50 protein-coding genes and 1 pseudogene (2 of these 51 cut by a window edge) are annotated in these 57671 nt (G+C 72.3%); 29 read left to right on the plus strand and 22 right to left on the minus strand.

The window, feature by feature from the left end; all coding sequences use genetic code 11:
• Positions 1-839, plus strand: the 3' portion of a protein-coding gene (locus RM844_RS16645) for an SPFH domain-containing protein (RefSeq protein ID WP_311667992.1). 1240 nt of this gene lie to the left of the window's left edge; the window shows 839 of its 2079 coding nt (coding positions 1241-2079); the start codon falls outside the window, past its left edge; it ends in the stop codon at positions 837-839.
• Positions 840-900: 61 nt separating this feature from the next.
• A complete protein-coding gene (locus tag RM844_RS16650) occupies positions 901-5712 on the plus strand; it encodes a DNA repair ATPase (protein WP_311667993.1) in 4812 nt (1603 codons plus the stop codon).
• Positions 5713-5889: 177 nt separating this feature from the next.
• On the opposite strand, the gene RM844_RS16655 is transcribed toward RM844_RS16650, so the two are convergent.
• The 5 genes from RM844_RS16655 to RM844_RS16675 all read right to left on the minus strand — a co-directional run bounded on the left by RM844_RS16655 (position 5890) and on the right by RM844_RS16675 (position 9793).
• Positions 5890-6870, minus strand: a complete 981-nt coding sequence (locus RM844_RS16655; RefSeq protein WP_311667994.1) for a hypothetical protein — start codon at positions 6868-6870, stop codon at positions 5890-5892.
• 34 nt (positions 6871-6904) lie between these two features.
• Positions 6905-7657, minus strand: a complete 753-nt coding sequence (locus RM844_RS16660; RefSeq protein ID WP_311667995.1) for a hypothetical protein — start codon at positions 7655-7657, stop codon at positions 6905-6907.
• Positions 7654-9009, minus strand: a complete 1356-nt coding sequence (locus tag RM844_RS16665) for a putative T7SS-secreted protein (RefSeq protein WP_311667996.1) — start codon at positions 9007-9009, stop codon at positions 7654-7656. The genes RM844_RS16660 and RM844_RS16665 overlap by 4 nt, the downstream gene beginning before the upstream one ends.
• Before the next feature lie 7 nt (positions 9010-9016).
• Positions 9017-9319, minus strand: coding sequence for a hypothetical protein (locus tag RM844_RS16670; RefSeq protein WP_311667997.1), 303 nt, complete (start codon positions 9317-9319; stop codon positions 9017-9019).
• Between the two features lie 183 nt (positions 9320-9502).
• The gene (locus RM844_RS16675) at positions 9503-9793 is read right to left on the minus strand and encodes a WXG100 family type VII secretion target (RefSeq protein ID WP_311667998.1); all 291 of its coding nucleotides are present in this window, start codon (positions 9791-9793) and stop codon (positions 9503-9505) included.
• A 623-nt stretch (positions 9794-10416) separates the two neighbouring features.
• On the opposite strand from RM844_RS16675, the gene RM844_RS16680 reads away from it, so the two are divergent.
• Positions 10417-14982 (plus strand): FtsK/SpoIIIE domain-containing protein, encoded by a 4566-nt coding sequence (locus RM844_RS16680; RefSeq protein ID WP_311668158.1) that lies wholly within the window; start codon positions 10417-10419, stop codon positions 14980-14982.
• Between the two features lie 146 nt (positions 14983-15128).
• Here the strand turns inward: RM844_RS16680 and RM844_RS16685 are convergent, their stop codons facing one another.
• Complete coding sequence (locus tag RM844_RS16685; protein WP_311667999.1) at positions 15129-15842, minus strand: LbetaH domain-containing protein; 714 nt, start codon at positions 15840-15842, stop codon at positions 15129-15131.
• Between the two features lie 86 nt (positions 15843-15928).
• Between RM844_RS16685 and RM844_RS16690 the strand changes: the two genes are divergently transcribed.
• Positions 15929-16804, plus strand: a complete 876-nt coding sequence (locus tag RM844_RS16690) for a glycosyltransferase family 2 protein (protein WP_311668000.1) — start codon at positions 15929-15931, stop codon at positions 16802-16804.
• Here RM844_RS16690 and RM844_RS16695 read toward each other — a convergent pair.
• The 5 genes from RM844_RS16695 to RM844_RS16715 form a co-directional block, all read right to left on the minus strand.
• Entirely contained in the window at positions 16797-17042 is a 246-nt protein-coding gene (locus RM844_RS16695; RefSeq protein ID WP_311668001.1) for a hypothetical protein, read from the minus strand. The two genes, RM844_RS16690 and RM844_RS16695, sit on opposite strands and share 8 nt — an antisense overlap.
• A 262-nt stretch (positions 17043-17304) precedes the next feature.
• A complete protein-coding gene (locus RM844_RS16700; RefSeq protein ID WP_311668002.1) occupies positions 17305-18108 on the minus strand; it encodes a MerR family transcriptional regulator in 804 nt (267 codons plus the stop codon).
• Between the two features lie 48 nt (positions 18109-18156).
• Positions 18157-18732, minus strand: a complete 576-nt coding sequence (locus tag RM844_RS16705) for a VOC family protein (protein ID WP_311668003.1) — start codon at positions 18730-18732, stop codon at positions 18157-18159.
• 214 nt (positions 18733-18946) lie between these two features.
• The gene (locus tag RM844_RS16710) at positions 18947-19582 is read right to left on the minus strand and encodes a DUF3592 domain-containing protein (RefSeq protein ID WP_311668004.1); all 636 of its coding nucleotides are present in this window, start codon (positions 19580-19582) and stop codon (positions 18947-18949) included.
• Between the two features lie 126 nt (positions 19583-19708).
• Entirely contained in the window at positions 19709-20347 is a 639-nt protein-coding gene (locus RM844_RS16715) for a GNAT family N-acetyltransferase (RefSeq protein ID WP_311668005.1), read from the minus strand.
• A gap of 72 nt (positions 20348-20419) precedes the next feature.
• Between RM844_RS16715 and RM844_RS16720 the strand changes: the two genes are divergently transcribed.
• Positions 20420-21004 (plus strand): TetR/AcrR family transcriptional regulator, encoded by a 585-nt coding sequence (locus RM844_RS16720; RefSeq protein ID WP_311668006.1) that lies wholly within the window; start codon positions 20420-20422, stop codon positions 21002-21004.
• Positions 21005-21072: 68 nt separating this feature from the next.
• Here RM844_RS16720 and RM844_RS16725 read toward each other — a convergent pair whose 3' ends face one another.
• Positions 21073-21591 (minus strand): GNAT family N-acetyltransferase, encoded by a 519-nt coding sequence (locus tag RM844_RS16725; RefSeq protein ID WP_311668159.1) that lies wholly within the window; start codon positions 21589-21591, stop codon positions 21073-21075.
• Between the two features lie 371 nt (positions 21592-21962).
• On the opposite strand from RM844_RS16725, the gene RM844_RS16730 reads away from it, so the two are divergent.
• From RM844_RS16730 to RM844_RS16805, 16 genes are all read left to right on the plus strand, one after another.
• A complete protein-coding gene (locus RM844_RS16730; protein WP_311668007.1) occupies positions 21963-26621 on the plus strand; it encodes a DUF6531 domain-containing protein in 4659 nt (1552 codons plus the stop codon).
• Complete coding sequence (locus RM844_RS16735) at positions 26618-27064, plus strand: hypothetical protein (protein ID WP_311668008.1); 447 nt, start codon at positions 26618-26620, stop codon at positions 27062-27064. The genes RM844_RS16730 and RM844_RS16735 overlap by 4 nt, the downstream gene beginning before the upstream one ends.
• A 158-nt stretch (positions 27065-27222) precedes the next feature.
• The gene (locus RM844_RS16740; RefSeq protein ID WP_311668009.1) at positions 27223-27891 is read left to right on the plus strand and encodes a hypothetical protein; all 669 of its coding nucleotides are present in this window, start codon (positions 27223-27225) and stop codon (positions 27889-27891) included.
• A 293-nt stretch (positions 27892-28184) separates the two neighbouring features.
• Positions 28185-28922 carry a hypothetical protein gene (locus RM844_RS16745; protein WP_311668010.1) on the plus strand — a complete coding sequence of 246 codons (738 nt, stop codon included), beginning with the start codon at positions 28185-28187 and terminating at the stop codon, positions 28920-28922.
• A gap of 240 nt (positions 28923-29162) precedes the next feature.
• On the plus strand, positions 29163-29888 hold the full coding sequence (locus RM844_RS16750; protein ID WP_311668011.1) for a hypothetical protein: 726 nt from the start codon (positions 29163-29165) through the stop codon (positions 29886-29888).
• 124 nt (positions 29889-30012) lie between these two features.
• A complete protein-coding gene (locus tag RM844_RS16755) occupies positions 30013-31308 on the plus strand; it encodes a hypothetical protein (protein WP_311668012.1) in 1296 nt (431 codons plus the stop codon).
• Positions 31309-31385: 77 nt separating this feature from the next.
• The gene (locus RM844_RS16760) at positions 31386-32723 is read left to right on the plus strand and encodes a CpaF family protein (RefSeq protein ID WP_311668160.1); all 1338 of its coding nucleotides are present in this window, start codon (positions 31386-31388) and stop codon (positions 32721-32723) included.
• Between the two features lie 4 nt (positions 32724-32727).
• The gene (locus tag RM844_RS16765) at positions 32728-33690 is read left to right on the plus strand and encodes a type II secretion system F family protein (protein WP_311668013.1); all 963 of its coding nucleotides are present in this window, start codon (positions 32728-32730) and stop codon (positions 33688-33690) included.
• Complete coding sequence (locus RM844_RS16770) at positions 33690-34646, plus strand: type II secretion system F family protein (protein ID WP_311668014.1); 957 nt, start codon at positions 33690-33692, stop codon at positions 34644-34646. Before RM844_RS16765 ends, RM844_RS16770 begins: the two co-directional genes overlap by 1 nt.
• Positions 34647-34680: 34 nt before the next feature.
• Positions 34681-34914 (plus strand): hypothetical protein, encoded by a 234-nt coding sequence (locus RM844_RS16775; protein ID WP_122399581.1) that lies wholly within the window; start codon positions 34681-34683, stop codon positions 34912-34914.
• Positions 34914-35384, plus strand: coding sequence for a TadE/TadG family type IV pilus assembly protein (locus tag RM844_RS16780; protein WP_311668017.1), 471 nt, complete (start codon positions 34914-34916; stop codon positions 35382-35384). The genes RM844_RS16775 and RM844_RS16780 overlap by 1 nt, the downstream gene beginning before the upstream one ends.
• An 8-nt stretch (positions 35385-35392) precedes the next feature.
• On the plus strand, positions 35393-35908 hold the full coding sequence (locus RM844_RS16785; protein ID WP_311668018.1) for a TadE/TadG family type IV pilus assembly protein: 516 nt from the start codon (positions 35393-35395) through the stop codon (positions 35906-35908).
• Positions 35905-36396 (plus strand): pilus assembly protein TadG-related protein, encoded by a 492-nt coding sequence (locus tag RM844_RS16790; RefSeq protein ID WP_311668019.1) that lies wholly within the window; start codon positions 35905-35907, stop codon positions 36394-36396. Before RM844_RS16785 ends, RM844_RS16790 begins: the two co-directional genes overlap by 4 nt.
• Positions 36397-36479: 83 nt before the next feature.
• Positions 36480-39500: a LysM domain-containing protein gene (locus RM844_RS16795; RefSeq protein ID WP_311668020.1), complete on the plus strand. Its 3021-nt coding sequence runs from the start codon at positions 36480-36482 to the stop codon at positions 39498-39500.
• A 110-nt stretch (positions 39501-39610) separates the two neighbouring features.
• Positions 39611-40840, plus strand: a complete 1230-nt coding sequence (locus tag RM844_RS16800) for a helix-turn-helix domain-containing protein (protein ID WP_311668021.1) — start codon at positions 39611-39613, stop codon at positions 40838-40840.
• A 156-nt stretch (positions 40841-40996) separates the two neighbouring features.
• Entirely contained in the window at positions 40997-41233 is a 237-nt protein-coding gene (locus RM844_RS16805) for a hypothetical protein (protein ID WP_311668022.1), read from the plus strand.
• Positions 41234-41261: 28 nt separating this feature from the next.
• On the opposite strand, the gene RM844_RS16810 is transcribed toward RM844_RS16805, so the two are convergent.
• Entirely contained in the window at positions 41262-41855 is a 594-nt protein-coding gene (locus tag RM844_RS16810) for a TetR/AcrR family transcriptional regulator (RefSeq protein ID WP_311668023.1), read from the minus strand.
• A 112-nt stretch (positions 41856-41967) separates the two neighbouring features.
• Here RM844_RS16810 and RM844_RS16815 point away from each other — a divergent pair, with 112 nt between their 5' ends.
• Positions 41968-42555, plus strand: coding sequence for a dihydrofolate reductase family protein (locus RM844_RS16815; protein WP_311668024.1), 588 nt, complete (start codon positions 41968-41970; stop codon positions 42553-42555).
• On the opposite strand, the gene RM844_RS16820 is transcribed toward RM844_RS16815, so the two are convergent.
• Both RM844_RS16820 and RM844_RS16825 read right to left on the minus strand, forming a co-directional pair.
• Positions 42533-44422 carry an ABC transporter ATP-binding protein gene (locus tag RM844_RS16820; protein WP_311668025.1) on the minus strand — a complete coding sequence of 630 codons (1890 nt, stop codon included), beginning with the start codon at positions 44420-44422 and terminating at the stop codon, positions 42533-42535. The two genes, RM844_RS16815 and RM844_RS16820, sit on opposite strands and share 23 nt — an antisense overlap.
• Positions 44423-44562: 140 nt before the next feature.
• On the minus strand, positions 44563-46797 hold the full coding sequence (locus RM844_RS16825; protein WP_311668026.1) for an MMPL family transporter: 2235 nt from the start codon (positions 46795-46797) through the stop codon (positions 44563-44565).
• Positions 46798-47114: 317 nt separating this feature from the next.
• Between RM844_RS16825 and RM844_RS16830 the strand changes: the two genes are divergently transcribed.
• From RM844_RS16830 to RM844_RS16845, 4 genes and pseudogenes are all read left to right on the plus strand, one after another.
• Positions 47115-47897, plus strand: a complete 783-nt coding sequence (locus RM844_RS16830) for an SGNH/GDSL hydrolase family protein (protein WP_311668027.1) — start codon at positions 47115-47117, stop codon at positions 47895-47897.
• A gap of 138 nt (positions 47898-48035) precedes the next feature.
• Complete coding sequence (locus RM844_RS16835; RefSeq protein WP_311668028.1) at positions 48036-48242, plus strand: DUF397 domain-containing protein; 207 nt, start codon at positions 48036-48038, stop codon at positions 48240-48242.
• 338 nt (positions 48243-48580) lie between these two features.
• Positions 48581-49840 (plus strand): hypothetical protein, encoded by a 1260-nt coding sequence (locus RM844_RS16840; protein ID WP_311668029.1) that lies wholly within the window; start codon positions 48581-48583, stop codon positions 49838-49840.
• Between the two features lie 36 nt (positions 49841-49876).
• Positions 49877-50047 (plus strand): annotated as a pseudogene (locus tag RM844_RS16845) (aldo/keto reductase); the annotation flags it as partial.
• Positions 50048-50429: 382 nt separating this feature from the next.
• On the opposite strand, the gene RM844_RS16850 reads toward RM844_RS16845, so the two are convergent.
• Positions 50430-50993, minus strand: a complete 564-nt coding sequence (locus RM844_RS16850) for a hypothetical protein (RefSeq protein ID WP_311668030.1) — start codon at positions 50991-50993, stop codon at positions 50430-50432.
• Positions 50994-51090: 97 nt separating this feature from the next.
• Between RM844_RS16850 and RM844_RS16855 the strand changes: the two genes are divergently transcribed.
• Positions 51091-51924 carry a hypothetical protein gene (locus RM844_RS16855; protein ID WP_394814527.1) on the plus strand — a complete coding sequence of 278 codons (834 nt, stop codon included), beginning with the start codon at positions 51091-51093 and terminating at the stop codon, positions 51922-51924.
• Here RM844_RS16855 and RM844_RS16860 read toward each other — a convergent pair.
• From RM844_RS16860 to RM844_RS16880, 5 genes are all read right to left on the minus strand, one after another.
• Positions 51852-52763, minus strand: coding sequence for an aldo/keto reductase (locus tag RM844_RS16860; RefSeq protein ID WP_311668032.1), 912 nt, complete (start codon positions 52761-52763; stop codon positions 51852-51854). The genes RM844_RS16855 and RM844_RS16860 overlap by 73 nt on opposite strands.
• The gene (locus tag RM844_RS16865; protein WP_311668033.1) at positions 52697-53908 is read right to left on the minus strand and encodes a JmjC domain-containing protein; all 1212 of its coding nucleotides are present in this window, start codon (positions 53906-53908) and stop codon (positions 52697-52699) included. Before RM844_RS16865 ends, RM844_RS16860 begins: the two co-directional genes overlap by 67 nt.
• A gap of 161 nt (positions 53909-54069) precedes the next feature.
• Positions 54070-54294 carry a hypothetical protein gene (locus tag RM844_RS16870; protein WP_311668034.1) on the minus strand — a complete coding sequence of 75 codons (225 nt, stop codon included), beginning with the start codon at positions 54292-54294 and terminating at the stop codon, positions 54070-54072.
• A 199-nt stretch (positions 54295-54493) separates the two neighbouring features.
• Positions 54494-55003 (minus strand): NUDIX domain-containing protein, encoded by a 510-nt coding sequence (locus RM844_RS16875; RefSeq protein ID WP_311668035.1) that lies wholly within the window; start codon positions 55001-55003, stop codon positions 54494-54496.
• A gap of 771 nt (positions 55004-55774) precedes the next feature.
• Entirely contained in the window at positions 55775-56212 is a 438-nt protein-coding gene (locus RM844_RS16880; RefSeq protein WP_311668037.1) for an ATP-binding protein, read from the minus strand.
• 212 nt (positions 56213-56424) lie between these two features.
• On the opposite strand from RM844_RS16880, the gene RM844_RS16885 reads away from it, so the two are divergent.
• Positions 56425-57288 carry a helix-turn-helix domain-containing protein gene (locus tag RM844_RS16885; protein ID WP_311668038.1) on the plus strand — a complete coding sequence of 288 codons (864 nt, stop codon included), beginning with the start codon at positions 56425-56427 and terminating at the stop codon, positions 57286-57288.
• Between the two features lie 2 nt (positions 57289-57290).
• Complete coding sequence (locus RM844_RS16890; protein WP_311668040.1) at positions 57291-57509, plus strand: DUF397 domain-containing protein; 219 nt, start codon at positions 57291-57293, stop codon at positions 57507-57509.
• Between the two features lie 127 nt (positions 57510-57636).
• On the opposite strand, the gene RM844_RS16895 is transcribed toward RM844_RS16890, so the two are convergent.
• Positions 57637-57671, minus strand: partial view of a hypothetical protein gene (locus RM844_RS16895; RefSeq protein WP_311668041.1) — the 3' portion only. 343 nt of this gene lie beyond the right edge of the window; the window shows 35 of its 378 coding nt (coding positions 344-378); the start codon falls outside the window, past its right edge; it ends in the stop codon at positions 57637-57639.

Here is a 57671-nt window from a genome sequence, read left to right on the forward strand (position 1 = left end):
CCCACCGGGCCGCGGAGAGCCTCACCCTGGCCGAGGCCAGGCGGAAGGCCGCCGAGATGGAGGCGCAGGCCGCCATCCGGCTGGCCGAGGGCAAGCAGGCCGACGCCGCCGCGCCCGGCATGGCCGAGGCCGAGGTGCAGGAGCGGATGGCGCAGGCCATCGCCGCGACCCGGCGCGCGGAGGCCGACGCCGCCCGCGAGATGGGGCTGGCCGAGGCCGAGGCGCTGCGCGAGAAGATGGGCGCCGAGGCGCAGGGCATCAAGGAGAAGGCCGAGTCGATGGCGGTGCTGGACGCCGCCAGCCGGGAGCACGAGGAGTACCGGCTGCGGCTGGAGGCCGACAAGGACGTCCGGCTGGCCAGCATCGACGTGCACCGGCAGATCGCCGAGGCGCAGGCCACCCTGGTCGGCGCCGGGCTGGAGAACGCCCGGATCGACATCGTCGGCGGCGACTCCGTCTTCTTCGACCGGCTGGTCGGCGCGATCTCCGCGGGCAAGAGCCTGGACGGCTTCCTGGACCGCTCCGAGCAGGCCCGCGCGCTGGCCGGCCCGTGGCTGGACAAGGAGGGTTCGACGTTCACCGAGGATCTGACCCGGATGGTCGGTGGCCTCGGCGCCGGCGGCCTGCGCGACCTGACGCTGGCCGGGCTGCTCAGCGGGCTGATCGCCCGGGGCGGCGACAACTCCTCCCAGCTCAGCGGCCTGTTGGAGACGGTGCGGGCGCAGGGCCTGGGGGACACCAGGCTCACCGAGCTGGCCGCGGCCGCCTCCGCCGGCCCCGCCGTCAACGGCGTGCCGGCCGGTGGCGACGGGCCCGCGCTGCTGGAGAAGAAGGCGTAGCGGACGCCGGGTCCCCTCGGCGCGGGGTCGGCACGGCGAACACGAAGTGGGGGTAGCGAGGGTGGAGACGCGTGCGCAGGACCGGGCCGAGGCCCCGGACCGCGGCAGCTACGAGGTGCTGCGGGACCGGCTGACGGCCGCCGCCGGCACCCTGGCCGAGCGGACACGACAGCTGAACGCCGACCGGGTGGCGACCTTCGGCGGCGGCGAACTCGAACTGGTCGCCACCGACCGGCTGCACACCGAACACGACAGCCTGCCCCGCGACCTGGTCCGGGTCGGCGGCGCCCTGCTCCTCGGCTACCAGGTGCCGCCCGCGCCCGGCCAGTCCACCGGCGTCGCCGAGGTGTTCCGGCTCTACCGGCCGGTCGGCGCCGCGTTCACCCCGGTCCCGCCGGACAACGTGCCCGGGCTGCTGGACGACCCCGCCTTCCAGCGGGACTTCGCCGAACTCTTCCGCTACTTCCAGCAGTCCAGGCTGCTGCGCCTGCGCACCGTCGGCAGCCTGCTGCTGGCCGTCTTCCGCACCGGCGAACGGGTCGACGACATCCGGGTGCTGCGCTGGCGCGTCCACCCCGACGGCCGCCCCGAGTACGTGGACGCCAAGGGCGAGCGGGACCACGTGGCGCCCCCGCCGCACGAGGTGACGTGGACGCCCACCACCCGCGAGGACCACGTGCCGGGCAAGCACCCGCACATCAACATCGCCGACACCGTCTACCTGGCCACCGCCGGCGGCACCCTCACCCTCAAGACCGAGAACGACACCACCACCCCCGGGGGCCGCTACACCGAGCCGCTCGCCGAGCCGCTCCAGTCGCTGGCCGACGCCCAGGTCGGCTACGCCCTGGTCGGCCCGCTGGTGCTGCTGCGGGTGCTGCCCTACAACGAGACCGAGACCCGGTACCTGGTCTACAACTCCCGCACCAGGGACGTCGTCCGGCTGGACGGGCTGGGCCAGGGCTGCCGGGTGCTGCCCGAGGACCAGGGCGTCCTCTTCCCCGGCGGCTACTACCTGTCGGCCGCGCCGGCCGGCTCCGCCGCCCGCACCTTCGACCTGGACACCGAGGGCCTCACCTTCGAGCAGCTGCTGCGCTCGCCCAACGGCGAGGACCTGCTCTACGTCTTCCGCGCCGAGGCCCGCGGCCGGGCTCTGCTGTTGCCCTACAACCTGATCGACAAGTCCGTCCGCGCGCCCATCAGTTGCCTGGGCTTCGCGCTCTTCGACGACGGCCGGCTGGTGGTCTGCCGGGCGGAGGCCGCCGAGGCGTCCCGGGTGCACCCGGTGCAGCTGTGGCGGACCCCGTTCGCCAGCCCCGAGCACGCCGCCGCCCAGCCGCCCGGCACCGGGCCGCTGGCCCGGATCGGCAACGCCGACCTGGTGCGCGGCATCTCCGACGCCTTCACCGTGGTCCGGATGGCCACCGAACTGGAGCCGGACACCGCCGTCTTCGAGGCGGTCATCGCCGCCTGCGACCGGCTCACCGACCAGTACCACTGGCTCGACCTGCCCGAGACGCACGGCCTGCACGAGCCGGTCGGCACCCTGCGCGCCACCGCCGAGCAGGTCATCGCCGAGTACGAACGGGTGCGGCAGCTGCGGCAGCAGGCCGCCGCCGCGCTCGCCGAGGCCGACACCGAGATCACCGGCCTGGTCCGCCGGGCCCGCGGCGAGGCGCCGCGCGGCGCCGCCGACTGGGTCACCCTGCTGACCCGGCTGCGCCGCGCCCAGGGCCGGGTCGCCGCGCTCCGCGACATCCGGCACATCGACACCGGGGCGCTGGACCGGCTCGACGGGCTGCTCACCGAGTCGCTGGCCGCCACCGGCCGCCGCGCCGTCGCCTTCCTCTCCCGGGACGACGCCTTCGACGAGACGCACGCCGCGATCGCCGCGCTCACCGAACGCGCCGCCGCCGTGGAGAGCGTCGCCGACGGCGAGCCGCTGGCCGCCGACGTCGCCGAGCACGCCGACGAACTCCGCACCGTCACCGAGGTGATCGGCACCCTGGAGATCGCCGACGCCACCGTCCGCACCGACCTGCTGACCCGGATCGGCGAGGTCACCGGCGCCGTCAACCGGGCCCGCGCGGTCCTCGACGGCCGCCGCCGGGAGCTACTGGAGACCGAGGGCCGCGCCGAGTTCGCCGCCGAGTACGCGCTGCTCGGCCAGGCCGTCACCGGCGCGCTGGCCGCCGCCACCACCCCCGAGGAGTGCGACGAGCACCTCGGCCGGCTGCTGCTCACGGTGGAGAACCTGGAGGCCAGGTTCGGCACCTTCGACGACTTCCTCACCCAACTCGCCGACCAGCGCGAGGAGATCTACGAGACCTTCGCCGCCCGCAAGCAGGCCCAGCTGGACGAGCGGGCCCGGCACGCGGAACGGCTGGCCGCCTCGGCCGAGCGGGTGCTGGACACCGTCGGCCGGCGCGCCGGCGCCCAGGGCAGCCAGGACGAGATCAACGCCTACTTCGCGGCCGACCCGCTGGTCGCCCGGGTCCGGGCCACCGCCGACGAACTCCGCGCGCTCGGCGAGGACGTGCGCGCCGACGAGATCGACGGCCGGCTCACCGCGCTCCGCCAGGAGGCCGGCCGCACCCTGCGGGACCGCGCCGAACTCTTCGGCGCCGACGGCACCATCCGGCTCGGCCGCCACTACTTCACCGCCAGCACCCAGCCGATCGACCTCACCCTGGTGCCGCACGACGGCGGCCTCGCGTTCGCCGTCACCGGCACCGACTACCGGGCCGCCGTCACCGACCAGGAACTGGCCGCCGCCCGGCACTTCTGGGACCAGCCACTGGCCTCCGAGTCGCCCGAGGTCTACCGCGCCGAACACCTGGCCGCCACCGTGCTGGCCACCGCCACCCCCGCCGAGCTGGCCGCCGCCGACAGCGACGAGCAACTCCTCGCCCTGGTCCGCCGGTTCGCCGAGGCCGCCTATGACGAGGGCTACGACCGCGGCGTGCACGACCACGACGCGGCCCGTGTCCTGGCCGCCGTGCTCCGGCTCAGGGAGGCCGCGGGACTGCTCCGCTTCCCGCCCGAACTCCGCGCCTGCGCCCAGCTGTTCTGGGCCCACAGCACCACCGAGCAGACCCGCGCCGCGCTCACCGTGCGGGCCCAGTCCCTGGCCCGGGCCCGGGCGACCTTCGGCGCCACCGCCGCCGTCGCCACCCTGGCCGGCGAACTCACCACCGCCGTCGGCGACTTCCTCGCCTCGCTGCCCGCCGAGGCCGGCCTGCCGGCTCGGCCCCCGGCCGAGGTCGGCGCCTACCTGCTGGAGGAACTGGCCGCCGGCGGACCCGCGTTCGTCACCAGCCAGGCCGCCGGCACGCTGCGCGGCGACTTCCACGCCGCGCTCGGCGAGGCCGGCGTCAAGGAACTCGCCCAGGACCTGGCCGCCGTCGGCACCGACCTGGCCGCCCGCCACCAGCTGGTCACCGCCTGGCTGGCCGCCTTCGCCGGCGCGCACGGCCTGGCCGACACGGACCTGCCGGAGGCCGCCGCCCTGGAACTCACCGCCGACACCCTGGAGCACCGGCCGGTGGACGCCCCGCTGACCGCTACCATCAGCGGCCTGCTGGGCAGCCACCCCCGCCTCACCAGGGGCGAACTCCCGCTGCGGCTGGACGAGTTCCTCGCCCGCACCGACACCTTCCGGACCGACCGGGTGCCCGCCCACCGCGCCTACGTGCGGCGCCGCAACGCGCTGCTCGACACCGAACGGCGGCGACTGCGGCTGGAGAGCTACCGCCCCCGGGTGATGCCCGCCTTCGTCCGCAACCGGCTGCTGGACGAGGTCTACCTGCCGCTGATCGGCGACAACCTCGCCAAGCAGCTGGGCACCGCCGGCGCCGACCGACGCACCGACAGCCAGGGCCTGTTGCTGCTGCTCTCCCCGCCCGGCTACGGCAAGACGACACTGATGGAGTACGTCGCGGCCCGGCTCGGCATGGTCTTCGTCAAGGTGGACGGCCCGGCGCTGGGCCACCACACCACCTCGCTCGACCCGGCCGCGGCCCCCGACGCCGCCGCCCGCCGCGAGGTGGAGAAGCTCAACTTCGCGCTGGAGATGGGCAACAACGTGCTGCTCCACCTCGACGACATCCAGCACACCTCGCCCGAGCTGCTCCAGCGGTTCATCCCGCTGTGCGACGCCCAGCGCCGGATCGACGGCGTCCGCACCGCCGACGGCGAGGCGGTCACCCACGACCTGCGGGGCAAGCGCTTCGCGGTGTGCATGGCCGGCAACCCGTTCACCGAGTCGGGCCACCGCTTCCGGGTGCCCGACATGCTCGCCAACCGCGCCGACGTGTGGAACCTGGGCGACGTGCTCAGCGGCCGCACCGAGCTGTTCGCGCTCAGCCACGTGGAGAACGCGCTCACCGCAAACCCGGTGCTGGCCCCGCTGGCCGCCCGCGACCGGGGCGACATCGAGCTGCTGGTCCGGCTGGCGCGCGGCGACGAGACCGCGTCGGCGGAGCGGCTGCGCCACCCCTACACCCCGGCCGACCTGGAGCAGATCCTCGCGGTGCTGCGCCGACTGCTGCGGGTGCGGGACGTGCTGCTCAAGGTCAACGCGGCCTACATCGCCTCCGCCACCCAGGAGGACGCCACCCGCACCGAGCCGCCGTTCCGGCTTCAGGGCTCCTACCGGAACACCAACCAGATCGCCGAGCGGATCGTCCCGGTGCTCAACGACGAGGAGCTGGAGGCCCTCATCGACGACCACTACCGGGGCGAGGCCCAGACCCTCACCACGGGCGCCGAGGCCAACCTGCTCAAACTCGCCGAACTGCGCGGCCGGTTGACCCCGGAGCAGGCGGCCCGCTGGGCCGACCTGAAGGCCGGCTACCCGGCGGCCAGCGCCTGACCGGCGGCCGCGCGCCGGCCGGCCCCGGTGGCCGGCTGACCGCTCGGCCGTCGGCCGCACCGGTGCCGGGACGCGGGCGGTTGACCGGCCCGGCGGGCCGGCAGGGGCGGCCGGAGCCGGGGGGCGGCGGAATCCGCGGTCCGGTCCGGCCGGTGGCCGGGCCCGGTGGCCAGCCGGTCAGCGGGCGAGGCTGATCGCGGTGGCGAGCAGGTAGCAGCCGACGAAGAAGCCCGTCAGCCGCAGCACCCCGGCGCCCACGTACCGCCAGTAGAGGCGGCGCGGCGGCGAGGCGTCCGCCGGCAGTGCGGCCAGCACCTCGGCGGGGGAGCGGCGGCCGCCGCCGGTCAGCCGCCACAGCCGTTCGGTGTGCAGCGCCGGCACCCGCCAGGCCGCCAGCACCCCGCTGCTCACCAACTGGTGCCGCAGGTAGGCCAACTCCAGGCGCCAGCCCGCTTTCTGGGTGTGCGGCACCCGGTCGTCCGGCTCCCGCCACTTGAGGAAGCAGTAGCGGAAGCACAGCGACCAGCCGACCGCCAGCGGCACCGTCATGCCCAGCAGCGGCCAGCGGTCCCCGGGGTCGGGGAAGATCGGCCCCAGGGTGCTCACCGTGCCCAGCACGGTGAGCAGCCCGACCGCCCAGCCGGCCAGCGTCCACCGGCCGCGGCGCAGCGGCGCCGTCCGCATGCCGTGCACCAACTCCCGCTGGCTGCGCGGCGCGAAGCCGGTCAGCCCGGTGGTCGAGCGCTCGTACAGCTCCTGGGTCCGCTGCCACAGGCGCGGGCCCGCCGCCGGGCCGAGCGGCGGGAGCGCGTACAACTCGCGGAGCACCGCGTCACGTTGCCGCTCGGTGGCGCGGAACTCGCCGCCCACCGGGCCGTACTTCGGGGTGAGCCGGCGCAGCGCCAGCCAGAGCAGCCAGCCGGCGCCCGCGCTGGCCGGCACGCCGAGCAGCAGCCAGCCGCCCCACGCGTCGAGCCGGCTCAGCGGCAGGGTGAGGCCGGCGAGCAGCACCAGGCAGACCGGCGGGACGACGGCCAGGGCCAGCAGCAGCGGGCCCGCCCCCGACCGGTCGTAGTGCTGTCGATCCAGCGCCACCAGGTGGTCGTTGAACTGCCGAAGCCGCGCCAGTCCCGGCCCGTCGCCCGTCGCATCCCACATGCGTTCCATCATGCCCCGCGGGGCATATCCGGACTCAGTCGGGCGGATTCACCGGGCGCCTGCCGACCACCGCGTCCGTGTCCCTGGACGCCTTGGCGACCTCGTCCGGGTCGAAGGTCACCGTACGGCCGATCGCCGCCAGATGACCGCTGAAGACCGAGGTGTGCTTCAGCGTCGGCGTCGCGATGGTGAAGTACAGCGTGTAGTCCCGGGGTGCGGGCACGGTCAGCTGGCAGAGCGCGATGCCCATCTTGACCGGCGGCCCGTCCTCGCCGAGGCCCGGCTTGCGCGGCATGGTCAGGGTGCGCAGCGAGATCGAGGTCACGGCTGGGCCGACCGGCAGCTTGGTGGCCAGCAGGGTGTCCTCAGGACCCCGCAGCCCCTTGGCCAACTTCTCGTCGATGTCCGTCAGTTGCTCGCTGGGCAGGTCGCCGAAGAACTTCTCCTTCTTCTTCCGGTAGATGGACTCGGCGGTCACCAGGGCGCTCTCGTGCCGGGTCGGCAGCAGGCCGACGACCAGCGCGCCGAAGGCCAGCTCGTCCGCCACCACGCTGATGTGCAGCGCGGTCTTGACGACCTCGTCGGCGCGCAGCAGCGGCAGCACCCGGGGGAAGTTCGCCAGCGCGAACTCCCGGCCCTCGGCCTGGGCCGCGGGCATCAGCCGGTCCAGCGTCTCCGACCACTCGGCCTGGTCCGGCCGCTCGGGCAGCGGGACGTAAGAGTCCGGCACGCGGGCGGTGAAGCAGACGGGTATGCCGCTCTGGGCGGTCTCCGCTGGCGCGCTCACGCCGCCACCCCCAGGCCGTCGATGAACGTCGAGTCGGCGCCGGCCAGGATGACCTCGGGCATCGGCACCGGGTTCGCCGGGTTCTCCGGGGTCGGCATGGGCACCGGGTTCCCCGGGTTGACCGGGGTGGGCATGGGCACCGGCTCGGTGGGCCCGATGTGCTCCGGCGCCGGGGTGATGGTGCCGGTCTCCGGCGCGAAGAACAGGTCCCGGATCGGGCCGAGGATCGGGGTGTCGCTGAAGGTGAGCCCGTCGTCGATCATCCGCTGGGTCTGGCTGATGCCGGAGGCGACGTTGCCGACGATGTCGCCACCCCAGGAGATGCCGCTGGCGAACAGCGACCAGCCGGCGCCGGCGCCCCGGAAGCCGCTGAACAGGCCAGAACCGAGCCCGGCCAGCCCGCCGGTGCCGCGGATCGCGTTGCCGATGCCGGTGCCGATCACCCCGAGCCCCGCGGTGCCCACCGTGATCAGGTCGAAGGCCAGCGTCTCCAGCGTGACGCCGTCCGCGCCGCCGGCGAGGGCCGCGCCGTGCATCACCAGCGCGCCGATGCCGGCGCCCAGGCCGATGTAGCCGCCGATGGTGCCGATCGCGCCGAGGATCAGCGCCGCCGTGCCGCCGCTCGCCACGAACAGGCCGATCACCGCGACCGCCAGGCAGATCACCCCGACCACCATGGCGATGTCGGCGAAGATGTCGCCGATCAGCTTCCAGGTGTTGGGGTCCATCATGAAGTTGACGACATCGGCCACCAGGTCGCCGATGCTCTCGAAGAGCCCTGGCTCCGGCGGCGCGTCGTCGGCGGCGTTGCCGAGCGCCCGCGCGGTGTCCCCGGCGGAGGCCAGGTACTCGTCGTGCAGCTGCTGGGCCTGCCGGATCACCTCGTTGAGCGCCGAGGTCGCCGAGTTGAGCGCGTTGTTCCTGGCCCGCTCGGTGTCCTCGTGCTCGGACAGCTCGTCGTCGTCCAGGTCCGAGGTGTCGGACGGCAGCGAGTCCACCGCCGACTGGGCGCTGTTGACCTGCGACTGGGCGCTGGCCGCCTCCTCCTCCAGGGCCCTGGCCCGGGACTTGAACCGTTCCAGGTCGTTGACCCACCACTCCAGGGCGCGGGCCGCCGCGTCCATCGCGTTCACCGCGCGCTGCAGGTAGGGCGGCACCTCGTCGAACGACTCGCTGAAGGCGTCGGCCGCGCGCCCCACCCAGATGCCGCTCGACGTGTTGATCGCGGTCAGCGCCGTGTGCGTGCCGTCGCTGAGCGAGGCCACGTTCCGCATCGTCTGGGCCACCGCCTCGGCGGCGGCCAGGTCCCCCGGGCAGGGGTCGAAGCCAAGGTTCGGATACGCGTCACTCATCGCGGACTCAGCCCCCGCCCTCTCCGCCCTCGGCCAGGGCGCGTTCCAGTTCCTCGTCCGTGTCGGTGTAGGTCTCCGCCGCGTTGATCGCGACGTCACCGATCCCCTTGGTCAGTTCCGACAGCTGGCCGAAGCCGTAGTCCCAGGAGTCGGCGAAGTCGTCGCACCGACTGCCGAGATCGGCCGGCCCGATCGTGGACCCGCTCGCGTTGGCCAGGCTGCGGGACGCCTCCCGCATGTCGTCCCCGCTGGACTCCAGCCGGCCCGCCAACTCCCGGACCTCGTCCTCGAAGAATCTCAAGAAGGACATTGCCTCATCTTCTTCCCCATACTCCCCCCGAGCCCCCCGTGGTCTCGCGGTGTCCCCGTGGTCCCCGTGGTCCCCGTGGTCCCCGTGGCCCTCGTGGTCCCCGGGAACCGTCCCGTCCCGGTACGCGAAAGGGCGGTGCCTGGATGCGCTCGGCATCCGAACACCGCCCTCCGGCAGGCGAGGTCAGCCGCCGCGGATCGCGCCCTCAAGACCCTCATCGGTCTGACGGTAGGTGTCCGCCGCGGTGTTGAGGTAGGTACCCATACCCTCAAGACCCTCGATGACCTTGCGGGCGCCCTGCGTGAACTCCCGGTAGGACTCGTCGAAGGCGCGCGAGGCGCGGCTCGTCACGAAGCCGGTCGCGACCAGGTTGTCGATGTAGCTCTGCAGCGTCGACAGCTTCTGGTCGATCTGCTCCCGCTCATCGATGAGTCGGGCCCCCGCCTCCTCCATATCGTCATAAGTCACATCCATATCGCTCATGGCGGTCCCCTCCTCTGGCCCTGGCGGGAGGCGGCTTCCCCCCGCACTTCATTGAGGTACTCCCGGCGGCGCCGGCCGCACGACCGTACCCGGTCATTCAGCCTACGTGCGCGGCACTTGGGACGAAAGCCCCGGTCTGGGGGTCTTCCGAGCGAGTCGTTCGCGCCCTCAACGCCACCAATGACGCCGACCATACCCGGCTGGTTGCAGTCGTTCGGCACGGACTTGTCACCAAGCCGTCACCACCCAGAACGGCGCCGCTCAGCGGCCTGCCCGCGCCGCCGACCGGCGAGCTGCGGCCGCGCCCCCACCACCCCCAGCCACCCCAAGCGCCGGCTCGCGCCACCCGGGGCGCGCGCCCCCGGAGGCCGTTTCCCGCCGAGGGCCCGTCCCGTGCCCATTTCGCTTCCGAAGCGGCCGAAACTGCGGCATCGTGGGGAGAGGCGGACAACCGCCGGGAACCGGGGGCGCGTTCCAGGTCATCTCCGACCGTGGCGGGGCCCGCTTCCGCACGGTTCCGCGGGCCGCTGACCACCGGTCGTCGAGCCGGTGCGAGATGCAATGATGAGCGGGTCCAGTCAACTGGAGATCGTGTCAGCAACGGGAGGATGAGTGTGCGCCTGACCCTGACAGTAGTAGACCCGGTCGGGGGGCTTCGGGCCGATACCGTGATCGACGCGGATCCCGAGACGCAGATCGCGGACCTGACACCCGAACTCACCCAGGCGGTGGGCGGCCGGTTCGCGCCGGCCCAGGCCGGAGCGCAGGGCTACGCCCAGGCCCCCGGCGGCGCCCACCTGTTCGTCAACGGTGAGTACGTCGATCCCGCGCTGACGCTGGCCCTGTCGCCGCTGCGCGAGGGCACCGTGGTCAGTCTCCACAACCCGAGCGGCTGCTGGCCGCCGGAGCCCAGCGGGCTGGTGGAGCTGCGGGTGGTGGGCGGCCCGGCCGCCGGCGCCGTCCACCGGATGGGCGTCGGCAAGGTGGAGATCGGCTGTGGCGAGCAGGTCCACATCCAGGTCCCCGACCCGACGCTGCCGGAGCGCGCGATGACCCTCCGGGTCGCCGCCGACGGCACCTGCCGGGTCACCGTCTACAGCGACGAGCAGCCGCTGATCGACGGCGAGCCGTTCCACCACGACGAGGGCGACCGCGCCGTCTGGAAGCTCGGCAAGCAACTCGCCGTCGGCGACTCCCTCTTCGAGCTGACGCCCTACTTCCCGCCGGACGCCGCGCTGAAGGTCTCCGAGGACGGCGCCGGGCTCGACTACAACCGGCCGCCCCGGCTGCTGCCGCCCGACCGGCAGACCCAGTTCCAGCTGCCCAAGCCGCCCGGCGAGCGGGAGCGGCGCCCGCTGCCCCTGCTGATGGCCATCCTCCCGGTGGTCGGCGCCGTCGCCATGGCGTCCATCACCGGCCGCTGGATCTTCCTCATGATGGCCTTCATGAGTCCCGTCATGCTGCTGTCCAACTACTTCATGGACAAGAAGCGCGGCCGGATATCACACGCCAAGAAGGTCGAGGAGTACAAGGAGCGCAAGGCCAGGATCGAGAAGGACGCCAGGGACGCGCTGATCGCCGAGCGGTTCGCCCGCCGGCACGCCGCGCCCGACCCGGCGACCGTCCTCACCCAGGCCACCGGCCCCCGCACCCGGCTCTTCGAGCGCCGCCGCACCGACGACGACCACCTGCTGCTGCGGGTCGGCACCGTCCAGCTCGACTCCGAGGTGGTCCTCACCGACCCCGAGCAGGACGAGCACAAGCGGCAGGTCGCCTGGAAGATCGCCGACGCCCCGGTCACCCTCCCGCTGCGCACCCTCGGCGTCATCGGCTACGCCGGCGCCGGCGACTCGGCCCGGGCGCTGGCCCGCTGGTCGGTCGGCCAGATCGCCGTCCTGCACAGCCCCATCGACGTCCAGTTCGTGCTGCTGACCGACGGCACCGGCCAGTACAGCTGGGAGTGGATGCGCTGGCTGCCGCACGCCAGGCCGGCCCCCGAGATGGACACCAACGTCCTGATCGGCAACGACGCCGAGACCATCGGCGCCCGCGTCGCCGAGCTGACCGGCGCGCTCGACGCCCGGCAGAAGGCCGCCAAGCAGGCCAGGAGCACCGGCGCGACCAGCTTCAAGGACCCGGACATCGTCGTCGTCTTCGACGGCTCCCGGAAGATGCGCTCGCTGCCCGGCGTGATCCGGCTGCTCCGCGAGGGCCCCGCCGTCTCCATCTTCGCGCTCTGCCTCGACGACGAGGAGCGCTTCCTGCCCGGCGAGTGCCAGGCCGTGGTCATCGCCGAGCCCAACCCGGACCGCGCCACCCGGGGTGGCGCCCGGCAGCCCGGCTTCGCCACCGGCTTCCACACCTTCCTCGCCGTCCCCGGCAGCGCCTTCCCCGGCCAGGGCGGCGCCGGCGCGGCCGCCCCGCCGATGACCGCCGACCGGCTCCGCGTCGAACAGACCGGCGCCTGGCGGCTGCGCGGCGTGCGGCCCGACTGGGTGCTCCCCGAGTGGTGCGAGCTGATGGCCCGCTCGCTCAGCCCGATCCGCGACATCAGCGGCGAGTCGGAGGACGCGGCACTGCCGTCCGCCTCCCGGCTGCTCGACGTCATCGAGATGGAGCCGCCGACCGCCGGCGCCATCGCGGCCCGCTGGCAGATGGGCGGCCAGTCGACGGAGGCGGCCATCGGCGAGTCCTACGACGGCGCGTTCTCCATCGACCTGCGCCGGGACGGCCCGCACGGCCTGATCGCCGGCACCACCGGCTCCGGCAAGTCGGAGCTGCTCCAGACGATCGTGGCGTCGCTGGCGGTGGCCAACACCCCGGAGAACATGACCTTCGTCCTGGTGGACTACAAGGGCGGCTCCGCGTTCAAGGACTGCGTGCAGCTCCCGCACACCGTCGGCATGGTCACCGACCTGGACAACTACCTGGTGGAGCGGGCGCTCACCTCGCTGGGCGCCGAGCTGACCCGCCGGGAGCACATGCTGGCCGAGGTCGGCGCCAAGGACATCGAGGACTACCAGGACCTGCTGCGCCGCAACCCCGGCCGGCTCCCCCCGCTGCCCCGACTGCTCATCGTCATCGACGAGTTCGCCTCGATGGCGCGCGAGCTGCCGGACTTCGTGAAGGGCCTGGTCAACATCGCCCAGCGGGGCCGTTCGCTCGGCATCCACCTGCTGCTGGCCACCCAGCGGCCCAGCGGCGTGGTCTCCCCGGAGATCCGCGCCAACACCAACCTTCGGATCGCGCTGCGGGTCACCGACGGCAGCGAGTCGTCCGACGTGATCGACGCGCCGGACGCCGGCTTCATCGCCAAGTCGACGCCGGGCCGGGCGTACGTCCGCCTGGGCCACGCCTCGCTGGTGCCGTTCCAGTCGGGCCGGGTCGGCGGTCGCCGCCCCGGTGCCGTCGATCCGGTGGTCTCCCGCCCCTGGTCCGGCCAGCTGGAGTGGAACGGCCTGGGCCGGTCCGCGCTGAAGAAGCCGCCGGGCGCCAAGTCCCAGGAAGAGGAGATCACCGACCTCAAGGTCCTGGTGGACGCGGTGATCGAGGCCGACCGGCAGCTCGGCTTCCCCAAGCAGCACAGCCCCTGGCTGCCCGCGCTGGCCGACACCGTGCTGCTGCGCGACCTCGAACACCCGGCGCCGCAGGGCGCGTTGCCCGCCGCCCCGTACGGCGTCGAGGACCTGCCGAACCAGCAGGCCAGGCGCTCGGTGGCGGTCGACTTCCGCTCCTTCGGCCACATGCTGGTCGGCGGCGCGCCCCGCAGCGGCCGCTCGCAGCTGCTGCGCACCATGGCCGGCTCGCTGGCCTGGGTGCACTCCACGGCCGACGTCCACATCTACGGCATCGACTGCGGCAACGGCGCGCTCAACGCCCTGACCAAGCTGCCCAACTGCGGCGCCGTCGTCTCCAGGAACCAGGTCGAGCGCGTCCGGCGGCTGATCCGCCGGCTGCGCCAGGAGATGGACCGCCGCCAGGACGTGCTGGCCGCCGACGCGCTCGCCGACATCAACGAGCAGCGCAACGCGGCCGAGCCGGACAAGCGGCTGCCGCACCTGGTGATCCTCGTGGACCGCTGGGAGGGCTGGGTCTCCACCCTCGGCGAGATCGACCACGGCGCGCTCACCGACGAGATGTTCGTGATGATGCGGGAGGGCGCCTCGGTCGGCATCCACATCGTCATCGCGGGCGACCGCAGCGTGCTCTCGGGGCGGATCTCCACCCTCACCGAGGAGCGGTACGCGATGCGGCTCTCGGACCGCTCGGACTACTCCAACATCGGCATGCCGGCCCGCAAGGTGCCGGAGGAGGTCGCCGACGGGCGGATGTTCCGCAACCAGGCGCTCACCCAGATCCAGGTGGCGGTCCTCGCCGAGGAGCAGTCCGGCCAGGCGCAGGCCGCCGCGCTGGGCGCCATCGGCGACTGGGCCACCCAGCGGGACGCGGCCGTGCCGCGCGCCCGCCGCCCGTTCCGGGTCGACGTGCTGCCCAGCCGGCTCACCTTCGCCGACGCCTGGGAGATGCGGGACCCGGACGCCTCCGCCTCGCGCCTGTGGGGCCTCATCGGCGTCGGCGGCGACGAGCTGATGGGCTACGGCCCGGACCTCGGCCAGGGCACCCCGGCGTTCATCATCGCCGGCCCGCCCAAGTCGGGCCGGTCCACCGTGCTCAGCATGCTCGCCCAGTCCTACCTGGCCCAGGGCGTACGCGTGGTGGTGGCCGCCCCGCGGCCCTCGCCGCTGCGCGACCTGGCCGGCCGGGAGGGCGTGGTGCAGGTCTTCACCGGGGACGACCTCGACGAGAAGGAGCTGCGCGAGGCGCTCTCCACCTCGTCCGTGGAGCACCCCATCGTCGTCCTGGTGGACGACGGCGAGGACCTGCGCCGCTGCGACGCGGCCGACGAGTTCAAGGCCGTGGTCACCCAGGGCTCCCAGCTCGGCCGGTACCTGGTGCTCGGCGGCGACGAGGGCGAGATCTGCGGTGGCTTCTCCGGCTGGCAGGTGGACGCGAAGAAGGCCCGCCGCGGCGTGCTGCTCTCCCCGACCACCCACCGCTCCGGCGACCTGATCGGCGCGAAGCTGCCCCGCAGCGCCGCCGCCGAGCAGCCCACGCCGGGCCGCGCCATCCTCCACCTCGGCGACGGGACGGCCTTCACGGTCACCACCCCCGCGCCCTGACCCACCGGCCACCCGGCCCGCGCCACCCCCGCGCCCGCCCCGTTCGCTCCCCGGCGAACGCGGCGGGCGCGGTCGTTGGGGGACGGGGCCGGCGGTCGCGGCGGCCTGGGGCCGATGCGCCAGCGATGGCGCGCCAGCGGCGGGTGTCATGCGCCCGAGCTGGGCATCCCCCGGGGGGCGGGTCGTTGACGGATGTGGACGTCAGAAGTGTGGGGGGCAGCAACGACGCTGTGGTCGGGGACGGTCCGTGCGGCGAGCGTGACGCCGCTGGTGATCCGGCAGTCGCGGCCGAGCGCCAGTCCGGGGCCGAGGCTGATGCTGTTGCCGGTCTGGACCCGGTCGCCGATCAGCGCGCCGAACCGCGGTGTGCCGCAACGGTAAAGACCGCCGGGGGTACGCAGGATGATCTCCCGTTCCAGACGGCTCATGTGCGGGCTCCACATGCTGATGGCCGCGACGGTCAGGTTGGCGGACAGGTGGGCATCGGCACCGACGAGGGTGCGGCTGATGCTGATGCGGTGGCCGAGGATGGAGCGTTCCCCGAGGAAGGAGCGGCTGACCTCGCAGTTGAAGCCGACTGAGACGTCCGCGCAGAGCACGGAGCCGGCGCGGACGGTGGAGAACTCCCACACGCGTACGCGAGGGCCGATGATCACGTCCTCACCGATGATCGCGGTCGGGTGGATCCGTGCGGTGGGGTGGATACGGCAGGACAGCTGGGCGAGCGCCTGGCGGTGCCAGTCCTCCCAGCACGCGAGGAAGTCAGCCAGCTCGGTACCCGCCAAGTACCGGTACGGGGTGCCGTCCAGTGCTCGGCTGATGGGGGCGGTGAGGTACTGGCCGAGACGGATCGTGGGCATCTGGGGCCTTTCGCCGATTGGTCGTGGCCTTTCCTCGGGGCCGCTAGCATGCAACGGCAACGGCCCGAGGAACGGAGAGTTCATTCGTGCGTCATCCGCGGGTAGGCGTCGCCATCCTGACCATGGGTACTCGGCCGGCCGAACTGAGCGCGCTTCTCGCATCGGTCGCGGCGCAGACGACGCCCGCGGCGCGGGTGGTGGTGGTCGGCAACGGCTCGCTGCTGCCGGCGTTGCCGGACGGGGTGACCGGTGTCGAGCTGCCCGAGAACCTCGGCGTCTCGGGCGGCCGGAACGCCGCCCTGGCCCGACTCCGGGAGTTCGGGGACGTCGACGTGGTGGTGGACCTGGACGACGACGGTCTGCTGATCAGCCCGGATGTCTTCACCCGGCTCTCGGAGCTGTACGCGTCCGACGAGCGGCTCGGCGTGGTCAGTTTCCGCATCGCCGACGAGCGGGGCCGCACCCAGCGTCGCCACGTTCCGCGCCTGCGTGCGACGGACCCGATGCGGGGCGGGTTGGTGACGACCTTCCTCGGCGGCGGGCACGGGCTGTCCCTGCGGATGCTGGACGAGATCGGTGGCTGGCCCGCACCCTTCTTCTACGCGCACGAGGAGACCGACCTGGCGTGGCGGGCGCTGGACGCCGGCTGGAAGGTGCGTTACGAGCCGGAGTTGGTGCTCCAGCATCCGTGGACGTCGCCGACCCGGCACGCCGTCTTCCACCGCATGGTCGCCCGCAACCGGGTCTGGCTCGCCAAACGGCACCTGCCGGCCCTCCTCGTTCCCGTCTACCTGGGCGTCTGGACCGCGGTGACCGTGGTACGCACCCGGTCCGCGGCGGGGCTCCGTGCCTGGGTCGGCGGCTTCGCCGAGGGCCTGCGCACCCCGTGCCCGCCCCGCCGGCCGATGCGGTGGTCCACGGTGTGGCGGATGACCCGCCTGGGCCGACCGCCGATCATCTGACCGGTCGGGTTGGCGTGGCCTCGGACTCGTCCCGCAGCCACGCGGGGATCGCCTCCGGGGTCCTGGCCAGCCAGTTCGCGTAGCGGGAGACTCCCTCCCCGATCGTGATCCGCGGTCGCCAGCCGAGCACCGCTGTCAAGCGGTGGGTAGACGCGTAGCCGCCGATGGGGTCCCCGGGCGGCATCGGCCTCTCCACGAACCGGGTCCCCGGGTACTGCTCGGCGACCAAATCGGCCACGGTTCGGATGGTGGTGGGAACACCGGTGCCGATGTTGATCGTCTCGTTGTGGGCTCGTCCTTGATGGCCTGTGGCTCCCTGTAGACGGAGAAGTAGCGCACGATCGTGTAGGAGGTGCCCACAGCACCCAACGTGAGAGCCGTCTGCGTCTCACCCCACGCCTTGGTGTTGGCGTAAGCGGACATGGGCCGCGGTTGCGAGCCCGGATCGGCGGATCGATTCCGCACAGGTCGACATGGGGGAGTTCGGGCGCCGGGGGCAGTCACTCCCAGGTCGCGGTGTCCGGGTCGATGCCGTGGGCGCGGGCGCTGGCGTCCACGATCTTCCGGAACCAGCCGGCGAGGCCGGGGCGGACGCCGTCGTAGTGGGCGGCGAAGCCGGGGTCGTTCTCGTACCCGCGGGCGAGACAGACCTGCATCCGTCGGGTGAGCGGGAAGTACGAGGCGAAGACCTCGCGGTGCCGCTCGACCAGTTGGTTCGCCGCCTGGCTGCCGGGGGCGACGCCGGCGTCCATCGCGTCGCCCAGGGCCCGGTCGAGGTCGGTGACCGCGTCAGCGACGGCCTGCCACTCCTGGGGGCCGCGCGAGGCCGCGCGTTCGGCGAACTGCCGCCACTGCGGGGTGTCCCCGTAGCGCGCCCGGGCCTGGGCGGGCCAGTCCGGGTTCCAGTCGGGGCCGAGGATCGCGGCCTGCTGCTCGGCGGTGAGCAGCAGGCCACGCTCGTGCGCGTCGATCATCCGGTCCAGCCCGTCGCCGAGCCGCCGCAGCCGGTCGATCCGTTCGGCGACCTGGGCGCGTTGGGCGCGCAACGCGCCGGGCACGTCCGTGGCCGAGTCGTCCAGGACGGCCCGGATGCGGTCCAGGCCGAGCCCGATCTCGCGGTAGACGATGACGCGGTGCAGGCGTGCCAGGTCGGCGGCGGTGTAGAGCCGGTACCCGGCGGCCGTGCGCAGCGACGGCTCCGCCAGGCCGATCTCGTCCCAGTGGTGCAGCGCGCGGACGGTGACGCCGAGCCGTGCGGAGACCTGGCCGACGGTCAGGCCGTCGGTTTCCATGGCTTCGGGCATGCCCCCCATTGTCGCCGCGCCCCTTGTCACGGCCGGCCGCCCCGCTCGTCAGCGCTGGCCGTCGCCGGGGGCGGCGCTCGGTGGGGTGATCCCGATGGCCGCGAGGTTCCGCGCCTCCTCGCTGGTCGGGTCGAAGGGCTTCGCCGCGGTGAGGACGATCCGCGCGTTCTCCGGAGTGGTCACGGACACGTCGCGGGTGTTCCACGGCGTGTCCCGGGGGCCTTCGACCGAGTCGGGGCGGATCGCGCGGCAGGCCTCGATCAGGGCGTCGACCTGGTTCAGCACACACGAGAAGCTGAGGCTGATGGCCGACGCCCGCGCCGGGACGTCGCTCGCCGGGACGTTGCTCGCCGGCATGTCGCTTGCCGGCACGTCCTCCGCCGCCACGAGGAGTACGTCCTGGAAGGCCCACCGGCGCAGGTGCACCAGCCGGCCGGGGATGGTGAACAGCTCGAAGAAGCCGAGCCCCCGGGTCCAGAAATCCACCGAGGCCGCCAGGTCGCCGGTGGGGATCGTCGCGAACGCGGGCATCCCGTAGATGCCGCGGAACAGTTCCGGCGCCACCGCCTCCGGGCCGGGAGCGGGGACGGGGCTCATCTCGAACGCGTTGTAGAAGTCGCTCATGGGCGCCAACCCTCCAGCCTCACGCTGCGTGAGGGTCAAGCCGGTTGGCTCCGCGACGCGGGCCGTGTGCCGTCCGGGCTCGCCGGATGCTCGGACGCCATACCGTCCTGGCGGGCGGGGTGTGTCTCCGCCCGGGGGTGGCGGCCGTTGCCGGGCTCCTCGCCCGAGGGTTGAGCCGTGCGGGCCGTTTCCGCGCCCGGCCCCGCCGGCCCGGTCAGTCGACGATGTCCCCGCTCGCCAGCTCGATGATGTGCTCGGTCGGCTCGTCCGGGTTGAAGTGGACGGTCAACTCGTCCCCGACCTGCGGGAGTTCGCTGGAACGGAAGTGTCCGACCCCCTTCACCAGCTGGCGCTGCCCCCGGAGGTCGGTGAACTCGACGGTGTACTCCTGCTTCTCGTAGTAGTTGTCGCCCTCGGGGTTGTCGTGGTCGCTGAAGTCCGTGATCAGGCCCGGGGCCTTGGCGCCGTGTTCCAGGAACGTCCGCCGCAGGCGCCGCGACCGCCACAGGGTGCGCGCGCAGAGCAGGCCCAGGACGGCCGGCACGAGCGCCAGCCAGCCGGGCACGTCGCTGTCCCGGACGGACATCACCGCGAGGCCGGCCGTGGCGCCGAGGAAGCCGAGGGAGTAGGCCGGCAGGAAGTCGGTGTGCCCGCGTGCTCCGCGCCCGGAGTTCATCTTCCGGTCGGCGAAGACGCAGACCATGGCGGCGATGACGACCGGGATGGCGTACGTGAACGAGGAGCCGCGCACGGACATGACGAGGAACACCGCCATGGCGGCGCCCCCGGCGACGATCACGCTCGCGAGGAGGAGCCGGGCCCGTGGGTCGAGTGGTGGGGGACGATTCATGCCCGCCAGCGTACGAGTGTTCGGGGGCGGCCGGTCGGCAGCACGCCGTCAACTGAGTCCCCAACGGGCTGCTTGGGTAGGGGAGTTGACCGCGCGGGGCGGGGGAGCCGGCTTCCGCTCGGGCCGCTACGTGGCGGGCGGGGGGACGGGGTCCTTGCTCCAACGCAGGTAGAGGCGCGCCTGGAACATCCGCCGCTCCCACACCTTCGCCGGCCTGCGCGCGTACTCGACGAAGCCGAGCCTGGCGTACAGGCGTCGGGCGGTGTGGTTGGAGTCCACCACCTCAAGGGTGAGGGTCCGGTGGTGGGTGTGCCGCATCACGTGCCGGAACAGGGCGGTGGAGACGCCCCGGCCACGGGCGTGCTCGCTGGTGGCGACCCACTCGATGTAGCCGGTGTGCGCGTCGCCGGCCTGCGGCGCGTTGAACTCCCTGGCCAGCAGCCGCGCGGCGACGGTCCCCCGCAGGTGGCCGAGGCCGCGCCGGAAGGAGGCCCGATTCGCCACCAGCGCCCGGCCGGTGTGGTCCGAGCAGGCCAGCACGCTGACGATCGCGCCGTCGACCTCGGCAACGTGGAACATGTCCGCGCGGAGGTCGTCGCGGAGGGCGGCGGCGAACCCGTGGCGGTCCCTGCTGAAGAAGGACAGCTCGGAGAAGTAGCCGTCGAGGATCACCCGGGTCACCTCGTCCCTGACGTCCCGGTCGTACTCGTCCATCCGCCGGACCGTGACCACGGGCCCGCTGTCGTCGTCTCGTCTGCTCGCCATGGCTGTGATTGTACGTACGTGCAAAACTTCTGTGCAAGACGGGCGTACAAAACGGGGCGTAGGATGGCGGGCATGAAGCAGCGCGACGCCCTGCTCGCAGGCGCGAAGAAGTGCCTGGTCGAGAAGGGGTACAGCCACACGACCGCCCGCGACATCGCCGCCGCCTCCGGCGCGCACCTGGGGTCGATCGGCTACCACTTCGGTTCCAAGGACCGGCTGATGCACCTCGCCGCAGTCGAGCTGAGCAGTGAGTGGGGGGACACCCTCCTGCGGGTGGCTCGGGCGGCGGGTGGGGACACCCCGGCGGAGCGCCTGCACGCCTTCCTCACCGGACTGCTCGCCTCGCTGCCGGCGTCCGGCGAGGTCCAGTCGGCCAGCGTGCAGGCGTTGGCCCAGGCGCGGTTCGACGACGAGCTGCGTCGGACGCTCGCCGAGGGCCTGGCGGCCGGGCGGGCCGAGCTGGCCGCGATCGTGCTCGGCCGGGCCCCCGCCGAGCCGGACGCGCCGGAGGTCCGCGCCCTCGGGACGCTGGTGCACGCGCTCACCATGGGCCTCGTCGCCCAGGCGCTCGTCGACCCGGCGGCGCTGCCCGACCCGGACACGCTCGCCGCGACGCTGCGGGTGCTGGGCCAGCCCACGCCAACGGCCGCGTCCTGACCCGCGCCGCGTGGTCCCGGTTCGACTCCGGGCGCGGGGCTGAGACGTTCGGGCCGGCGACCGGCGGCCTACCCCAACGGGCGGTCGTGCAGGACGCGTTGGAAGAGCACGTGGTCGCGCCAGGCGCCGTTGATGTGCAGGTAGCGGGGCGCGAGGCCGATCCGTTCGAAGCCCGCCTTGGCCAGCACCCGTTGCGAGCCGACGTTGTGCGGGAGCGTGCCGGCCTCCACGCGGTGCAGGCCGACCTCCTCGTCGGCGACCCGGCAGGCGTACCGGGCGGCCAGGGTCGCCAGGCCCCGGCCGGTGTGCCCGCCGTCGATCCAGTAGCCGAGGTGGGCGCTCCGGAAGGGGCCCAGCACGATGTTCGACAGGGTGGCCGTCCCGACGATCCGCTCGTCCGCGGTCAGCACCCAGGGGAGCGTCCGGCCGGCTTCCCGGAGCCGCACCTGCTCCTCGATCCGGACCCGTTGCCCCTCGGCGGTCAGCGACTCCGCGGGCCGGTCCGGCTCCCAGGGCGCGAGGTGCTCACGGTTGCGGAGGTAGGCCGCCGCGAGCGCCTCGGCGTCGGACACCACCAACGGGCGCATCCGCACCTCACCGGTCAGGACCACACCACTTCCACACACCCGGCGAGCATAGTCGGCCACCTTCCGACACAGCCGGCGTCGCGCCCGGCCGGTCCGGCTTTCGGCTGACCGGGCGACCACGGGCGACCTGCGCATCGAGGCCCGCCGCTGACCAGCAGGGGCCTCAAAGCGCCACCGTGGCCGCCGCGTTCGCGCGCGGGCGAACGAACCGGAGGATACGGCCGACGGTTTGCGGTCGGAAACCGGGGGCGGATCGGCGGCGGCGTGGCGGAACTGGACAATTGTCCTGACGCGTCTTCGGACATGAGGAAGAAGACGCACGATCACGCCCGACTCCGACCAAGCCGGGCCCAGGGCAAGGGGGTAGACCGATGGCGCGTCCCAGCGACTGGTCGCCGGTTGACATGGATCGCGACCCGACCCCGGGGGAGCCGGACGAGGTCCGTGAACTGGCGGACGACCTGCAGGATTTCGCCGACGATGTCGGTGAGGCGTTGGGGAAGATCCGGGGCATGGCGGGTGAGCGGGCCATGTTGGACTGGGCGGGGTTGTCGGCGGACGCGTTTCGTCGGGAGTTCGACGGGGTGCCGGGCAATCTGACCAAGTTGGAGGACTCGTACGCCCTGTGTGCTCAGGCGTTGCACACCTACTGGCCGAAGTTGCAGACGGCGCAGGGGATGGCGGATCGGGCGTTGGATCGTGCGGTGGCCGCGCAGGCCGATCTGGCGTCGGCGCAGTCGGCGTTGGGGGATGCGACGGACTGGTTGGGGCGGGCTGGTGACGAGGCGGAGCGGCTGCAACGGGAGGGTGAGCGGGCGGACGCGGAGCCGCCGGATGAGGCGGATGTGCGGGCCGCGACCCGCGATCATCAGGCGGCGGAGGCGGCGGCCGGCGCCGCCCAGGGGCGGGTGGACGATGCCGAGGAGCGCCTGGCCGCTGCCCGTCAACTCGCCCTCGACGCCCTGGAGATGCGGGAGGAGGCGGCCCGGGAGTGTGCCCGGGGTGTGGAGGAGGCGTCGGACGCCGGTATCCAGAACCGGAAGTGGTGGCAGGACGCCATCAAGTGGGTGACGGACAACTGGGACACGCTGGTTGAGATCTGCAAGGTGATTGTCGCGGTGCTCGGCGTCGTGGTGATGATCATCGGTGGTCCGCTGGCCTGGGTGGTGCTGGCCGCCGCGCTGGTCGTCCTCGCCGACACGTTGATCAAGTACGCGCGCGGTGAAGCGGGCCTCCTCGACGTCGCGTTCGCCGCCCTCGACTGCATCCCCGGGATGAAGGGCCTGACCACCCTCGGCGGCCTCGCCGCCGGCATCCGCGGCCTGGCCCGCGGCGGCCTGCGCGGCATCGCGGGCGGCGTCACCGGACTGGCCCGCAGCGCCCGCGGCGCCCTTGGCGACGCCGCCTCCGGCGCCATGGACCGGCTGCGCAGCGTGGTGCGCAGCGGTGGCACCGACCCGATCGACCTCGCCACCGGCGCGATGTTCCTGCCACAGACCGACCTCAGGCTCGGCGGCACCCTGCCGCTGGTGATCAGCCGCCGCGCCGCCTCCGACTACCGCACCGGCCGCTGGTTCGGGCCCGGTTGGGCCTCCACCTGCGACCAGCGGATCGAGGTCGACGACCAGGGCCTGGTCCTCGTCGACGAGGACGGGCTGCTGCTGGCCTACCCGCATCCCACCGAGCCCGGCGTCGAGGTCTGGCCGGCCCGCGGCCCCCGCTGGCCGCTCACCGTCGAAGCCGACGGCGGCTACACGGTGACGCACCCGGACACCGGCCACACCCGCCACTTCCGGGCCCCGGACGAGAGCCGACTCGCCCTCCTGGAGCGACTCGCGGACCGCAACGGGAACCACGTCACCTTCCACTACGACCCGACCGGCGCCCCCACCGAGATCCGGCACTCCGGCGGCTACCACCTCCGGCTCACCACCGACGAGGGCCGGATCACCCGGCTCAGCCTGGTGGACCCGACCGGCGCCACACCGGACACCACCGTCCGCGCCTACGGCTACACCCGCGGCAACCTCACCGAGGTGACCGGCGCACACGGCGGCCCGCTGCGCTTCACCTACGACGAGCGGCAGCGGATCACCTCCTGGACCGACAGCAACGCCCACCGCTACCACTACGTCTACGACGAACAGGACCGCTGCGTCGCCGAACACGGCGACGGCGGCGAACTCGCCCTCACCCTCAGCTACGACGGGACCCTGCCCGACTGGCCCGACGCGGCCCGCGTCACCACCCTCACCACCGCCGAGGGCGCGGTCAGCCACTACGTCGTCAACGACCTCTGCCAGGTCGTCGCCGAGATCGACCCGCTCGGCGGCGTCACCCGCCGCGACCACGACGACGACCACCAGGTGACCGCCCACACCGACCCGTTGGGCCACACCACCCGGATCAGCCACAACGCGGTCGGCCAGCCCGTCGAGGTCACCTACGCCGACGGCGCGGTCACCCGCTACACCTACGGCGAGCACCGCCGGCCCACCAGCATCACCCTGCACGACGGCACCACCTGGTCCTGGGAGTTCGACGACCGCGGCAACTGCGTCGCCGTCACCGACGGCGTCGGCGCCACCCGGCGCTACACCTACGACGAGCACGGCCGGCTGACCGCCCTCATCGACCCGCTCGGCGCCACCACCCGGGTGACCTGCGACGCCACCGGCCAACCCGTCGAGCTGACTGACCCGTTGGGGCACCGGGTCAGCAAGGAGCGGGACGCCTTCGGCCGCGTCGTCCGGATCACCGACCCGCTGGGCGCCGAAACCCACCTGACCTGGACCGTCGACGGGCTGATCAGCGCCGCCACCGGGCCCGACGGCCGCACCCGCCGCTGGGAGTACGACGGCGAGGGCAACTGCCTCGCCCACACCGACGGCGCCGGCGCCGTCACCCGCTACGAGTACGGCCCGTTCGACCGGCTCACCGCCCGCGTCGAACCGGACGGCACCCGCTACGAGTTCACCCACGATGCCGCGCTGCGCCTGGTCGCCGTCACCGACCCCAGGGGCCTGGCCTGGGAGTACACCTACGACCCGGCCGGGCGGCTGGTCGCCGAGCGGGACTTCGACGGGCGCCGCGTCGAGTACCGCAGGGACGCCGTCGGCCGGCTGGCCGGCCGGACCAACGCGGCCGGCCAGGCCGTCGCCTACACCTACGACGCGCGCGGCCAACTCGTCGGCAAGACCGTGGACCGGCCGACCGGCGACCCGGCGCGCTACGCGTTCAGCTACAGCGTCCTCGGCCTGATGGCCGACGCCACCGGGCCCGACGCGGCGATCACCTGGGAACGCGACGGCGCCGGGCAGCCGCTCAGCGAGACCGTCCACACCGGCGGCCTGGCCCGCCGCAGCACCTACCGCTACCGAGCCGACGGCCGACTCGCCCACCGCGAGACGCCCGGCGGCGCCGCCACCACCTACGGCTACGACGCGGCCGGCCGCCGGACCAGTTTCGAACTCGACGGCCACCGGGTGGCGTTCGAGCTCGACGCCGCCGGCCGCCAGACCCGGCGCACCGTCGACGACTTCCTCGGCCTCGGCCAGGAGTGGGACGCGGCCGGCCGGATCGTGGAACGCACCGTCACCACCCCGGGCGACCCGACGCGCCACCACGCCTACCACTACGGCGAGGACGGCAGGCTGCTCGGCGTGGACGACGCCGAACGGGGCCCGATCGCGTACCGGCGGGACGTCGCCGGCCGGATCCACGAGGTCACCGCCCGCGGCTGGAGCGAGCGGTACGCCTACGACGAGGCCGGCAACCAGACCCACGCCGAGTGGCCCGACCGGCACCCCGCCGGCGCCGCCCGCGGCCCCCGCGAGTACGCCGGCAACCAGCTGCTCCGGGCCGGCGCGGTCCGCTACACGTACGACCCGGCGGGTCGGGTGGTGACCCGGGTCCGCACCCGGCTCTCCCGCAAGCCCGACGTGTGGCGGTACGCCTGGGACGCCGAGGACCGGCTGACCGCCGTCACCACCCCCGACGGCACGCGCTGGCGCTACGGCTACGACCCGCTCGGCCGGCGCGCCTTCAAGGAACGGCTCGGCGACGACGGCGGCACCGCCGTGGAACGGGTGGACTTCACCTGGGACGGCAGCACCCTGGTGGAGCAGGTCTCGACCGCCGACCACCTGCCGCGCCCCGTCACCGTCAGCTGGCAGCACGACGGGCTGCACCCGGTCGCCCAGAGCGAGCGGCTCGGCCGCCCCGACGCCCCCCAGGAAGCCGTCGACCAGCGCTTCTTCGCCATCGTCACCGACCTGGTCGGGGCCCCGACACAACTCCTCGACGAGCACGGCACGGTGGCCTGGCGCGCCCGCAGCACCCTGTGGGGCGCCACCGCCTGGGCCAGCGGCAACACCGCCTACACCCCGATCCGCTTCCCGGGGCAGTACCACGACTCCGAGACCGGACTCCACTACAACCTCAACCGGCACTACGACCCGGAGACCGCCCGCTACACCAGCCCCGACCCGCTCGGCCTCGGCCCGGCCCCCAACCCGGCCGGCTACGTGCCCGACCCGACCGCGCAGAGCGACCCGCTCGGCCTCGCGCCCTGCGGCTCCGGCAACGCGATCGACTTCATGAACGGCGCCGACAACGCCATCCCCGCCGGCAACCCGGTGACCCACGGCAGCAACGGCACCCTCATCGGCAACGACCCGGCCAGCGTCCGGAACTTCCAGAACGTGCTCAACGAGGGGCGCCACGACGTGGTGGCACACGGCTCCAGGGACGGCTTCCTCGCCATGCCCGAAGGCCACGTCAACGGCGGGCAGATCACCGACGCCATCCGCAACAACCCCAACTACGACGGCGGCGACCTCCGCCTCATGGTCTGCCACTCCGGCGCCGACTCCTCCGGCATCGCCCAGGACCTGGCCAACGAGCTGGGCGTTACAGTGAAGGCGCCCACCGACATGGTCGGCACCCAGCCCGCGCTGGGCCCCGGCCAGACGCCGGTCATCGCCAACAACGGCTCGTGGCGGATCTTCCTGCCCATCGTGGCCGGTTGACCTCGAACCATCCCGAAGGACAGCGCGACATGATCTACCTCGGCTTCTACCGCGAGCTGAACCCCGGCGGAGCGCCCGACCCCAACCCCGCCGCGGTCTACCGGGAGTCGATCCAGGACGCGCTGACCCCGCCCGGCGACTACCCGACCGACACCGTGGCCGGCTACCTCGACGCCGGCCACCCGATGCTCGACATCATGGAACTGACCACGGACGTCGTCGACCGCGCCTTCCAGGTGCCCGGCGGGTCCTCCGTGCTGACCGACGGCACGTACGCCTGGCGACTCGACCTCGCCCAGTACGTCCGGCACTACACGCCCGCGCTCCCCCCGGCGTTCCTCACCCGCGCACTGGCCCCGGCCGGCGTCCCGCCCCTCACCCAGGACCAACTGATCGCCCTCTCCGGCCGCATCACCGCCGACCTGGGCTTCCGCAGCAGCTGACACGGGGCGCCGCCGGCGGCCGGCCGGAAGTGGGATGAGACCGGCGGCGCCGTCAAGTAGCGTGCTGCGGGGGCCGCGTGGCCGCTCATGCGCGCGGGGTGACTATGGTGGGGTTCGGTCAGGTGTGTGAGTCGTCTTCGATGTGATGCGGAGTTGCTGTGGCTCGTCGGAACAGGATCGTGTACGGGGCCGCGGTGTTGGCCAGCGCTCTGGTGCTGACCGCCTGCGGCGGGGACGGGGACTCGGGGGAGGACGACGAGATCGCGGGCGTGCAGACCCCGACCGAGGAAGCCCCGGAGCCGGAGCCGAGCGAGGACCCGGAAGAGACCGAGGAAGAACCGGCCGACGGCCGCCCGGAGATCGACCTGGGCCCGGACTTCGAGAACGTCTACGAGGGCGAGCCGACGGGAGATCCGGTAGTCGATGCGGCCCTTCGGGATCTCCAGGGTTTTGAGGACGCTTATGCTGAGGCCATCGTCCACCACGAGAGCGACCGACCTGCCGTGCGCTACTACGCTACGGGGGACGCGTTGAACCAGGTGATTCAGGTTCTGGATGGCATCTTCGCTGAGGGAATCTCCAACACGGGAACCGCACGGTACTTCAACATGGCGGTGACACCGATCGATGATGTTTCTGCGACCTTCAGTTACTGCCGTGACTTCGGTCAGGTTAATACGACCGACTTCGAGACGGGTGAGGTGCTTGAAGAGGGTGACCCGACGGCGCCAGCTTCCCAATACAGTGGCCGGTTGGAGTTGAACGACGAAGGGGTTTGGCAGACAGTCGGGTATGACCGGGTTGCTGATTCCTCGGAGTGCCAGTGACGCCGCGACGTCATGGGATTATTGGAATCACGGTACCTCTGTTCCTCATCCTTTCATCCGCGACCGCCTGGGCATTCACGGATCCACGGGAGCGGTTGGAGGAGGAGACACGCGGAGGGGCTTCCGACAATACTCTGGAAGCCAGCGCTGGCGTCGCCCGTATCTCCTACACCCCCGCTCAGGTCGGCCCCGGGCGCGGGCCCACCAGTAGTGCGCGGACGGACTGGTCGCCTCCGGCGTGTTACTACGCGCCCACCTACACTCCGGAGGAGTTCGCCGCTTTCTGGGACGAGTTGTCGACCGAGTTCTATGGCTCGGGGCATCTCGACGAGGACAAGAGGCTGCTGCGGGAATCCCTGGAAGCCAACTACGGGGAGGACGGCACCTACCCGAACTACAACATCGACCTCCAGGGGGAGGGGATGTTCTGGCAGGTGGTGCGGAACGAGAACTATCCCGACCGTGAGGCGCAGTGGGAATGCGAGTCGCGCACGTTCTGGGTGGACTTCGGGGACGCGCCGCCGGCGGATGTTCCACAGGCGGTGGACATCGAGTTGCTGGCCGAGTTGGCGTACGAGCGGATCCGGGTGCCGGACACCGAGATCGAGATGAATCCCGGTGGGGCGCAGACGGTGAACCTGGCGACCTGGCTGTGGTTGGAGCAGGGCGCGTTCGAGCCGGTTTCGGTGACGGCGTCGTTGGACGGGTACGGGTTGTCGGCGACGACCACGGCCACGCCGGTGGGGCTGTCGATCGATCCGGGGACGGCGGACGCCGTGTCGCACCCGGGGTCGGGGGAGTGCGCGATCGACGCGCCGGCCTACCGTTCGGGCCTGGAGGGGCAGGACCCGCCGTGTGGGGTGACGTATCTGCGGTCGACCGCGGCCGGGGCGGCCTACTCGTTGACGGCCTCGGTGCGTTGGGAGATCGCCTGGGAGGGTTCGGACGGCAGCGGGGGTGTGTTGCCGGACGGGGTCTTCGAGACCAGCTACGACGTGACGGTGGACGAGGTGCAGACCATCGTCCAGTAGCGGTCGGCACGTGAACGGCCGTTCGGGGGTGCGTGGTTGGTCGTGTGCTGGGGGTTACTAGGGTGGGGGTTCGCGCGGTGCCCGAGGGGTGGGTCCGTTGACGGCTGTCGACCGTTGTAGGCCCCGTGACGGGACTGATAACGTGCGAATCACCGGATAGGGTAATGAGACCGTTCTTTTGCGTGAACGTTCATGAGTTGGTCGTGGGCGATTCCACCACGGGGGAACCGGGGTTGGCAGATGAGAACTGAGGACCGGGTGTCCGCGGCCGCCAAGAAGTCGATGGCCGCGGGGCCGGCGGTCGGGGAGCGGTTGCCCGCTCCGCCGCGGGAGCGGAAGCCCGCGTTGGCGGCGCTGGCCGCGCTGTTGGTGCTGGTCGGCGCGTTGGGCGCGACGATTCTGGTGATGCGCGCGGGGGACCGGGTCGAGGCCATCAAGATCACCGAACGCGTTCCGATGGGCCAGCGCATTCCCGAGTCCGCGTTGGAGCCGGTGCTGGTCGCCGAGGACGACGCGGTGAGCTATGTGCGGTGGGAGCAGCGCCAGACGGTGATGGAGGGCCTGCGCCCGGCCACCGACCTGGTCGCCGGGACGGTGCTGGTGGGCGAGATGCTCACCGGCGAGCCGACGCTGCCCGAGGGCGAGGTCATGGTCGGGGTCTCGCTCCAGCCCGGTCAGTTCCCGTCCGGTCTTGAGGCCGGCGACACGGTCGCCGCCTACTGGGTCGGGGACGACGGTCCGGCGGCCAACTCCGAGCAGGACGCGGCCGACGGCTCCGGTGCCGGCTCCGGCCAGGAGTCGCTGTTGACCGACTCGGCCCAGGTGGCCGCGGTGCACGGGGACGGCGGCGTCGGCAACAGCACGCTGCCGGTGACGCTGCGGGTGGACCAGGCCGTGGTGGCCCAGCTGACCAGGGCGGCGGCCTCCGGCGAGGTCTCGCTGGTCGTCGTCGCCGCCGCGGAGTGAGCGGCGTGCACGGGCTGGCGGCGCACGGGCGGACGCCGGGCCCGCGGACGGCGCATGGCCGGATGCCGCATGGTCGGACGCCGCGCGGGCGGACGGCGCGGGGCCGGGGAGGAGCGGGGCGCGGATGGCGCTGATCGCAGTGGCCGCGGACAAGGGCGCGCCGGGGGTGACGACCACGGCCGTGGCCCTGGCCGCGCTGTGGCCGCGCCGGGCGTTGCTGGCCGAGATCGACCCGGCCGGCGGCGACCTGGTCTACCGCTCGGTGACCGAGCACGGCCGCCCCCCTGACCCCAGTACGGGGATACTCTCGCTGGCCGCGACGGCCCGCCGCGGCGTGGTCGCCGAGCAGTTGTGGGACCACGCGCAGCGGCTCTCCGGCGGTCTCGACGTGCTGATCGGCCTGGCCAACTCGGACCAGGCGGCCGGGCTGACCGGCCAGTGGGCCGCGTTGGGCCGGGCGTTCGCGGAGCTGGCGCAGTCCCCGCACCCCGAGGTGGCGGCGGACGTGTTGGCCGACTGCGGGCGGCTGGACGCCGGTTCGCCGGCGCACGCCCTGCTGCCGCACGCCTCGGTGCTGTTGCTGGTGACCCGGTCCGCGCCCGAGCAGATCGCGCACGTCCGGGACCGGGCCGCCGCGTTGCACACCAAGCTGCACGGCGCGCAGCGCGGCGCCGCGCAGTTGGCGCAGCCCCAGATCGGGGTCGTGCTGGTGGCCGATCCGCAGCGTGGCGAACGGGTCGCGACGCAGGTCAACGAGATGCTGATCGCCTCGGGCACGGGTTCCCGGGTGGTCGGTCTGCTGGCCGATGACCCGGTGGGCGCCGAACAGTTGGCGGGCCGGCGGCGCGGCCGGCTGGACCGTTCGCTGCTGGTGCGGTCCGCGCGCCGGGTGGTGGCCGACCTGCACCAGGTCTACCGGTCGGAGCTGACGCCCTCGGGCGCCGGCGGCGCGACCGGCCCGCAGCAGGTGCCGCCGCCGGCGGGCCAGGGCGCGCCGGCGCCGCACGGGACGGCCCCGGCGGGCTACGGGCCGCCGCCCGGGTACGCGCCGCCGCCCGGTTACGGCACGCCGCCGCCGGGCTACGCCGGTCAGCAGGCGGGCTATCCGCCGCCGAGCTTCGGCCCGCCTGGCGGGCCGACCAGCCCCGCCTACCCGGGGCCGGCGTCGGCTTCCCAGCCCCAGGGGCAGCCGCAGGGGCAGCCCCAGGCGCAGAGTCAGGGGCAGCAGCAGCCCCCGCACCAGACCCAGGTGGCACAGCAGGCAGCACAGCGGTCCCAGACGGCGCACCAGGCCCCACACCAGTCCCAGCAGCAGCACGGCTGGCCCGCGCAGCCCCAGACGCAAGCCCGGACCCAGACGCAAGCCCAGGGCTACGGCACCGCCCCCGGCCCCGCCACCGAGTCGGGGGGCCGGACATGACCGGCCCGCTCGGCGGCGGCGTGGGCACGGGCGCCGTGGGCGCCGGCGGGCCGGCCGCCGTGCCCGGCCTCGCGGGGATGACCGGCGCGGCCGGCGTTCCCGACGGCCAGCGCGCCGGCGAGGTCAACCACCAGCTGGTGAAGCGGTTCCGGCAGGAGGCCGGCGACCGGATCGCCGAGCAGCGCCGGATCGACCAGGCCAGCGGCGTCTCCCCGATGACCTCGGAGGACGAGCGGCACTACGCGCGGGCCGTGATCGCCCAGGTGCTGGAGGAGTACGCCAGGGCGGAGATCGCGGAGGGCCGCGCGCCGCTGGACGCCGCGTCCGAGGAGGGGTACGCCTCGGCGGTGCACGCCGCGCTCTTCGGCGTCGGCCGGCTGCAACCCCTGCTGGACGACCCGGACGTGGAGAACATCGACGTCAACGGCTGCGACCAGGTCTTCATCGGCTACGCGGACGGCCGCGAGGCGCGCGGCGAGGCGGTGGCCGAGAGCGACGAGGAACTGGTCGAGCTGATCCAGATCCTGGGCGCCTACTCGGGCCTGTCGTCCCGCCCGTTCGACTCCGCCAACCCGCAGCTGGACCTGCGGCTGCCGGACGGTTCGCGGCTCTCCGCCGTGATGGACGTGACCCGGCGGCCCGCGCTCTCCATCCGGCGGGCCAGGCTGGGCAAGGTGTTCCTCGCCGACCTGGTCGCCAACGGCACGCTCACCCCGGAGTTGGGGCGGTTCCTGACGGCGGCGGTGCGGGCCAGGAAGAACATCATGATCGCCGGCTCCACCAACGCCGGCAAGACGACGCTGCTGCGCGCGCTGGCCAACGAGATCCCGGCCGAGGAGCGGCTGATCACCGTGGAGCGGGCGTTGGAGCTGGGTCTGGACCAGTTCCCCGAACTGCACCCCAACGTGGTGGCGTTCGAGGAGCGGCTGCCCAACTCCGAGGGCCAGGGCTCGATCACGATGGCCGAGCTGGTGCGCCGCTCGCTGCGGATGAACCCGTCCCGGGTGATCGTCGGCGAGGTGCTGGGCGACGAGATCGTCACCATGCTCAACGCGATGAGCCAGGGCAACGACGGCTCGCTGTCCACGATCCACGCCAACAGCTCGCAGGAGGTCTTCAACCGGATCTCCACCTACGCGTTGCAGGCGGCCGAGCGGCTGCCGATCGAGGCCAGCCAGATGCTGATCGCCGGCGCGGTGAACTTCGTGATCTTCGTGGAGCGGCGCAACACCTACGCCCAGGGCGGCACGTTGCGCCGGTTCGTCAGCTCGATCCGCGAGGTGAACGGCGTGGACGGGCGGGTGCTCTCCAGCGAGGTGTTCGCCGAGGGACCGGACGGCGTGGTCCGGCCGCACGCGGCGCTGGCCTGCGCCGAGGAGTTGGCGGCCTACGGCTACCGCGGCGGATGGGGGTGACCTGGTGAGCTTCTCGGGTGGGTTGTTCTCGCTGGTCACGCTCTCCGCGCTGGCCTGCGGGGTGGCGGTGGGTGGCGGTCTGGCGCTGCTGGTGGTGGCGATCCGTGGCCTGCCGCCGCGCTCAGCGGACGAGGTGGCGGCGCGGCAGCGGCGGCGCTCGGAGCTGGCCGCGTTCTTCGGCCGGCGCGGCACCATCGCGGTGGCGACGGCGCTGGTGGTGCTGTTGTTGACGCGTTGGCCGGTCGCCGCGCTGGCCACCGCGCTGCTGGCGTTCGTGTGGAACCAGCTGTTCGGCGGCGCGGCGGCGGAGCGGGCGGGGATGCGCCGGGTGGAGGCGCTGGCCGGCTGGACGGAGTCGCTGCGCGACACCATCGCCGGCGCGGTGGGCTTGGAGCAGGCCATCCCGTCGTCGGCGCGGGCGGCGGCGCCGGCGCTGCGCGGCCCGTTGAACAACCTGGTGGACCGGCTGCGGTCGCGCACCCCGCTGCCGGACGCGCTCCAGGAGTTCGCGGACGAGCTGGACGACCCGTCGGCCGACGTGATCATCGCCTCGCTGATCCTCAACGCCCGGCTGCGCGGCCCAGGACTGCGGGAGGTGCTGGGCGCGCTCGCCAAGTCGGCGCGTGAGGAGGTCGACATGCGGCAGCGGGTGATGGCGCAGCGCGCCTCGACCCGGCGCAGCGTGCAGATCGTGGTCGGGGTGAGCGTGGCGTTCCCGCTGGGGCTGGCGATCTTCAACCCGAGCTTCGTGGAGCCGTTCGGTGACCCGCTGGGCCAGGCGGTGCTCGCCGTGGTCTGCGGGCTGTTCGGGCTCGGCTTCTGGTGGATGCGCCGGCTGTCCACGATCGAGACGCCGGAGCGTTTCCTGGCGCGGGCCGAGCCGGTCGAGACGGCCGGGCGACGGGAGCGGCCGGACGGCCGATTGGGGCAGCTGCCGGGCAGGTTCGACAGGGGGGTGAGCGGTTGATGAACTCCACGGTGACCACCGCGGTCGTGGTGGGCGCGGTCTTCGGGCTCGGGGTGTACGCGCTGGTCAGGGCGCTGCTGCCGACCCGGCGCGGGCCGGTGTCCACGGTGGCGCGGATCGACGAGCTGCGGGCGCGCGGCGGCCTCGGCGGCTATCCGCCGGTCGGCCCGGCGCCGGCGGCGCCCGGGGCGGGCGAGCGGGGCGCCGGCCGGCGGGCCGAGCTGCTGGCCAGGATCGGCGATCGGGTGGCCGAGCTGTACCTGCAACGCGGCTGGGAGCAGCGCTCGCTGCGGGCGGACCTGGCGCTGCTGGACCGCACCTGGGAGAGCTTCCTCGCCAACAAGGTGGTGCTGGCCGGTCTCGGGCTGTTCTTCGGCCCGTTCGTCTTCTCGCTGGCCTGGCTGCTCGGGTTCGGCAGCAGCCCGGTGGTGCCGGTGTGGCTGGCGTTGGCGTTCGCCGCCGGTTTCTTCTTCCTGCCGGACCTGGAGGTGCGGCGGGACGCGAAGGCCAAGCGGCGGGACTTCCGCCGGGTGGTGGCGGCCTACCTGGACCTGGTGGCGATGAGCCTGGCCGGCGGGCGCGGCCTGCCGGAGGCGTTGAAGGCGGCGGCCGAGGTGAGTGATGGCTGGGCGCTGCGGCGCATCCAGACGGCGCTGGCGGACGCGCGGATCACCGGGCTCACCCAGTGGCAGGCGTTGGGGCGGCTGGGCGACGAGGTCGGCGTGGACGAACTCAAGGACCTCTCCACCTCGTTGGCGCTGGTCGCGGACGACGGGGCCAAGGTGCGTGCCTCGTTGTCGGCGCGGGCTGAGACGATGCGGCACAGGGAACTGGCCGACATCGAGGGGAGCGCGGGCGAGAAGTCGCAGTCGATGCTGATCGCGCAGCTGCTGCTCTGTATGGGTTTCCTGATCTTTCTGATCTTTCCGGCCGGGATGCGCGTCTTCCAGGCGTGATGTCCGGCGGGCTACGAATGTGTGGAGGTTTGTCATGGTGCGCCATCCGGCGACGGACTATCTGATCGGCTTCCTGCGGACCCGGCTGGCCCGGGCCAGGTCGGGCGAGCTGGACCGCGGGGCGTCGGCCATCGAGTGGGTGATCATCGCGGCGGTCGTGGTGGGCATCGTGGCCGGTGTCGCCGCGGTGATCATGAACGCCCTGGACGACCGCGCCGAGAGCGTGGGGGACTGCATCGAGGGCGCCCAGAACTACGCCAACTGCTAGTGATACGACGGCTGGGGGGCTTTCTGCGCCGCCGGGTGGCGCAGGGCGCCGACCGGGGCGGCTCGGTGCTGCGCGCCGGGGACCGGGGCGGCTCGGCCATCGAGTTCCTGTTCCTGACGCCGGTGATGTTCTTCATGATCTTCGGTGCCGTGCAGTTCGCGCTGTACTCCTTCGCCGAGCACGTGGCGAAGGCGGCGGCGCAGGCCGGGGCGCGCACCGCGCGGGCGCAGGCCGACGCCGACCCGGCGGGTTGGCGGGTGGCGGCGGAGGCGAAGGCGCACGCGTATGTCACGCAGTTGGGCCCCGGGCTCTTCACCGGACCGCCGGACGTGGTGACCAGCCAGCCGGGCGCGTTCACGGTGCGGGTCGAGGTGGAGGGAAAGGTGCCGTCGATCATGCCGGGGATGAACCTGACGGTCAGCGCCGCCTCCGAGGGGCCGGTGGAGCGTTTCGTGCCGGACGGGGGCTGAGTGGCGCCATGACGGACGGTGCGGTGCGGGACGGGACGCCCGGCGGGGTGCGCGGCGGCGCGGCGCGCGCTGCCTCGGCGACGCGCGGGCGCGTGGTGCGGCGGCTGGCCCGGCGGGTGGCGGGTGGCGCCGACCGGGGCATGTCCTCGCTCGAAGTGGTCCTGTTGGCGCCGCTGATGATCGCTTTCCTGCTGGTGCTGGTCGCCTTCGGTCAGCAGGTGTCCGGGCGGAACGCGGTGAACGGCGCGGCCCGGGACGCGGCGCGCGCCGGCTCGCTGGAGCGGTCCACCGGCGCGGCGATGAACGCCGCCGCCGAGGTGGCCGAGGGGCAGTTGGGCGACATCTGCGTCGGCGGTTCGGTGCGGGTGACCCGCACCACGCCCGCCGGGCACGAGCCCGGCTCGCTCTTCGGCATCGAGGTGTCCTGCCGGGTGCGCGGCCTGGACATGCTGGGCGTGGGGCTGACCTCGACGCTCTCCGGCCGGTCCAGTTCGCCGATCGACCCCTACCGGAGGTCGGGATGACCCGCCCCACAGCCATGGGCCGGCGCCTCCTGGCCGCCCGCCGGCGTTTCACCGCCACCGCCCGCCTGGCGCCCGGTGCCGACCGTGGGTCCGGTGCGCTGGTGGTGATCTTCTTCGCGGTGGTGGTGCTGGCCCTGGCCGCCTTCGTGGTGGACGGCGGGCTCTCCATCGCCCAGCGGGAACGTGCCGCCGACATCGCCGAGCAGGCCGCCAGGTACGCCGCCCAGGACCTGGACGAGGCGGCGCTGCGGGAGGGCGTCTCGCCGGCCCCGATCAACTTCGGCAACTGTGCCAACCGGGTCGCGGAGTACGCCGCTTCGGTGGGCATGGAGCCGGCCGACATCGCCGCCGCCGAGTGCAGCGAGGCCGCCGCCAACCAGGTCACCGTCCGCATCCGGCTCACCTACCGGCCGGTGTTCACCGGCATCGTCTACGACCGACCGCTGACCGTCTGGGGCGAGGCCACCGCCGAGGCCCAGGTCGGCTGACCCGAACCCGGACCCGTCGCCCCGACCCGAAGCCGCCCCGACCGCCCAGAACCGTTCCGTCGAACTCCACGGGAGCACCCGCCATGGCTCGCACACCACCGCCCCTTCCGGGGAACCGGACGCCCGTCCCGGTGCGGGGCCGGCGTGGCCCGCGCGAGGTGCTGCTGGCGCTGGCCGCGGTGCTGGCCCTGCTGTGCCTGGTGGTGGGGGTGCCGTTGGCGCTGGCCAGCCTGATCGGCTGGCCGCTGCCGCGCACCGCGCCCAGCCTGGACATGTTGACCGAGGAGATCGACGTCAACACCTTCGTCCGGGTGCTGGCCGTGCTGGTCTGGGTCGCCTGGGCGCAGTTCACCGCCTGTGTGCTGGTCGAGGTGCGGGCCGCGGTCTCCGGCGTGGGCATTCCCCGGCGGGTGCCGGGCGCCGGCCCCAGCCAGCTGCTGGCCCGGCAACTGGTCGGCGCCGTCCTGCTGTTGACCTCGGCCGCCGCCTCGCTGGCGCCGGGGCTCAGCCAGTTGGGGCCGAGCTTCGACCGGCCGGGGCAGGGCCAGCTGGTGGCCGAGGCCCAACTGACGCCGGGCGGCCCGCTGTCGCCGGCGGCCGCATCGGTGGACGGACCCAAGGTGGACCGGGCCGCCCCGTCCGACCTGACGACGCACACCGCGGACGAGGCCGGCGCCGAGCGGTCGGACGCCGTCTACTACCGCATCCAGCCGCCGGAGGGCCGGCACCACGACACGCTGTGGGGGATCGCCGAACGGCACCTGGGCGAGGGCATCCGCTACAAGGAGATCTACCAGCTCAACAAGGACCGGCTCCAGCCGGACGGCTCCAGGCTGACCGAGTCCAGCCTGGTCAGGCCCGGCTGGATCCTCCAGATGCCGGCCGACGCGCAGGGCGGCGAGCTGGTCGAACTGCCCGACGAGGCGGCCGAGTTGTCGGCCGAGGAGGCCGCCGAGTACGCGGCCTACGGCGAGACCGGGGACGCCGGCGGCGAGGACCGGCCGGCGACCCCGGCCGGCGTGCCGGACCGGCCGGCCGACCCCGAGCCGGCCGACCGGCCGGCGGCCGGCGGCAAGGGCACCGAGCGGGTGGCCGTGATCGACCCGGCGCCGGAGACCGAGGGCGGGTCCGACGCCGGCGTGGGCCTCGACCTGCCGGGCGCGGACGCCCACGCCGTGGCGCCGGCCGACCAGGACGGCTCGGTCGGGCTGCCCGAAGCACTGGTCACCGCCCCGCTGTTGGCGGCCGGGCTGCTGATGGCGCTGGGCCGCACCCGGCGGAACGCGCTCTGGCAGAGCGCCGCCGGCACGCTGCGCCGGTCCGTCGGCGACGACCTCGGCCCGACCACCGCCCCCGCGGTGGCGGCCAGGGACGCGCTGCTGGTGGGCGCGGCGCCGGACCAGGTGGCGTTCCTGGACGGGGCGTTGCGGCTGCTGTCCGCCGGGCTGGCCGCCGAGGGCCGGGTGCTGCCGGCCGTCTACGCGGCCTGGCTCGGCCAGGGCGAACTGCACCTCCAACTGGCCGGCCCGGTGGGCCGCCCGCCGGCGCCCTGGACCCAGGGGCAGGACCCGACGTACTGGACACTGGACCGCGCCCAGCTACCGGCCGGCGCGCCGCCGGAGGCCGAGGCCCCCTACCCGGGGCTGGTCAGCCTCGGGATGCGGGACGAGCTGCGGCTGCTGCTCAACCTGGAGGCGGTGCCGGGCGTCGTCGCGGTGCGCGGGGCGCCCGCCGACCGGGAGGCGGTGCTCTCCTCGGTCGCCGCCGAGCTGGCCACCAGCGGCTGGTCGGACCGGATGACGGTGACGCTGGTCGGCTTCGGCGCCGAGCTGGCCGCGCTGGCGCCCACCCGGGTCCGTCAACTGGACGACATCGCGGGCCTGTTGGAGGTCATGGAGACCGAGACCGGGCTGCGTCGTGGCGCGTTGCGGCAACTCGGCCACGACGCGCTGCTCAGCGGGCGCACCGGCCCGGCGAGGCAGCAGCAGTGGGCGCCGCACCTGGTCATCGTGGGCGCGCTGCCGAGCCAGGACGAGGCGGACCGGCTGGCCGCGCTGGCCGCCGTCTCGGCGCCGCTGGGCATCGGCTACCTGGTGGGCACCGAGACGGCCGACCAGCCGGGCGTGGCCTGGGAGTTCGAGATCAGCCCCGAAGGCGTGCTCAGCGAGCGGGAGATGGGGCTGACGCTGCGGGCGCAGCTGTTGCCGGCCGCCCAACGGGCCGCCGTGGTCGAGCTGTTCACCGGCCCGACCGACCAGCGCCCGGCGGACGCGCCGGCCGGGGGGCCGACCGTCGACCTGGGCCGGGGCGCGCCCGGGGTGTACGTGCGGCTGCTCGGCGGGTTCGAGATCAACGGCCTGGCCGAGCCGGACCCGGAGCGGGCCGGCCGGCTGCGGGCGGCGCTGGCGCTGCTGTCGCTGCACCGGGAGGGCGTGCACCCGCGGGTGCTTGGCTCGGCGCTGTGGCCGCGGGGCGGCGGCGACGGGCCGCGGGACGCGCTGGTCGCCCGGCTCGGCCAGTGGCTGGGCACGGACCAGGCCGGCCGGCCCCGGCTGGTGACCGAGGCGGACGGGCGGCTGGCGCTGACCGCCGACGTGCTCTCCGACTGGGACGTGCTGCGCACCCTGCACCACCAGGTGCTGGTCAGTGAGAACCCGACGGAGGCCGGCCGCCCGGCCGACCGGATGCGGAAGCTGACCGACGCGCTGGCGCTGGCCGCCGGCGCGCCGCTGGCCGGGGCGCGGGACGGGGACGGCTTCGGCTGGCTGGCGCACGAGGTGGTGGACACCCAGTACCCGCTGCTGGTCGCGGAGATCGCGCTGACCCTGGCGGCCGAGCACCGGGCGGCCGGCGAGGGCGAGTCGGCCTACGCGGCGGTCCGCTCCGCGCTGGCCGCGGCGCCCACCGACGAACGGCTCTGGAACGAGCTGCTGCGCTCGGCGCACGCCACCGGGCGGGCGGAGTGGCTGACCGGCGCGGCCTCCTGGCTGGCCGGCCACCACGGCCAACTCTTCGGCCCGGCCACCCCGTTGCCGGCCCAGACGGAGGCCCTGCTGGACGAACTCCTCCCCGACTGGCGCCAGTCCACCACCCCGGCCGGCTGAGCCGGGGAGTACCGCGTTGCGCGGTAGTTCGTCCCGGTGCGCCCGTGCGCTCCCCCGGAGTGGGGCCGGCGGCAACACGCCCGCCCTACGCTGGGACTGAGGTGGTGTCAATGTCTGGTCTGTCCGACAACGTTCGCAAGCTCCGGCGCACGGCCGGTCTCACCCAGGAGTCGCTGGCGGAGGCCGCCGGCCTCTCGCCGACCACCGTGGCGAAGGTGGAGCAGGGCGGCGAGGTCCGCAACGCGACCCTGCACGCGCTGGCGCGCGCCCTGGACGTCCCCACGTCCGCGCTCTTCGTCACGGAGGCCACGCTCCCGGTGGGCGACGACCGGGGCAACCGGCGGCGTCTGGTGGAGCTGCGGCAGGCCCTCACCCCGCCGGCGGGGCTCGACGGCCCGCTGGTCAAGGAGACCCCGGCCGGGGAACTGCCCGAGCTGAGCCGCCAGATCAAGGACGGGTACGCCCTCTACCAGGCCGACCGGTACGACTCGGTGGCGAAGGTGCTGCCCAGCCTGTTGCGGGTCACCGGCGCAACGGTCGCGGCGGGCGAGGGGGACGGGCGCGGCGCGGCGACGGTGGTGCGGGTGCAGGCGCTCCTGCTCACGGGCACGTTCCTCACCCAGGTCCGCCAGTACGACCTGGCCTACTACGCCCACAGTGAGGCGATTCGGCTGGCCGGGGAGTTGGGTCAGCGGCAGTTGGCCAGCGTCGGGGTGGACGGGTTGTGCTGGCTGCTCATCCGGCAGGCCCGGTTCGACGAGTGTGAGGATCTCGCCACGCGCACCGCCATGGAGGTGGAGCCCCGGCTCTCCCGGGCGTCGCAGGGGGAGATCGCGGCCTGGGGCAGGCTGTGGCTGCGGGCCTCCGCGGCGGCGATCCGCAACAACCGCTCCGAGGAGGCGGCCGAGGCCCGGCGGATGGCGGCGGTGGCCGCCAGCGCGATGGCTGACGAGAGCCTGGACTTCCCCAACCACCTGGGGAGCTTCGGTCCGGTGACCGCCGAGATGAAGGCGGTCGAGGACCTGTCCCTGCTGGGCGACGCGCGAGGTGTACTCGACCACGCCGACAGCGGCCCGCTCACCCCGACCGCCCTCCGGAACTTCGGGCGCCTCTCGCGGCCTTCCTGGGGTCGCCACCGGCTGGACGTGGCGCGGGCCCACGTGACGCTCGGCGCGCACCAGGAGGCGATGGACGTGCTGACCTCGGTGTTGCGGACGTCCGGCGAGTGGATCAAGCACCAGCCGATGGCCCGGGACATCATGGGCGACCTCCTGAAGTCCCGGAAGCGGACCCTGACCCGGGAGATGCGGGTCATGGCACACCACCTCGGGGTGAGCTGAGCGGTACCGCGCTGCGCGGTGGATCGCCGGGAACGGGCCCCTAACTGCGGTGCTCTGCCCGTGGTTTGGGTCGGTCGCTCTTCGTAGTGTCTCCCTCACGGAAGTGAACCCCCCGGGGGGTGTTGCCGGGGGCCGGTCCACGAGTGGAGTCACCCGATGAAGTTCCTGTCCTGTGCGGACTACCTGTCGCCCGACCTGCCGGTGCCCGGTGGGTCCTTGCCGCTGGACCCGCTGTCCGCCTGTCGTCCGGAGCCGCAGCCCGCGGAAGGGTGCCGGCGGTGTGCCGCGTTGGCGGACGGGCGGGACCGGGCCAAGCGGATGCGGGACTGGTCGATCGTGACGGACTTCAACATCCTGCTGCGCGCGCATCCGCACCCCGGCGAGCCGGGCTGACGCGCCGGCCGGCGGCCGCCCCGCGGGGTCAGTTCGGGTTGGTCGGGTCGGCCGGGATGAGGCGTTCCACGGCGGCCCGGACCAGCGCGGCGCGCTCCGCCTCGTCGAAGACGCCGGGCAGGGTGAGCTGCTCCAGGATCAGCCAGTTGTAGGCGCTGATCAGCAGCTTGACGGCGGTCGCGTCGCCGGGCAGCCCGGACGCCGCCTGGTGCGCGACGTTGGCCTCGACGTCGGCCCGGACGCGGTCGGTGAGGACGGCGCGCAGCTCGGCGTTGCGGGTCGCCTCCAGGCGGAGCTCCAGCAGCGCGAGGTAGCCGCTGCGGAAGCCGCTGACCCGTCCCACCACCTCGGTCATCAGCGTCATGAAGTGCTCGCGGGTCGGCGGCCCGGCCAGGCTGGCCTCCATGGTGGCCGGGTCGGGCTGGAGCCGCTCGTAGACCCGGCCGCCGGCCTGGGTGAGCAACTGGTCCCGGTTGGCGAAGTAGTTGGACGTGGTACCCGGCGGGACGCCGGCCTCGGTGTCCACCGCGCGGAACGTCAGCCCGCGGGCGCCCTGGGCGGCCAGTACCTCGATCGCGCCGTCCAGCAGCGCGGCCCGCCGCTCGTTGTTTCTGCGCACCATTGACACCACTCCATGTGTAGTACTACGTTCTAACCACTCCAAACAGAGTACTTCGCCTGGAGCGGGTATCTCAAGGAGCCGTACCCACCCCGCCAAGAAGCCAAGGAGCCTCATGCGCAAGCTTGTCTACTACATCGGTACCTCCCTCGACGGCCGGATCGCCGGCCCCGACCACGAGTTCGACTTCTTCCCGCGCGGCGACGAGCGGCAGGCCAGCGCCTACGAGACCTGGATGACCGAGCAGCTGCCCGATACCATCCCCACCGCCTACCGGGCCGCGCTCGGCGTCGCGGACACCCCCAACAAGCGCTTCGACACGGTGCTGATGGGCCTCGGCAGCTACCGTCCCGGCCTGGCGGAAGGCATGCTCGACCCCTACGCCCACCTGCGGCAGTACGTCGTCTCCCGCACCCACCCGGAGAACCCCGAGGCGGACGTCACCCTGGTCCGCGCCGACCCGCTCGGCCTGGTGCGCCGGCTCAAGCGGGAGCCGGGGAAGGACATCTGGCTCTGCGGCGGCGGCCAGCTCGCCGGGGCGCTGCTGCCCGAGATCGACGAGCTGGTGCTCAAGACCTACCCGGTCATCGCCGGCGCCGGAATCCCGCTTGTGGACGGGGAGTTCGACCCGACGGTCTTCACCGTCCGGCAGCGCAGGACCTTCGACAACGGGGTCGTCGTCAGCTGGCTGGACCGGCGGTGACCTCCACCGCCGGGCCGCCCGGGGCCGCCGGCCCGTTGGCGCCAGGACCGTCGGGCCCGGGCTCGTCCGGCCCCGGCCCCGTCGGACCGCCGGCCCGTTCGGCGAGGAACTGGGTGGCGGCCAGCTCCGCGTAGAGCGGGTTGGCCGTCACCAGCTCGGCGTGCGGGCCCACCGCCCGCACCCGGCCCGCGTCCAGCACCACGATCCGGTCCGCCGAGGTCACCGTCGACAGCCGGTGCGCCACCACCAGCACCGTGGTGCGGCGCGCCACCTCGGCCACCGTGTCCCGCAGCGCCGCCTCGTTGACCGCGTCCAACTGCGAGGTGGCCTCGTCCAACAGCAGCAGCCGGGGGCGGCGCAGCAGGGCCCGCGCGATGGCGACCCGCTGCCGCTCCCCACCGGACAGCTTGGTGCCCCGGTGGCCGACCACCGTGTCGAGGCCCTCCGGCAGCCGCTCGACCAGCGCCTCAAGCCGGGTCGTCCGCAGCGTCTCGGCCAGCTCGGCCTCGGACGCCGCCGGCGCGCCGAAGAGCAGGTTGTCCCGGAGCGTGCCGGAGAGCACCGGCGCGTCCTGCTCGACATAGCCGATCGAGCCGCGCAGCTCCGCGAGATCCCACTCCCGGACGTCCCGCCCGTCGATCGTCACCCGCCCTTCGGTGGCGTCGTAGAACCGCTCGACCAGCGAGAAGATGGTGGTCTTGCCGGCGCCGGACGGGCCGACGAACGCCGTCATGCCGCGCGCCGGCACGGTGAAGTCCACCCCGTGGTGCACCAGCGGCAGGTCCGGCGCGTACCGGAAGCGGACCTCCTCGAAGGCCAGCGACGCCGGCTCCCCGCCGCCCGGGGCGCCGGCGGAGCCCCCGGCCGGCTCCGCCGGCATCCGCCACACCTCGCGGATCCGGCTGATGGCCGCCGCGCCCACCTGGTACTGGGTGACCGCCGAGACCACCTCCTGGAGCGGCGACATCAGGTAGAAGACGTAGAGCAGGAAGGCGACCAGGGTGCCGATCTCGATCGCGTCGGTCGCCACCCGCGCGCCGCCCACCGCCAGCACCGTGAGGAACGCGCCCTGCACGGCCAGCCCCATCGTGTTCCCCACGATCGCCGACCACTTGGCGGCGGTGACGCTGGCCCGCCAGGACCGCTCGGCCGCCTCGTGCACCGTGCGCTCCTCGCGCTCCTCGGCGCCGGCCGCCTTCACCGTGCGCAGCGCGCCCAGCACCCGCTCCAGGGCGGCGCCCATGTCGCCGATCGACTTCTGGGCCCGCTTGCTGGCCCGGTTGATCAACGGCGCGATCACCCCGATCACCACCGCGGCCACCGCGATCACCGCCGCCGTGACGCCCAGCAGCACCACGTCGACCAGCGCCATCATGGCCAGCGTGGCCACCAGCGTCAGCCCGCCCGTGCCCAGGCCGATCAACGACTGGGTGGTCATCGCGCGCAGCAGCGTGGTGTCGGAGGTGGCGCGGGAGAGCAGGTCGCCCGGCTCGCTGGCGTCCACCGCGGAGATCCGCAGCCGCAGCAGGTAGGAGGTGAGCGAACGGCGGGCGCCCAGCACCACCGACTCGGCGGTGCGCTGGAGCACGTAGTACCCCAGCGCCCCCAGCGCCGCGTTCGCCACCACCAGGCCGGTCAGCAGGAACAGCTCCCCGGCGATGCCCTCGTCCGAGCCCAGGTTCTCGATCAGCGAGCGGGCCACCAGCGGCAGCGCCAGCCCGGCCGCGCCGGTGAGCAGCGAGAGCAGCGCCCCGCCGAGCAGCGTCCAGCGGTGCGGCCGGACATAGCCCAGCAGCACCCGCCAGGCCGCCGGCTCGTCCGCCGGCCGCTCGGTGGCCTCGTCCGGCTCGTGCGCCGTCTCCCGCATCCGTCCCCCTTGGTCGAGTCCCTGCCTGGTCGAGCCCCGGCCCGGCCCGGGCCTGGTCGAGTGTGATCACATCAGCCCGAGCCGGCCCGGCCAGGCCGCGGCCATGACCGGTCGCTGATCGTTCGTGGACCGTTCGTGGATCATCCCCCAGTGACAGAACGCACGGGAGCCGCCGAAGGTTGCTCCGGTGCCGCCGACTCCCGCAGCCCGAACCGGTCGTGCACCCGGCGCAGCACCGGCGGCGCCCACCAGATCGCCTCCCCGCCCAGCCGCATCGCGGCCGGCAGCAGCGCGCCCCTGATCAGCGTCGCGTCCATCAGCACCGCCAGCGGCAGGCCGACCCCCAGCGCCTGCATGAAGGAGATCTCCGAGATCAGGAACGCCAGGAAGACCACCGAGAGCGCCACCGCGGCCGCCGTCACGATCCGCCCCACCCGCTCCAGCCCGACCGCGACCGCCGCGTGCGCGTCCAGCCCCGACTCGTACTCCTCCCTGATCCGGGAGAGCAGGAACACCTGGTAGTCCATGCCAAGACCGAAGGCGCACGCGAAGAGCAGCACCGGCACCGTGGAGACCACCTCACCGGTCACCGTGAAGCCCAACAGCCCGGACAGGTGGCCGTCCTGGAACCCCCACACCAGCGCCCCGAACGTGGCCGTCAGGCCCAGCGCGCTCAGCGCCATCGCCACCAGCGGCAGCAGCACGCTGCCGGTCAGCAGGAACAGCAGCACCGTCATGGCGAGCAGCAGGCTCACCCCGGCCACCGGCAGCCGGTCCAGGATGCTGCCCGTGCTGTCCACCGCCACCGCGGTGCGCCCGCCGACCAGCGCCTCGGCCGGCGCCGGCAGCGCCCGCGCGGCGGCCACCAGCTCCTCCAACGCCCGGTTGTCCACCGCCCGCGGCACCACCGTCAGGTAGCTGCCGGCCCCGTCCGCGGCGGTGAACGCGGCGTGCGCCGGGCCGGCCTGCGCCGCCCGCGCCCCCGCGGCGTAGCTGCCGGTCGCCGCGTCCACCCGGGCCACGTCGTCCAGCCCGGACAACGCGCCCGCGTACGCGTCGAGTTCGGCCGCCGACCCGGCCGGCTCCAGGGTGGGCAGCACCACGGTCAGCGCGTCGCTCTCCCCCGCGTCGAAGTCCGCCCGCAGCTCCTCCGCCACCTGCCGACCGGCCGAGGACTCGGGCAGCCCCCGCTCGTCCGCACTGCCCAGCCGGATGTTCAGGAACGGAGCCCCCAGGGCCAGCAACAGCAGGGTGCCCAGGGTGGCCACCGGCACCGCGCGGCGCATCACCAGCGACGCCAGCCGGTGCCAGAAGCCGTTCTCCACCGCCGTGTTGGCCCGCTGCCGCAGCAGCCGCCCGGCGTTGGCACGCGGCCCGAGCACCGCCAGCAGCACCGGCAGCACGGTCAGCGTCACCACCGCCGTCAGCAGCGAGACCGCGATCCCCGCGTACGCCATGGACCGCAGCGCCAGCGCCGGGAACCAGGCCAGCCCGGCCAGCGTGACGGCCACCGTGACCGCCGAGAAGATCACGGTGCGCCCGGCGGAGACCATCATCAGCCGCAGCGCCGCCGCCGGCTCCCGGCCGGCCGCCAACTCCTCCCGGTAGCGGTTGACCATCAACAGGCTGTAGTCGACGGAGAGTCCGAGTCCCAGGATGGTCACCACGTTCACCGCGAAGACCGACAGGTCGGTCACCCCGGCCAGCAGCCACAGCAGGCCCAGCGTCAACAGGATGGTGACCAGCCCGACCACCAGCGGCAGCGCCGCCGCCAGCAGGCTGCCGAACACCACCACCAGGACCAGCAACAGCAGCGGGAAGGCCAGCAACTCGCCGCGTATCGCGTCCCGTTCGCTGAGTTCGCTCAGCTCCTGGTTGATCACCGCCGAGCCGCCGAGCCGCACGTCGAGCCCCTCGGCCACCTCGCCCTCGTAGGACGGGGTCAGCTCGGCCAGCCGCTTGCCGGCCGCTGTCTCGTCGCCCTCGACCGCCGCCAGCACCAGCGCCGCGTCGCCGTCCTCGGCGCGCAGCCCGGGCGCCTGGTCGCCGGCCTCCCAGTAGGACACCACCTGCGCGATCCCGTCCTCGCCGGCCAGCCGCTGGCCGAGCGCGGTGCCGGCCGCCACCACCGCCGGATCGTCGACGCCGGCCTCGGCCCGCACCAACAGCACCAGGTTCAGCTCCTCCCGGCCGAACCGCTCCGTCAACTCCTCGGCGGCCAGGCTGGAATCCGCCCCCGGGTCGTTGAACCCGCCGCCCTTCAACCGGTCGAAGAGCACCCCGCCGCTGCCCGCCCCCAGCATCGCCAGCACCACCGCCAGCAGCAGCACCGCCCGCCGGCGCCGCAACAGGAACCCGCTCAGTCGTCCCAACATGCCATCTCTCCCGGTGTGCCTGGTCGTGCCACCCGGGGAGCGCGGCCCGGCGCGTGCGCCGTGGCGTGCACGCCCGGGTGCTCGCGCCCACCAGGACGGGCGGCGCCGGGGCCGTGTGACACCGGAACGCCGGCCACGCCCGAATGAGAGCTGAATCACGCGCGGCGCCGCCCGGCGACGCGCTGTCCGGTTCGCCCCGTTGAGCCGCCATCGGGCCGGCGGGACAATGAGGGCGGCCACCGGAGGGGGCTGAGCGCGGCGTCACGGGACGCACCGCGCGCCGGAGGTTCCTCAGCCCTACCCTGGAGCAGGCCCCGATGGACAGATCCGTCCTGACCCAACCCACCCGGCCCAGCCGCCGGTTGCTCTCCCTCACCGCGCTGTTCGCGCTGGTCTGCGCGGTGTTGCTGACCCTGACCACCGCGCCGGCGCGCGCCGCCGAGGCACCGGCCGAGCCGGCCGCCGAACCCACCAGGATCATGGCGCTCGGCGACTCCATCACCGGCTCACCCGGCTGTTGGCGCGCCCTGCTCTGGCAGGACCTCGACACCGCCGGCTACGCCGACAACGTCGACTTCGTCGGCTCCCGCAGCCCCGACGGCTGCGGCTTCCCCTTCGACGGCGAACACGAGGGCCACGGCGGCATCCTCACCACCGGCATCGTGCGGGACAACCAGCTCCCCGGCTGGCTGGCCAGCGCCGACCCGGACGTGGTCATGATGACGCTGGGCACCAACGACGTCTGGAGCGCCGTCCCCACCACCACGCTGCTGGACGCCTACAGCACGCTGGTCGGCCAGATGCGGGACGCCAACCCGGACGTCCGGGTGCTCGTCGCGCAGATCCTGCCGATGACCCCGGCCGGCTGCGCCGAGTGCTACGACCGGGTGGTGGACCTCAACGCCGCCATCCCCGACTGGGCGGCCGGGCTCAGCACGCCCGAGTCCCCGCTGACCGTCGTCGACCTGTGGACCGGCTTCGACACCGCCACCGACACCGGCGACGGCGTCCACCCCAACGAGGCCGGCTGGCGCAAGATGGCCGACGCCTGGTACCCGGCCCTGACCGGCGTCCTCGACGACCTGCCCACGGCCGACTGACCCGCCCCACCCCACCCCGCCAGGGCCGCCGGCCCTGGCGGGGCCCAGACGTCACCCGACGACCGCCGCCCGGCCCGCCCCTTCTCGGCTCGGCGATGCCGTCACCCTTGTCAACACCTCGTGTAAGGAGTTCAGCTCATGCGCCGAGCGGCGGACCTGACGGACGTCACGTGGATCACCTCTCCCTACAGCGGGTCGGACGGCGGTCAGTGCGTGACGGTCGGGGTGGCCGGCGCCGAGGGCGTGCCGGTGCGGGACAGCAAGGACCCGGCGGGGCCGGCGTTGTGCTTCCCGCGCGCCGAGTGGTCGGCTTTCCTCGACACCGTCCGCGATGACGCCCGCTGACGCTCGCCCTCTCAACCGGGGCCGCGCCATGCGTGCTTCCACGTCCTCTGGGCTGGCGCGCGTGACCGATGTCGTTCCCACGAACCCAAGCGGGGAAGCCGCCCGGGGCCGCATAGCACTCTGGCTCGCACCGGAGGACCTCCGCTGGCTGGCACAGCACTGCTGCTGTCCGGCAGACGCGCCGCAGCACGCGCACGACCGGTGCGGGCGCCTCCGCTTCCGGGCGAGCGCTGCCCTGCACAAGCACGACCGGTCTGCCTGACGCCGACTGTCAGTGGTCCCGCCTAGCCTGATGCGGTCGTTGCTGAGCAACTCGCGGACAGCTCGGGGGAAGTGGCATGGTGCGAAGGCCGGTTGACGGTGAGGTACGGGTCGCCTACCACCAGATCTACGTGGTGAGCGGGCACGACGACATATCCGACCTCAACGCGGCCTTCGCCGGCCAGACCGCGGGACTGTGCGGCGCGGCCGTGCCCGGATTCCTCTACCTGGTCACCGGGTTGCACTCCGGCGCCGTCGGCTTCACCATCGAGGTGCACGGCCGGGCTCCCGCGTTGGACGCGGGGTGGGAAGAGGCGGTGGAGGTGTCCTACCGGCCGCGCGCGGCCGATGCGCGTTTGACGGAGTGGGGCGGCGGGGGAGCGTGGCCGCTGGGTCTGGTGGCGGCCGACTACCGGGTGCGGTACTGCGCGTCGGGGATGGACCGGGGGCAGGCGTTGGACACCCGGGTGGCCGGGGCGGCGGTGGACCGCTATCTCCTCCAGTTCTGGCCCGCCCTGCCGGCGCCGGACCGGATCCTGCGGCAGACCTCGTCGGCGGCCGCCTCCTGGCACCGGGCCGCCAGCGAGTTGCCCCCGCCACCCACCGCCGCCGAGCGCGCCGAGCGCGCGCGTCGGGCCCGCGCGGCCCGCGAACGCGCCGCGCGGGAGCAACGGTTGGCGCACGAACGCTGGCAGTGGGGCGGGCGGTTACCGTCCGAGACCCTGCGGCAGGCCGAGGGTGCAGCGCGGGGCCTGCTGGGCTTTGACGCCGAGTTGGTGCACGCGCTGGACGCCGCCGGGCCCGAGGCGCAGCGTCGGGTGGCCGTGCTGGCCGCCGAGCACGCCTGCCGGGCGGCCGGCATCGCCGCTCTCGACTGGGTCGCGCCCGCCCTCGCGGCGCTCGCCGAGGGGAGACCGCTGCCGCCGCCCTTCGAGGACTCCGACAGCGCGTTCCGGGCGCTGCGCGACGATCCGCGGGTCCCGGACCGGACGGTCGGGCTCGCGGTCGAGCCGCCGCGCCCTGTCCACCCCGCGCCCGTCGGCCGGCGGGTCCAACGGCTCCACGCACAGCGGCCGTTCGTCGCGTGGGTCAGCGCCGAGCCGCGTGCCGTGGCGTCCGGGCCGCCGGGCCCGGTCCGCGTCTCGGCACCCCACATGGCGTTGCCGGCGGTGGTGCACGCGGGCGGGGCGGAGCCGCTGACGGCGGCCCTGCTCGCGGTGCGGGACGCCGTCCACACCTACGGGGAGGCGTACCCGACCCTGCTCCGGGACGTCCGGGCCGGCCTCGGTGCCGCGTTCGGCGGTTCGGATGTCAGTGCTGGCGACTACCATCGGTGACGGTTCGACGGGTGGAGCTGCGACGGAGGTTGGGACATGCGGTACACGCGACTCGGCGCCACCGGGCTTGAGGTCTCGGCGGTCTGCCTCGGCTGTATGAGCTTCGGCGTGCCGGACCGGGGCGCGCATCCCTGGTCGTTGGACGAGGAGGCCAGCCGGCCGTTGATCCGGCAGGCGGTGGAGGCGGGGATCAACTTCTTCGACACTCCAGACACGCCGAACTTGCACCTCTGAGGATACAGGCAGGTCAGCGGCCCTGTCTGGCTCTCCTCATGGCGTGAAGAGGATCAGCACGTCTGCCCAACGGTCCGGCGTCAGGAGGCGCCACTCACCGTTCGTGCGGGCGGTCTCCTCCGCTTCGGCGTGGAGGCTCCCGACCAGTAGGGCCGTCCCGTTGTCCATCTCGGTCCCCGGCGAGCCATCCTCTTCCCGCGACAGCCACGCGGCACCGAGAACAGCGGTGTGCACGTCGGGGAAGTGATCCCCGTGAGCTTCGCCCGCTGTCACCCCGGACGGCGTTGTGAACGCCCATTCCGCCCGCCACCGAGCGCGCGCAGTCTCCGGCCCTCGCCGTTCGGACACGGAAAGCTCAGCGGTCCTGTGTGACGGCCTGCGGGTCTATCGCGTCCCGGAGGTCCGTCCCGGACTGGACGAACGCGAGAGCCGCCCTGACGCGCTCCTGGGTCCCTCCGAGCATGGCCAAGCCCCGCAGGCACGTGGGGCAGAGAGCGCCGAGAACGGCGCCGGTCTCCGGGTCCGCGTAGAGCTGACACCCCTCCTCTGGGGACCTTCTACAGATGCCGCAAGACCCCGCGCGCAGTTCCTCGGCGCGATCTGGGCTGACTCCCAGGCGCACCGCACCGTAGCGGCGCTTTGCTTCCCGGCGGGTCTCCCGGACCTGCGCTGCGTTCTCCGTTCGATATCGCCGCTGGCGTTCGCGGGCAGCTTCGCGGAGGCAGGCAGCACAGCGCCGAGAGGGGCGCTTAACACCACGCGTCGTGCGCATGGGGAAGTCAGCCAGGGGCTTGACCTTCTGGCACCCGGTGCACTCCTTGCGCTTGTCGTTGGCGTCCCTGCTCATGACAGCCCAGCTTACGGCCGACCTGGCATCACCGAGGGCTGTGCCACTGTGCGTATCGACGACGCTACCCATGGTGTTTATGGTGGCTTGGGGGAGGACACGCGGAGTGGTCGGCTTCCCCCATACTGGTAACGCCCCCCCCCCAGAGATCCCCCCCGAGGAGTTCGGTATGCCTACGTCCGCTGCTGCGACCGTTGACTTGCGCACTGAGTCACTTGGTTCGGTGTTCGACCGGGTTGAACGGTCTCTTGGGGTGAAGTTGGATAGAAGCACCGAGGTTCGCAAGCGCCGGTCAATCGGGGCCCGTACAGACCGGGGGACGTGGGTGCGGGTCGAACGGCGCCCCCGGGAGCGAATCGGCGGGCAAGGATGGAACGGCGTGGAGTGTGCGGCGACGCTACGCGGAATCGCCATGCCGCAGTGGTTGGCGGGCGCGGCCTGGACGGACCCGGAGGACGCCGCGATGTGGCGGGCCGACGAAACCGAACTGATCAGCGCCCCACCCGTGAAGCCCGCCGACCGGGCAGAGTTGTCTGACACATGGTGGGCGACGTTGACCGCATCTCTGGATGCCCTGGCCGAACAGACGACTACCCGCGTGGCAACACCGGACACGGACACTATCTCGCGGTCTGTCGTGACCGAAGTCATTCAGAAGGCATTCCCTGAGGCAACGATTGACGTCAGCTTGGACGAGTGGGCAACGGCACACGCTGACCTGAGCTGGGCCAATCTGACCACACCGGAGTGCTACATCTTGGACTGGGAGGACTGGGGAATGGCTCCGCGTGGGCTGGATGCTGCGAGGTTGCTGGTCAGCTCCCTCGATGTCCCGGAAGTCGCCGAGCGAGTCCGGCACGAACGGAGGGACGATCTCGGGAGCCGAACCGGCAAGCTGATGTCGCTGTTCTACTGCTCGAAGCTCGTCCCCTATGTCGATGAAGGGGCACCGGTTCGAGCCGAAGCACTTCGGCTACTTGGCGAGTTGGAACCGCTGCGCTGACGCCCCAGCAGAGTTCGATACCTCGTGACGGTATCCCCGTCCACCTCGGCCCCGAGGGAGGCCAGCAACTCCCGGAGGTGGGCGGGATCGTCAGAACCCACCGCTAGGGAACCGACACGTGGCAAGTAGTACGCTGCCCGGAATGCCGCTTGAATGGGCGAACAGGTACGACGGGAATCGCTGCGGAGGAAAAGCCTGGGGTTGATCTTGTCCCATATCGGGTCGGTGGCTTTGCCTCCGAATGGGCTCATACCCCAAACCGCGGCGGCGGGAAGGCGCCACCGCGTGGCCAGGGATTCGGAAGCTTCCAAGGTGTCGATGGCGACCAGCAATCCCGAACGGACCATGAGTACATCAGGTCTCGGGGTGTCGCCGTCAATGAGGCCCACGAGCGGCCCCGGACGCCACGAGGCGACTCCCCAGGCGTCGCACAACCCAGCTTGAACAGCATTCACCAGCACCTCGCAGGCGCTCGTCAAGTGCTCCCGTGCCACTTCAGGACTGAGCCGCGACAACGTGTGCTCAGGGTTGTGAAGGAAGACAAGGTTCGGCGGTCGCCCAAGGTCTCGGTTCGTCTGCTCCAGTGCGTGTCGCAGTTGGCCCGGGGCGAGCGAGTGAACAGCCCTCGTTGTCCCGGGGAAGTAGCCGACCTTGGTGGACACACTGAACTCGGGCAAGAGATCGCGGAATCGCCCTAGCGTCTGGTGAGCGGCGAAACCGTGGTAGTTGAACGCGGTATCGATCGCCCTAATGCCCATGTCGAGCGCCGCAGCTAGTGAGTGGCGTTGGTAACGAGACCGGTGTAACCCGAGGACAACTCGGGGGTGAGACTCGCGCATAGTTCTTCCTCCGTCAGGATCTCCGCCACCCGCTTGACCAAAGCGCCGACCACGCCCGCCGCTTGGTCCAGGTTCACCGGACAGCCGCTCAACAGGAGCCGCAGCGCGGGCAGGGCCTTGGCTGCGAAGGTCAACTTCTTTCCGGAAGCGACGACTTCCACCTGTTCCCCGCGCTCGTCGATACGAGGCGGGAACTCGGTCACGCACACGACGTCATCGAGCGGCCCGAACAGGTCCGTGAACGGAACGTGGCGAGTTGATGCAACGTCCCGCAGCCGCTTGGCAAGGAATTGCTTTGGGCTGTGGAAAGCAACGAGGCGGCTGGTCGCATGGCTCAGCTTTCTGATTTGCTCCACTTGCTGTTCCAGATCCTGCACCACGTCCAAGTCATGCCGGAACACCTCGTCCTCACGGGACCAATCTGCTAGCCAAGCCAACCAGCCAACTCCGGTGGGATTGGTGAACCCGATAGTCATATGGAGGCTGTGCCCAACCCCCAACCCGCTGCGGCCGGCCTGATGCCAGTGTCCGCGCGGGATATGCAATACGTCTCCCGGGCGAGTGATGCCGGACCAAATGACATCCTGGCTGGGCGTGTCATTTCGCGCGGCATCCCGGTACATGGGTGCTGTCCGGGAGGCGCCGCGCACCTCCCATTCCTTCTCGCCCGACAGTTGTATAGCGATGACGTTATGGTCATCCCAATGCAGCCCAAAGCCCGCGCTGTCGTTCGTGGTCAGGTAGATGTTCACCGTGACCCGTTCACCGGACCACCACTGAATAGCACGGCAGATGACTTCCAGCGTCGGATCAAAGACGTTAGCCCGGTCCAAGATCATGGTAGCGCCGTCATCAAGATGACCCTTGACGCGGCGCATGTTCACCATGGAGACGGCCTGCCCCCGGCTCGTCACGTCCCGATTCAAGTACGCATCGGGATGCAGCTCCGCCCCGTTGCGGAAAATACGGAACTGCGGGTTCGCGAGACTACGCCTCATCACCATGTCGAGTAACCGTGTGGGGGTAAGCACTCGCTCAGCTATTGACACGTCAGGGAGAGTTCCCCGAGTGAATTCCTTGCCGAGGCGGGGGCCGTTGTCCCATCCGAGCGCGCCCGAGATCCCGGTGACCAAGCGATGATTCATGGCTTGTATCTCTCCTCTTCGTTTCCCTATCGGAGGTGCGAGGAATGGGGCCGCGCAGGAAGTTCGATGCGCGGCCCCATCCCAGTTACGGTGACAGTTGGTTCTTAGGACTCCTTCTCAAGGGGCCCCAAGCCCACCTGAAACGCTCTGGCCGAATTGCGTTACGCGGGGAAGGCGGTGTCGCCCTCCGGCCACGGAGCGTCTCCGGTGGCGTCGGTGGGCGGGTCGGACATGGTGGCGTCGAAACGGTCGTGAACGCCCGACAGCTTCTCCACCGCCACCAGCAACTCGGCGCTGTCCTCCGACAGGTCGGAGTTGTCCACTACCAGCAGGTCGGGGGTGTCCTGCCGCTCCAGAAGAGCACCGGGACTGGCCACATTCGTCACTCTTGATCTCCTTCGAAATTCGTCCGGCACACCATCAGTCATCACCAGCGGTTACTCATGACAACTGTTCTCCGGCGGTACCTGCCCCCGCAAGGGCGCAAACGCGGCGGACCGATTCATCGGGCCACGTCTGTGACCGCCTGTCGCTCCAGACCACATCAGTCCCGGAGCGATCACCTACACACGTGTGTAGGAGCTTTCAGGTACGTGCGGCGCGGCGTTCGCCCCGCACCAGCAGGGGAAGCGACACCTCGTTCTTGACGGACTCAAGGGCCTGTCGGATGCGGCGGACCTGATAGGGAGCGGCGAACTTCTCCAAGTCCTCCGGGTGCACCCACGCGCACCCGGACAACTCCCCTGCGGCCGCGGAGGGCACAGCCACGGCTTCGGCCTCCTCGTCGCCGAGAACGCCGCCGTCAAGCACGACGTTGAACCCTTCCTTCGCACCGGTCTCCGCGTTGGCGGGCACGTGGTCCAGGGCAAGGAAGTGCGTCAGACGCAGGTCCAGGCCCGTCTCCTCCCGCAACTCCCGCTCGCCGGCCGCTTCGATGGGCTCCCCCTCGTGCGCAGCCCCGCCGGGAAGCTGCCACTTCTTGTTGTCGTACGTCGGCTTCACCAACAGAACCCGGTCCCGCTCGTCCTGGACGAGGGTCAGAACGCCGATGCGCCGGCGAGGCGGATTCTTGGGGTCGATGTCCTTGTGTGCCATGTTGCCTTTCCCTAGTTCTGGTCCTACGGCACCCCGCCCCGACGTGGCGCCTTAACCCATGCACACCGGTCGGGGAGGGAGTTCTCTGGCGTCCGCCCCCCGACTGGGCGCCTGGCTGGGGGAAACCGGCATCAACCGGTCGGGGGACGGAGTATGGTTACGCTGCGTTACCAGCAGCGTCGGATAACGCCCCTGCGCTCGGGAACGAAACCGTCACGAGGCGGGCGGTCAGGGTGTAGAAGGTCGTGTAGTCCCGGAACGGCAGCACGAACGGCTCGTTGCCGTCCGCCAGTTCGCGCTCCGTCGTGGCGCACGCTTCCCGGTCTGCGTACCACTCCCGTAGCACCTGACCGGGGTCGGGAAAGTCATCGGGAAGTAGGTCGGGCAGTCGAACAATGTTCCGACCCTCGGGATTGCGCGGGTCCCTCGTCCACTCTTCGTCAGGCTGAGGATCGAGCCCCCGCGCGAACCGGCGTGCCTGACCACGGAGCCACGCAACGGCCTGGACAGGCGTATCTGCCCAGTACCCGCCGAGGAACACTGCTCCGTCGTCGGCGCCTATGGTCCAGGCCGTTGCCTCACAGAGCAGACCAGTGAAGTCCTCGACTTGGGCTGGCGCGGACGATCCCTCCGCCGCGTCCTTGTCCCGAGCTTGACCTTCACGCCATGCCGCCGCGGGGGCGGTCTGCGCACCGAACTCTTGCTGTAGGCCGCGCAGTCCACGTAACCCGCGCCTAGCAAGGGTCCGAAGCGGTAAGACTCGTCTAGCCGTCACAAGCACACCCCTTCACCGTAGGACTGCAACTCCTCCGGGTTGAGCGCCAGTTCAGCCCAAACGGTCTTACCGATGACGCGCTCTGCGACGCCCCACCTGGACGTGATTGCTTCGACCACGTCGAGTCCCCGCCCTGTCTCGCTGTCGCCATTGACGCCACCGCCCTGCCTGCGCGGGCAACCGTCGCCGCTGTCCCGCACTTCGACCCGGAGGTGGAACGGAGTGAGGTCGAAGGTCAGGAGGACTTCCCGCCCCTGGGCGGTCTTGCCATGCACGATCGCGTTGGTCACCAGCTCGGAGACGACCAGTGTCAGATCGTGCGCGAGCTGGTCCAGCCCCCACTCCCTTGCGACTTGTCGTGCAAGTGAGCGAGCGGCCTTGACGTTTGCTTGGTGTCTCGGGTAGCGGGCCTGCACCCGCCGTTCGTCGTCCATCTGGGCTCCCTCTGGTCCGACCCCTCCGCGTGACGTGGCGTCAGCAACCTTGTGGGGCTGGTGAGTCGGGTACCGCCGCAACCACTGTGGATACCATGCACCTTGGAACCACCAAGGTGTCAAGTCCCTACCTTGGATGGGTTCCATGACCGTTGCCGTCACTCTCGGGAGCGGGCAAACTGGCCAGAGGTGAAGAACGAGGAGGCGGCGCGGTGCCCATCAGCAGCAACAACCCGACCATCCGGCAGCGTCGGTTGGGGCGCACTCTCCGTGACCTTCGGATCGCAGCCGGGTTGAAGCATTCGGACGCTGCGAGGGTTCTTGCCTGCGCGGAATCCAAGATGACGCGGCTCGAAAACGCCCAGTCCGGAATCCGGCTCGTTGACCTGCGGCTACTACTGGACGCGTATGGGGTGACAGACCCCGAGAAGCGCGCGGAGATCGAAAAGGTTTCCAGGGAAGCGCGTCAAAAGGGTTGGTGGACCCGTTATACCAACTTGGTTGACTCGGCCTACGCTGCATACGTAGCCGTTGAATGGGATGCGTCGGAGATCTACAACGTAGAGACGCATCTTATCCCGGGGCTTCTACAGACTCCGGATTACACGAAGGCTGTCATTCGACTCCAAGATCCTGAGTCCCCACCCGAGCATATGGAAATTCAACTGAAGGTGTGCGAGGAAAGGCGCAAGGTTCTTCAGCGCGCGAAGCCGCTTCAGTTGTGGGTGATTCTTTCCGAATCGATACTGTATCACCGTGTTGGCAGTCCGCAGGTTGTGAAGGATCAGCTCCAATTCTTGCTTGAGGCGAGTCAAGAAACAAACATTGAGCTTCAAATTCTTCCCCGCGATAACCCGATGAACGCTTGCCTGTTCGGGCCGTTCGTCATCATGAGCTTCCCCACGGCCATTGAATCGCCAGTGGCGTACACGGAATCCACGGCGGGCACCGTGTACTACGAGGAGGAATCCGACACTGAGAGGTACAAGACGCTGTTTCGTCGCCTCAACGTGGCGGCCTCGGACGTGGAAAGGTCCCGGACCTTGATCAACAAGGCCCTAGAAGAGATGGTGTAGCCGTGAAGTACAACAATTCTCCACACTCCCCCGGGGCCCTGGTATGGGCCAGGTCCTCATACTCTGGCAACAACGGGAACTGCGTGGAGGTCGCGAAGCTTTCTGATGTTAACCGAGCCGTACGCGATTCAAAGGACCAGCGCGGCCCAATGCTTTCTTTCTCGGCGAACGGTTGGTCATCGTTCGTCGCTGCTGTCCAGCGAGACGAGTTCCCATCCTGACTCATCCCCCCTGCCCCCGTTCGGCCGAGAGCCCGCTACCTGATAAGGGGTAGCGGGCTCTCCGGCTACGTATGCCTTGCCGAACCAGGCCGGCCGCGGGCTGCTGGCCCCGCACCGGCTGCTTAGGTCAACCGCAAGACGCCAGAAGCTTCACGTTCTCTG

Origin of the sequence: Streptomyces chisholmiae (assembly GCF_031845445.1) — a bacterium.
Lineage (GTDB): Bacteria > Actinomycetota > Actinomycetes > Streptomycetales > Streptomycetaceae > Streptomyces > Streptomyces chisholmiae.

Excerpts from the sequence above, each read along its gene's own strand:
- RM844_RS16655 (WP_311667994.1), bottom strand. The coding sequence starts at position 6,870 with ATGTGGGATGCGACGGGCGACGGGCCGGGACTGGCGCGGCTTCGGCAG.
- RM844_RS16665 (WP_311667996.1), bottom strand. The coding sequence starts at position 9,009 with ATGAGTGACGCGTATCCGAACCTTGGCTTCGACCCCTGCCCGGGGGAC.
- RM844_RS16670 (WP_311667997.1), bottom strand. The coding sequence starts at position 9,319 with ATGTCCTTCTTGAGATTCTTCGAGGACGAGGTCCGGGAGTTGGCGGGC.
- RM844_RS16675 (WP_311667998.1), bottom strand. The coding sequence starts at position 9,793 with ATGGATGTGACTTATGACGATATGGAGGAGGCGGGGGCCCGACTCATC.
- RM844_RS16685 (WP_311667999.1), bottom strand. The coding sequence starts at position 15,842 with ATGCCCACGATCCGTCTCGGCCAGTACCTCACCGCCCCCATCAGCCGA.
- RM844_RS16700 (WP_311668002.1), bottom strand. The coding sequence starts at position 18,108 with ATGCCCGAAGCCATGGAAACCGACGGCCTGACCGTCGGCCAGGTCTCC.
- RM844_RS16705 (WP_311668003.1), bottom strand. The coding sequence starts at position 18,732 with ATGAGCGACTTCTACAACGCGTTCGAGATGAGCCCCGTCCCCGCTCCC.
- RM844_RS16710 (WP_311668004.1), bottom strand. The coding sequence starts at position 19,582 with ATGAATCGTCCCCCACCACTCGACCCACGGGCCCGGCTCCTCCTCGCG.
- RM844_RS16715 (WP_311668005.1), bottom strand. The coding sequence starts at position 20,347 with ATGGCGAGCAGACGAGACGACGACAGCGGGCCCGTGGTCACGGTCCGG.
- RM844_RS16720 (WP_311668006.1), top strand. The coding sequence starts at position 20,420 with ATGAAGCAGCGCGACGCCCTGCTCGCAGGCGCGAAGAAGTGCCTGGTC.
- RM844_RS16725 (WP_311668159.1), bottom strand. The coding sequence starts at position 21,591 with ATGCGCCCGTTGGTGGTGTCCGACGCCGAGGCGCTCGCGGCGGCCTAC.
- RM844_RS16730 (WP_311668007.1), top strand. The coding sequence starts at position 21,963 with ATGGCGCGTCCCAGCGACTGGTCGCCGGTTGACATGGATCGCGACCCG.
- RM844_RS16750 (WP_311668011.1), top strand. The coding sequence starts at position 29,163 with ATGAGAACTGAGGACCGGGTGTCCGCGGCCGCCAAGAAGTCGATGGCC.
- RM844_RS16755 (WP_311668012.1), top strand. The coding sequence starts at position 30,013 with ATGGCGCTGATCGCAGTGGCCGCGGACAAGGGCGCGCCGGGGGTGACG.
- RM844_RS16760 (WP_311668160.1), top strand. The coding sequence starts at position 31,386 with ATGACCGGCGCGGCCGGCGTTCCCGACGGCCAGCGCGCCGGCGAGGTC.
- RM844_RS16770 (WP_311668014.1), top strand. The coding sequence starts at position 33,690 with ATGAACTCCACGGTGACCACCGCGGTCGTGGTGGGCGCGGTCTTCGGG.
- RM844_RS16775 (WP_122399581.1), top strand. The coding sequence starts at position 34,681 with ATGGTGCGCCATCCGGCGACGGACTATCTGATCGGCTTCCTGCGGACC.
- RM844_RS16785 (WP_311668018.1), top strand. The coding sequence starts at position 35,393 with ATGACGGACGGTGCGGTGCGGGACGGGACGCCCGGCGGGGTGCGCGGC.
- RM844_RS16790 (WP_311668019.1), top strand. The coding sequence starts at position 35,905 with ATGACCCGCCCCACAGCCATGGGCCGGCGCCTCCTGGCCGCCCGCCGG.
- RM844_RS16795 (WP_311668020.1), top strand. The coding sequence starts at position 36,480 with ATGGCTCGCACACCACCGCCCCTTCCGGGGAACCGGACGCCCGTCCCG.
- RM844_RS16800 (WP_311668021.1), top strand. The coding sequence starts at position 39,611 with ATGTCTGGTCTGTCCGACAACGTTCGCAAGCTCCGGCGCACGGCCGGT.
- RM844_RS16805 (WP_311668022.1), top strand. The coding sequence starts at position 40,997 with ATGAAGTTCCTGTCCTGTGCGGACTACCTGTCGCCCGACCTGCCGGTG.
- RM844_RS16810 (WP_311668023.1), bottom strand. The coding sequence starts at position 41,855 with ATGGTGCGCAGAAACAACGAGCGGCGGGCCGCGCTGCTGGACGGCGCG.
- RM844_RS16815 (WP_311668024.1), top strand. The coding sequence starts at position 41,968 with ATGCGCAAGCTTGTCTACTACATCGGTACCTCCCTCGACGGCCGGATC.
- RM844_RS16820 (WP_311668025.1), bottom strand. The coding sequence starts at position 44,422 with ATGCGGGAGACGGCGCACGAGCCGGACGAGGCCACCGAGCGGCCGGCG.
- RM844_RS16825 (WP_311668026.1), bottom strand. The coding sequence starts at position 46,797 with ATGTTGGGACGACTGAGCGGGTTCCTGTTGCGGCGCCGGCGGGCGGTG.
- RM844_RS16830 (WP_311668027.1), top strand. The coding sequence starts at position 47,115 with ATGGACAGATCCGTCCTGACCCAACCCACCCGGCCCAGCCGCCGGTTG.
- RM844_RS16835 (WP_311668028.1), top strand. The coding sequence starts at position 48,036 with ATGCGCCGAGCGGCGGACCTGACGGACGTCACGTGGATCACCTCTCCC.
- RM844_RS16840 (WP_311668029.1), top strand. The coding sequence starts at position 48,581 with ATGGTGCGAAGGCCGGTTGACGGTGAGGTACGGGTCGCCTACCACCAG.
- RM844_RS16850 (WP_311668030.1), bottom strand. The coding sequence starts at position 50,993 with ATGGGTAGCGTCGTCGATACGCACAGTGGCACAGCCCTCGGTGATGCC.
- RM844_RS16855 (WP_394814527.1), top strand. The coding sequence starts at position 51,091 with ATGCCTACGTCCGCTGCTGCGACCGTTGACTTGCGCACTGAGTCACTT.
- RM844_RS16860 (WP_311668032.1), bottom strand. The coding sequence starts at position 52,763 with ATGCGCGAGTCTCACCCCCGAGTTGTCCTCGGGTTACACCGGTCTCGT.
- RM844_RS16865 (WP_311668033.1), bottom strand. The coding sequence starts at position 53,908 with ATGAATCATCGCTTGGTCACCGGGATCTCGGGCGCGCTCGGATGGGAC.
- RM844_RS16875 (WP_311668035.1), bottom strand. The coding sequence starts at position 55,003 with ATGGCACACAAGGACATCGACCCCAAGAATCCGCCTCGCCGGCGCATC.
- RM844_RS16880 (WP_311668037.1), bottom strand. The coding sequence starts at position 56,212 with ATGGACGACGAACGGCGGGTGCAGGCCCGCTACCCGAGACACCAAGCA.